The organism is Shewanella sp. AC91-MNA-CIBAN-0169, assembly GCF_040310165.1.
Taxonomy (GTDB): domain Bacteria; phylum Pseudomonadota; class Gammaproteobacteria; order Enterobacterales; family Shewanellaceae; genus Shewanella.
Window position 1 is genome coordinate 115,343 of record NZ_JBEOPM010000007.1, and the last position, 57,671, is coordinate 173,013.

Here is a 57,671-nt window from a genome sequence, read left to right on the forward strand (position 1 = left end):
TGCAATTAAGACAAGTGGCCATAAATAGCTAACTCACACTGTATCGCGGTTTTGTATCGATTGGTTTAGCTTCAACAATATAGCGATATTCGGCATTGCCACTCAGTTGGTCAAACGGATAACAGGTTATCAAGGTTAAATGACTTTCTGCTGTGGGAGCCAGCACATCTAAGTCGGTTTCATGCACCACATGGGTGGTAGTAATTTGATATAACACTCGCTCACCTGCAGTGCTATAAAGTTCAATCATGTCGCCAACCTTAACGTATTGTAAACGCATAAAATGACTGTCTCGATGGCCGGCAATTATCATATTGCCCTGCTCACCCAACGCCGCCCCCGCTAACATTAACCCAGGGCCAAAGGCTAAATTACGCCCAGAGGCCCCCGCTAATACGTACAAGTCACTGCCTAAAGGTTGCAAGCTATCATTGTGTTGTTGCAACACACGCATCTTAGCTACCGGGTGAGTGTCTGCCCAAGACCAGGGTTTATGTGGTTGGCTATCTGCCAAGGTTTTTTCAAAAGCCCGTTCAATTAAAAACTGGGCAAAATGGGCTTTAGCTTGCATATAACCTCCCTGTAATAATAATGCACATCCCAGTACGCTTAGAAGCACAATCACAATCCAATGCTTGGTCGGTGATATTGTTCGCTGCATATTTCCGCTCCTGTTTAATCATGTGATTCAATCACTAACAATTGGCCTGGTAAGCGCTGTCTTAACCATAAATAGTGCAACAATCCTAAGCCAAGCAAACTAAAACCAATTAATAACCATAATCGACTAGCGGTACCGGTTTGTGGCAATACTTGCGACGACTGCGATGCATTTAATCCATGGGGCATATGCGGCTGTAACTGCACATCTATAGGGCTATCAATTAATGGGTTAACCGGTGTCACATCCACCGCGACTAAACTGGTTTGACTGGTCACTAAGTGATACAACAAGCCTAATGCTTCAACTTGCTTATTGACGCGGTCGCGGCTGGCATTGTCTTTATAAAGCTCAAGTGATGTTATTTGCGCATTTGCCCATAACAAATCAATCCCCTTAGCTGCTTGGTTTTCTTCAAAATCAAGTTGTTGTTGCCAATATTGACCATTAATATTGCCAGACACTATGATGGGCTGTTGTTGGTGTGACGCCGATTTAATGCTTACCCAAAGGGGTTCATTTTGGTATAAATCGCTAATGGTGGTCGGCCAATAATCCGGTACGCTGCCATCAAGATAGTACAAACCAATATTGGTCAACACGGGTTGCTCTATTTTATTAAGTAATTGCTCAATTTTTTGCTGCACTTCAGACTCTTTGCCAATGTAGGTAAATGTTCCTCGCCCCATTGTTGCCGCTCGGCGCATAAAATCTGAGTTCGGTGCAGAGCCAATTCCGACCGTGAATAATCGGCTGTCACCCAATTGATCATTAATAAGCTGATACAACTCATGTTCGTTGCCAACGGCACCGTCGGTCATAAAAATCACTTGCCGTAACATTTCACTGTGAACATCGGTTTGATCTGAATCTTGCTGTACGCTGTCCACCAGCGCAGTTTGTAATGCACTGCGCATTTCGGTGCCGCCATCAGCATCTAATGACTGAATAAATCGGTTTGCTTTACCAATATTACGGCTATTAGCAGACAATGGCGTGGCAGATAACATTGTTACGTCACTATTAAATTCAATAATATTAAAGCTGTCGATGTCACGCAGTCCCGCTAGCGCAAACTGTAATGCTTGCTTGGCTTGAGTGATAGACTGGCCAGACATAGAACCAGACGTATCGATCACTAAAATCAGTTCTCTGGCAATAAGGTGTTGCTCGCTCACTTCCACACTCGGCGGCATTAGCATCACTAGCGAGTACAAGTTGTTATCAACGGGGTTAGGTTGTCTTTGTGCTGTTTCTGAACGCTCATCGCTATTGTCAGCTACATGGGTTTTACCGGTTTGATAAAACGTCGCTGCTTGTGGTACTGCGCCAACATTAGCTTGCCATTGCAGCACAAAATCACGGTCGGCAATTTGTTTGCCGGCAAAGTTAACACTGTAATGATTACCGGCAATAGACTGTTTAATCGGATGATAAAGACTGTTTAATGACGTTAGTTCAAAACCGGCATCAATGTTCACCTGCATCTTCACATTTAGTTCCGGCCTGACGTGTTTAACAGACATCGCCGTATTAGCGCTCGATGGCATGGCCAATGGCTGCTGCTCGGTAGTGCGATCTGCTTGCGGGTTGTAACGCGGTGTTATCGCTAATGGAAAACGTAAACTAAACAGCCCATCACGATACTCAACCTTTTGTTGATAACTAATTTCTACCACGAGTTGCTCGTGTGGCCCTAAATTGGCCACATCTGAGGTAAACAAATTGCGTCGTTGTTGCTGTAACAAACTCGCTTGTTTACCTTGTTTCTTGGCAGTTTCAAAAGTCTGTAATGCTTGTTTTTTAGGTTGTATTTGTCCTGCTATGACTTTGTCGCCAATGCGTAACTGCATGCTATCGACAGCTGCAGTTTCAGGTAAAGGAAATAGGTATCGCCCATTCACCCATTGATCAGAATCATTGATAAACACTTGCTTAACGGTGACCCGATTGAGTAATCCCGACACATCCATGCTCACTTGTGTATCTAGCGCAAAAGCTTGTATCACTTGATTTTGTTGAAAGTACTCTAATGTTCCTTGAGTGATATCGTCATCTTGATACCCAGACGGTGATGCAAATGCCGTTGTAATACTGGCATAAATGACAAACAACAAACCAAAACACAGCGATTTACAAACAGGTTTAATAGACAAATGTGAGATTAACAACAACGGGCGCATACTAGCTCCTCACCCATTTAGGCTACAACATCAATGTTTGCGCCTAGATGGGTAATATTCAAAACAAAAAGGAAAATCGACGTGTAAATTTAGTTAGCAGCAAGTTCAGCACCTGGGGCTAATAACTTGAGCGTCACCCGACGATCAAAAAAGTCGTTTTCAAAATTTTGTTCCTGGTGCATTGGCAACGTTGAACCATAAGCCTGTCCATGCAAACGCTCGCGGGCAATGCCTTGGGTAACTAAGTATTGTGTCACTTCAGCTAAACGCTGTTCAGACAAGGCTTGGTTGAAATCATTATCGCCACGGCGGTCGGCATAACCCGTTAAATCTATTGTCAATTCTGGTGACAAGCTCATCATGTAAGCCACATTATCTAATTGTTGTTCAAATAACGGCTCAATATGGCTCGAACCGGTTTTAAACTGCACATTCATTCCAATGGTTAACTCATTAAGCGTTTGTTGTTGATTCGCTTTTTGTTCAGCCAAGTTAGACTGTAATTGATAATATTTCTCCGACACTTGCTCCAACGACTGCTGCTTAGTGCTCAATGCCATTAATTGCTCGTTAGTTTGCGTTAATTTTTGTTCTTGCTGCACTAATTGTTGTTTCTGGACGCTGAGTTCTGCTTCATCGCCAACCGACTTACCAATAAACGTACCGGTAAATGCACCAATAATGGCACCCACTGGGCCGCCGATAACAGCACCGAGTAAAATCCCAGAGCTCAAACCCACTAGCTCTTCTGTGTGTTCGCGCTCTTCGCTCATGCCATGGTCATTGTCATTTGCCCAACTAACGTTTGAAATCATCATGGTAGAAATAATTGTTGCGGCAATAAGTTGCTTTTTCATAAAGAATCCCTTTTAGCGGTTGTTTAAAGTGGTTGTTTAAAAATGATGGTTATCATCAATACATGAGTTAATGCGTTGCTGATTAACTCTATGTCGCTATTAAACACCTCATAGGTGGCTTTATTGGGGAGCAAAAATGGCAATGTGGCGATCAAATGTGGCAACAATATGGCAATTGCCGTCAACGGCTTTTTTGGTCGATAAAATCCTGTATAGTCAGTACTGTATCTAATTATCAGCCTATTAATTGAAATCATCCCATGAAACGAATTGCCATTGTTGAAGACGAAGCCGCTATCCGCGAAAACTACAAAGATGTCCTGCAACAGCAAGGGTATAGTGTTCAAGCCTATGCAAATCGCCCCGCAGCCATGCTCGCCTTTAATGCCCGCTTACCAGACCTAGCCATTATTGATATTGGTTTAGAGCATGAAATAGACGGCGGCTTTACCCTATGCCAGGCACTGCGTGCAATGTCGAGCAGCCTACCAATCATCTTTTTAACCGCACGCGACAGTGACTTTGACACCGTGTGTGGTCTGCGTTTAGGGGCCGATGATTATTTAACAAAAGAAGTCAGTTTCCCCCATTTAATGGCCCGTATTGCCGCCCTGTTTCGCCGTTCAGAATTAATCGGTTCAAGCCCAATAGAAGACAACTTACTTGAGCGCGGCCACCTCACCATCGATGGCAATCGCATTCAGGTATATTGGAAATCGCAACCCATTGAACTGACCGTGACCGAGTTTTGGATGGTTCATGCCATGGCCAAACATCCAGGACATGTGCGCAGCCGTCAGGATTTAATGCAAGAAGCTAAAATTTACGTCGACGACAGCACGATCACCTCGCACGTTAAGCGCATTAGGAAAAAGTTTATCGTTATCGACGCTGAGTTTGACTGTATCGATACCGTTTATGGCATGGGCTACCGCTGGGACAATATCTAACAGATGAATTTACCGATAGGGCTGCGTGCCAAGGTCGTCATTTTGTCGCTGTTTTTACTCTGCCTACCATGGCTTGGGTATGAATACGTGTGGGAAATGGAAAAGTACCTGCGTTATGGCCAAGAAAAAACCCTTGAAGGCACCACTCAAGCGCTTGCTACGGCGCTACATGAGCGACCAAAATTATTTGATAACCAAGCCAGCTTTTTAAACCAAGTTGAAAAAGGCCGCGACTTATACGCCTATCCGTTAGCTGGGCCCATTCAACTCGACGGTAAACTGAGTGACTGGGACTTATACCAACATCGCACCCTCAACTATTCAGACAAACATGTTATTTATCAGCGCAGCGAAACTGAGCCAATCGATATTAGCTTTAGTCATATGGTGGGCAAATACGGCGGCTATTTATACGGCTTTTTCAACGTCAATGACCCGAACCTGATTTTCCGTAACCGTAAAAGCTTACGCATTGATAGAAACGATCACTTAGTCATGGCAACTCAATCGCCCGATGGCATGTTCAGGCGTTATATTATTGCCAATACCCAAAGTGGTTGGCTTAGTGCGTTTGAATTACCCGCCGACCCGAGCCAATCGATGCCCGTTACCCCAGAAGTGCGCATTCAAGGCCAGTGGTTAAAAACCGACAAGGGATATAATATTGAGTTTAGACTGCCACTCGAAATGGTAGGCAGTAAATTAGGTTTTGCGATACATAATGTAAACGATACAAAAACACGTCAATTAGTGAATGTTATTGGTACCTCTGCCACCGACTCAGTAGCCAGTTTAGGCACGGTATTAGTGCCCTCGCCTGAAATTGAAAATATCATTAAAGGCATGAGCCACAACAGCTCACGTATTTGGGTCGTCGATAATCATGGCCGCGTACTGGCAAAATCTGGTGATATTCGTTCATCGTCCAACACTTGGGCAGATGATATCGAGGTCAATCAACCTGAGTCGTTTTGGCTGCACTTTAAGCAGCAATATATTCTGCCGTTATACTACAAAATATTAACTCGTCCGCCACAAGACTTTATCGATTCACTGCAAGATTCAACTGAACTCACTGGCAGCCATATTGAAAAAGCCTTAAGCGGCAAACAAGGCTCTACATGGCGCTTAACCCCAGACAACAAAGCCGTGGTATTAGCAGCAGCAAGCCCTATATGGATTGACGATAAAGTGATGGGGGTAGTTATTGCAGAAGAAACCACTCACGGCATTCGCAGCCTGCGTAACCGCGCCCTGGAAAAACTGTTTAACGTCATATTAACTATTATGAGCATGGGCACATTAGCCTTGTTTATTTTTGCCTCGAGTATTTCAAGCCGCATTCGCCGTTTACGTGATCAGGCTGAACTCGCCATCGACAGCCAGGGCCGAGTAAGACAGCAGATTGTGGCATCAAAAAATCGAGATGAAATCGGTGATTTGTCACGCAGCTTTTCAAGTATTGTCAGCCGCCTTGGGCAATACACTCATTATTTAGAAAATATGTCGTCGCGTTTATCGCACGAACTGCGTACCCCTGTTGCCGTGGTGCGCAGCTCACTTGAACACTTAGGCTTGCAACAACTGGACGAGCAATCACAAAAATATGTTAGCCGTGCACAAGAAGGTGTCAGCCGCCTACACCTTATTTTAAATAACTTAAGCGAAGCAACTCGCTTGGAAGCCAGTTTAACCCAAGCTGAAAGCTGTCGTTTTTCATTAAAGAAAGTGATTAGCGGTTGTATGCAAGGCTATCAAATGACTTATCCAGACCAGCTCTTTAGCATCCACATTGAAGATAAAGCCATGTCTTGCGACGGTGTACCGGAATACATCGCCCAATTAATGGATAAACTGATCAACAACGCCATTGAATTTCATCAGCCCGACAGCGCCATCACCGTCAGCCTGACCCAATATCATAAACAGGCAATATTAAAAGTCAGTAACATTGGTCCTTTACTGCCAAAAGACATGAACAGCCAAATTTTTGAATCTATGGTGTCTATCAGGCCTCAAGGTATTAATGGTAAGCCTCATCTTGGTTTAGGCTTATACATTGCCCGATTAGTTACCGACTTTCACCATGGCAGCATTAAAGCAACCAATATAATAGAGAACGACATTGAAGGGGTTGAAATATGCCTGACGTTACCTTTGAGTGATGAAAAATAGTCAACCACAGCATTTAGGCGCTTTTATTTAGGTTTGTTGGTGCTAGGATGATGAACATCAGTAGATCATTCACCGTAGCGCATTTATCCATGTCATTGATATTTGCTAATAAACATTAGCTAAAACATAAACCATGGACTCTACACATAATGGAAATAACAACATGAGCAAAGACGATAAACTGGCCACCCAAATTGTTAGCGTTGGCCGCGACAAAAAGTTCACTAAAGGCATTATTAATCCGCCAGTATTTAGAGCCTCTACCGTGGTGTTCGACACCATGGATGAGATGCGTTTTGCGATTAAAAACAAAACCAACGGTGAAATGTTTTACGGTCGTCGCGGCACCCCAACCCATTTTTCATTTCAACAAGCCATATGCGAACTTGAAGGTGGCGCTGGCACGGCGTTATACCCTTCTGGTGCGGGCGCGATCAGCAGCGCTTTGTTATCATTTTTAAAAAGTGGCGACCATTTATTAATGGTCGACACCGCCTATGAACCAACGCGCGATTTATGCAATAAAATGCTCGCGGGCTTTGGTATCGAAACCACCTATTACGACCCAATGATTGGCGCAGGCATTCGTGAGTTAATTCGTCCTAACACCAAGGTATTATTTTTAGAATCACCAGGTTCTATCACAATGGAAGTGCAGGATGTACCATCGCTTTGCCGTATCGCTCACGAACATGATGTCATTGTAATGCTGGATAATACCTGGGCTTCACCGATTAATTCTCGTCCATTTGATATGGGTGTCGACATCTCTATTCAAGCCGCCACCAAGTACATTGTCGGCCATTCAGATGTCATGATGGGTACCGCCACTGCCAATGAACAACATTGGGAACAACTGCGCGAAAATAGTTACTTAATGGGCCAAACCACCTCGCCTGATGACGTGTATTTAGCCGCGCGAGGCTTACGTACCTTAGGGGTACGTATGGCACAGCATAATAAAAATGCCTTAAAAGTGGCTAATTGGTTGGCGACTCGTGCAGAAGTGGATCATGTCCGTCATCCGGCGTTCGATACTTGCCCTGGTCACGAGTTTTTTAAACGCGACTTTAGCGGCGGTAATGGTTTGTTCTCGTTTGTACTCAAGCAAGGCGACTTAGCGTCAGTCACTGCTTTTGTTGAAAACATGGACCATTTTAAAATGGGCTTTTCATGGGGCGGTTTCGAAAGCTTAATTTTAGGGGTATTCGGTATTAACAATATCCGTACCGCTACTCAATGGGACAGCAGCAAACCATTAATACGCTTACATATTGGACTTGAAGATGCCGACGATTTAATTGCCGATCTCGATACGGCATTTAGCCGATATAATGCAATACTACAAAAGTAGCTTCTACTCAGCTGCTGAAACGTTTTGCAAAAAACGTTAATGGAATGTTCAAACAATAAGGGAATAAATGAATATCATCAAATTAGTCATACTCAGCCTGTGTATTAGCATTGGCTATTATGCATTAACTATCGTGGCAATTGGCCAGTCTGCTGCTGGTAACTTATTGTGGTGGTTTAATAGCAGTGAATATCCAATACTGGCTCACCTTGCACAGAACTTTGTTGGTATCGGCTTAGCCGCGTTAATCCCTGCGTTTCTAGTGAGAAGTTACGAGCCCGCAAGACAATGGATTGCCATTACCATTATGATTTTAGGCGCCATGTTATTACACGGTAATATCCATTACATGCCATGGGATCCTATGGGTATTGTAAGGTTTGTAAACAACACCTTATTCTACGGTGATATCGGTGCAAAAGTGCTGTTTTTCTATATCTTACTGCTCCCTATACTGTGGTTGTTGCTGCTTAAACGTATGGCACGTATTTAACAGAATCCGAATTTGAGCGCTAAACAAAAGCAAGGTGAACATATCTTGCTAGTCAACATTGCCATCAATCTAAGCCTTGAGCCGTCATCGTCTCAGGGCTTTTTATTATCAATAATAGTCATAAAAACAAAGACTAAGCAGTTTACCAAACGTTTAGTCAATAGTTGCCAAAACTATTAGCAATCATTTAGCAAAACAGTTGTTCAAAACATACTTTAGGGAATTATAGAAGTGATAAATATCTCAGCGTACTTATGTGATGATATCGCCCGCAAAATGTAAATTACGCCACAAATGAAATGTTATCTCACTCTTGTCGGTCTTATTAAGTACACCACCATTTGCCAACTAGAGTTTAAATATGTGTAGCACACCAAAAACCAATCTAGCCGCTGCCACACCCAAAGTTCCTTTTCGGAGCTTTATGGCCAGTATGACATTGGCACAAAGACAACAGTTCGCCGAAGTCGCGAACCGTGCCGATGATCGGCGTAAAATAAGAGAAGATCGACTCAAAGGTCAATCCAATAGCAAAAGTGCGGCAAACACGACTGTAAAACCAAACATGCCATTTATCAAAAGACTGCTTCAATTTTGTAAACAACATATTGTGATATAAGCCTGTATGCCTTCAATGGCTAAACGGCTTATTGCACATTAGTCTTCAAGTACTGATATGAAAATTCTGTCTGCATTCCACAGTTCAATTATCTTGCGTGTCTTCTTTGAGTTCCAAAAACATTTTCCAAACAAAATAATCCCCGCACCTTCTAACTGACGCCCTTCCGATACATTGAAACGTTCTAATATTGCCGATTTAAATTTAGAGATAGGAATGCCAACATCAGTACAATCAGATGGATTTAACCAATCAAGTTCTTTGTCTAGATGCGAAATCGTACCCCAGTACATTTTAGGCTTTGCCTGTTTAGCATTATCGCTTGGCTCAGCCTCGGCAAAGTTAACAAATAAATTCTTCGCTTTGAATTTATAACCCGTATCAAGCTCAATCAAAGTACTCGACTCAGCTAAGTCGCTACCACGCATTAGGCTATTGAGTATTTTCTCCAGCCCTAGCACTTTGACCTTGGTTTGTTCATTGTTGCCATTGTGTTTACGACTGGCATTATCGATTTTTGGGAGGCTGCTTGAGGTGAGGCTTGATGTAGAGGCAACAGTTTGCACCTCTGTAACTGGCTTTTTGGTGTTTGATAACATGAAATCAATGCTAATAATATCAGCATCTGAAATGACTTTATTCACTTCTACGCTATGCCGAGTCTCTCGATCTCGTTGAGTTGAAAAATGACCTTCATCGCATTCTGCAACATGATATCTAGAGCCAAAACACGCCGCTTTACCGTCTGAGCTTCTCTTACGATAGTAAGCTTTTCCTTCGCACTCAGGGCATTGTAAAAATTGCCTAAACTTTTCAATTTCTGTTTCAGTTAACGCCTGAAATTTCAAAATTGAAAAAGTGTGCCTTTGCCCACCATAAGTACAAACCGCATCAATCATTTGCTATCCACATTTTCTATAAAAACGTACCTTTAAAATAAGCGATTAAAGGAACCTTAAAACCTAGTGAAACAATAGCAAGTTATTAATAAAAATCCTATTTTTCAATAATGCTAATCGCTGTCGTAGACTTTATAGGTTGAGCTTAACATGCTAGAAGCTGCTCAACAATTGAGCTATTAGTGGGTTGTGGTTTGATAAGAGATACTATTCATAATGGAGTGAATCCACCCGCGACTGACGATATGATTTGCTCACTATCTAAATCGTTTCGGGACAGAAGCGAGATAGTAACGAGCACAGTAAAAGGCGGAAAATAGTTGGTTAAAACTTGCAATGAACGAACACAAGTCAGCTACTTTGCTTAATAGCCTTTATTAGATTTTCTGGATCGTTTGTACCCAGACAAACCGTTGTGCCATCTTTAAGTTTTAATTCAACAGCCGTTAGACCAGAAACGTTATATAACCATCCAGTTGAGATTAACCGGATGCCGAGCCCATAGTACCATTTTGTTCTTATCTCTTGTGTCGACTCAATTTCAGATATTTTTATTGATTTATTCCAAAATTTTGGACCAAAAAACCATTTAACTTTCCCATCTTCAACTTTGATTGTTAATGCTGAAAAAAGAATTGAAACCACACCTACAATTAAATACGCAAATCCGATCGGTTCGGTAGGTTGAGTTGCCGAAGCAAAGATAAGCACTAATGTTACAATTCCCATAACTGAAAGCATCGCGATTCCAAGCTGAGTGTTTTTATACTGCATGACGAGCTCCTTTTACAGTTAATTGCTTATTATCCAACCTCGGACAACTCCCTACCTATAATTAATTAACATCACATCTTTAGCTTGAAGTGCGATAGCTTCCGACACTATTAAAGTAAGGCATGCCTTCTAGACTGACGATAGTTTATCTTGGTCTGGCCATCTTTAATCACTATTTTGAAAGAGTAAATAAACTCTCCTTTATTTACCGAGCAATCTTGGGAGACCGAATAGCAGTACTTTGACACCCAAATAATAGGAAATGCGCGGCATAAAATATTGAATAAAAACGGCTTAAAATCTCTCCAGAAATACTTGACCATTACAGATTATTTAATTTGCTTCAAAAGAAATATTTAAGTTGAAAGTCATAATAACAAAAACAAGTAAGTATCAGAGATGAAGCTCCACGGCACCACGAAAGAGAATGGCGCTTTCTAACGATCATTTGTTACTTTTATTCTTTCCACTAAAAAGTCTACTGCCGCTTTTACTTTTGGGACTAAGTAACGCTGTTTTTGATACAATAAATAAACCGCCATATCAGAATGTTGAGTGATAGCTAACTCATGTTCAAACTTAAGTTCTAGCAATTTACCAGACTCAAGATAAGACGCTAACGCCCATCGAGTTGACATTAAGATACCTTCCCCATCACAAGCCTTTTTCGCCAGCCAGGGGCCGTTATTTGAAATCGCCACCGCCGGTCCTGAAACGTCATGCCATTGACCGTTCATATTACATAACCAAGGCGTTGGCCCTGTTGGCGCTTTAAAATACAGGCCATTATGTTGCGTTAATTCCATCGCATTGTTAGGTATACCGTGTTTCTCTATGTAACTTGGTGACGCCACAGGAATAAAGCCATTGTCCATCAGTCTTATTGCTAACACGCGCTCATTGGGCGCGTAACCACCGCGAATAGCAATATCGACATCGTCACGTCCGAGTGTTGATAACTCGTCACTTAAACTGACATCTAAAACAATTTGAGGGTATAACGCGCTAAATTCATCTAACAACGGCAGTAATATCTTTTCACCAAAACCCACCATCGAACTGATCCGTAAACGCCCCATTGGCGTTGTTTGGTAACTACGAACCGTTTCATTACTTTGCGCTAGTTGATTCAATATTTGCTGTACATCGTTATAATAAATTTGCCCCACTTCGGTTAGTTTAACGATTCGGGTCGAACGCTTTAACAAGGTCGCCCCCAAACTCTTTTCTAAATCAGCAACTCGTCTAGACAAGGATGATGGCGGCACATTAAACGCACTCGCCGCTTTGGTAAAGCTGCCCGTTTCGACTACCTTACTGAAATACCGCATTGCACGTAGTTGATCCAACTTACTTCTCCATTAAATCTGAGTACTTTGGCTTTATTATTGTCTTAAAAGCAATAGTGATTAGCATTTTCCCTTATATATAACCAAATTAAAACAGGTAATAATACAGTTAACTTAAACATTGCAACCTTAACCCTGTTGCCGCGTGTTAAAAGCAGAGGTGTTAATTGCATTTTTCAGCAATTAACACCAACCTTCACGTAAATGATGGACACTGACTTATGATTACTTTGCACGGTTTTGCAGCTAGCAACTATTACAACCTAGTGAAACATGTACTGCTATACAAACAACTGCCATTTCAAGAAAACCTTATTTACGGTGGTAGTGACGAGTTACTGAAAGTCAGTCCAGCTGGCAAAGTACCTGCTATCACAACGACTGAAGGACTGAATATTTCAGAGTCGAGTGTCATTTGCGACTTTATCGAAGAGACTTACCCTGCAACGTCGCTATACCCTGAAAATGCCGGAGAGCGTGCAGTTGTGCGTCAAATTATGAAAATGGCAGAGCTTTATTTTGAACTGCCAAGCAGACGACTTATACCTTATGCATTTTCTGGCACAGAAGTTCCTGAATCGGTTAACGCTGAGGTCCGCCAAGTGTTAACCCGTGGCATTACCGGTTTAAGTCGTTTGTGTCAGTTTTCACCTTGGATTGCCGGCGAACAATTCACCATGGCAGATATCTACGTTTATTACGTCAACACCATAGTCAGCTCGTTTGGCTCGAGCCAGCTTAACTGGGATGTACTGGCTGAAATACCAGGCATGAAACAGTGGAACGATGCCATGAGCCAAACGGTTATTGCCCAACAGGTGGAATCCGATCGCCTAGCAAACATGCCCGAATTTATGCAAAAAGTGAAAGCTCAAATCCAAGCGGCGAACGCTGGATAACACTTATTTATACGAAATGATATTAGCGATAAAAACAATCAATACTGACGTTTGGCTTGAATTCAATTACAAACAGAACATAGCCAATACCATAAAGTGATTGGCTCAATGAATTAATTATTTTACAGGAGAGAATCCCAATGACAGATACCAATATCCAACTGACTTCATTGATCAGCGAAGACAATAAATTAACGCTTGCGTTAAAAAACATCGACATGCCACAACCAGGTGCCGATGAAGTGGTTATTCGCATTGAAGCTGCGCCATTAAATCCGTCTGATTTAGCCGTTCTGTTCAGCGCTGCAGATATGACTACTGCGACACAAGCAGGCACTGAACAAAGCCCCGCTATTATTGCGGATGTTCCGGCTAAATTTATGCCAGCGGTTAAAACCCGAGTCGGTAAAGCCATTCCTGTTGGTAATGAAGGTGCAGGAACCGTTGTCGCAGCAGGCTCATCGCCTGCAGCGCAAGCATTAATGGGTAAAACCGTTGCTGTCATTGGCGGTGGAACGTATCGTCAGTACCTCTGTGCCAATGTGCAAAGCTGCCTAGAATTGAAACAAGGCACTACCGCTAAAGAAGGTGCATCTTCTTTTGTTAATCCGCTTACAGCATTAGCAATGGTCGAAACAATGCGTGCTGAAGGCCATAAAGCCATTATTCATGCAGCAGCTGCGTCTAATCTTGGCCAAATGTTAAACCGTATTTGTATTGCCGATGGCGTCGATTTAATTAACATCGTCCGTAAAGCGGAACAAGAAACGCTATTACGTGACATGGGCGCAAAATACGTTGTTAACTCAAGCAGTGATACTTTCCTAGCTGACTTAACCGCAGCAATTATTGAAACAGGTGCAACGATTGCGTTTGACCCAATTGGTGGCGGTAAATTAACCAGTGACATTCTTAACTGTATGGAAGTGGCTGCATCGCGCGATATGAAAGAACACAGCGTTTATGGTTCTGACACTTTCAAGCAAGCTTATATTTATGGCGCATTAGACCGTGGTCCTATTACGCTTAACCGTAACTTTGGTTTTGCTTGGGGTGTTAATGGCTTCTTATTATTCAATGCGCTAGCCAAGTTAGGCACTAAAACGGTTATGGCGATGCGTAAACGTGTTGCAGATGAAATCACCACCACATTTGCTAGCCACTACACCCATGAAGTGTCATTGGCTGAGGTATTACAATTAAAATCAATAGCGGGTTATTCTAAACATGCTACTGGTGAGAAGTACTTAATTACACCGCAAAAGTAGTTAACCTTCAAAGGTCATAACAGATTAAGTGATTGATTTTTAAATCAATAAAAAGAAGATACTGATTATAGTATCTGCTTTTTATTTGCCTGTTCATCATAGCAACAATCGTGGGTGGCCATGTTATCTGTATCTTGGACGGATTTTTTTCGGCCTTTTGCACATAAGATGACAGTTTCAGGAGTTCCAGCCGAAGGCGAGCATGCCTAACCTTGTTATGTGTATTTGCTTTTATCAACTTGAATCTCCTTAAAAGAGCCTGAAGAAACTAGTATTTTTGAAATCTGCTCGATTACTTTTTTATGATTGGTTTTAGGGATAATAAACAAGCCACCCCAATCATCATTTAATTCGAAGATCCCTCTCTCAAATTCGACTTCCCAAACATAATCATCAGTTACGTAGTCTTCCATTATAATTCTTGAAGGCTTGAGAGCATTTTTCAATATGTAAAGGACATCAGGAAAATCACCAGATCTGTGATCACCGCTAAACTCGATCAAATTATGATCTGATTTATAACCCAGACGGATAAAGAATGAATTCATATTATCTACCAACGCTTCACTCACCGGAACTTTAGGAGCGAAGCGAGAAAAATTCCGACTACAATGATTTGTTAGGCCAACTCTTGAATGCCATATTGACGTTCTATCTTCTCGAACAACAATCGTGGGTGGCCATGTTATCCTTTAATATCCTTTACAATTAACAGGCTTAAAATAGTTTGTTAAAATTTTGAGGAACGAAAAACAACAAACTATCTACGTCCTAGTTTATTTGCTTGTTAACTGACTGTGATAAACACACTACTACTTGTTCTTTAGATAAAAGTTCGTCATAAGTGCCTACACCATTAGCTTTAAGAGTATAATCTAAAGGCATTAGTGATTTCGAGAAATACCAATCAAACTCACTATTCATTTTAACTACAGTATTTACGCATGAGTAACTTTGCAATCTATTTTGTGATTCTTGAATTAAAACATAGTCAGGATCTAGGCTACGCAAATACTTGAAGATGTTAGTTCCAAAGAATACAGACGAGATTGTTAAAAGAGCAATTATCAATAAACCGATATTCATGAACATAAATGACGGATATTTTTTGTAGTAGCCCATTCTCATCATCCCTCGAGTCAGCAACTCATCATCGATAATAACTTTAGGTTCGAAATCTTTAACAAGTAGTGATGGTGACGGGAATAGATGGATATAGATTGATTCGTTTGGATCAATTCGATCAATCGTTATTTCTAACTTTTCTTTGTCAAAGGTAAATTCTAGATTACCCCCTCGTTCATTACTCTCGACTTTAGGAGAAAAACCAAGCGGAGATTGGAGTTTTATTCTAATGTTTTTTAATACTTTTGTAGAAAAGTTTTCAAGTCCCACATAAGAGGTAAGAAGCTCCTGTTCATCATCCTTAAAGTATTTTTTTGCTACTTCGACAGGTAATGGGTGAAGCATTGGTTCAATATAAGAAAAGTGAACGGGTAAAGGTGACTTTTCTTTTATGGTTAAAATTTGTGCTAATGATGCTAGAGGGTTCATGATACTTCTTAAGTCAGTTAACGCCCAAATAACAGGCTAAGTAATGGTTGGCTAAAATTGTGTAGCGAAGCGAAACGTAACCAACTGTTACGTGTCCTTGTTGATTTTCTTGTTATGTGCTTTTTAGCTAGAGTACATGTATATCATTTATAGTAGCGCTGAATTCATTACCACTTATACGATTAAATTCGAACTCTACTGTTAGGTCTGTTATTTCACCATTTACAGGAAAGTAAAAACCGTATAGTAAACTACCATCATCACACTCTAAAAACTCAGGTGTGCAAAATGATATTTCTGTATTTTGAACTTGAAAGTCTGACTCGCTATCAAAGTAATCAACTACAGCTTCAGTTATTTCCTGTTTACCCCAGCGAACACCATAATGGTTTGGGGCAGAAATAAGTTCATTTGCTTGTTCAAAGTCACCTTGAGATAGAAGTAAAAGCCATTTCTGGGAATATGCTTTTAACTCTAATTCTATATTCTGAGGAGATAATTGAACCATGAACCTTCCTTAGCACATAACAGCTTATTGAAGGGCAAAAAAAATTAAAGTCGCCCTTTTAAGTTATTGATTAATATCATCCTACATTTACTATCTTCTTGATGTAAAGCAGTTTTATTTAACTCCACTGACAAATAAAAGCGAGGTTGCGCGTTAAAAGTGGACTCAATATTCAACAGGAAATAAAAACACATTTATTTCAATGCATTACAAAATAAAAAATTATTTATCGTACTACTTTAGTTTACTTATTAGCCGGTTTAACTTAAAAAAACACTAAAAACCATTACAACTTTTTTTGTATACAGTACACACAACATAAAAGGTGGGAAATATGGCTTACACAGGATACTTATCCGATATTTATAAGCCAGATACTGATGAAGTGTTAAGCAGTACGATCCCCATCGAAAATTATGCACTTTTTAGCATTTTTCGTCTGGGATGATGTGGCCACAGGTTCATATTTGAAACAAACTTTGGGGCAAAAACGAGTTAGTTTTCTTGACTTGGAAATGGACCGATTCAACATTTGAATTGAGGACGTTGAAGAAAATAGCGTGAGCCTGACAGGACGTCAGGCAAGCTTTCGTTGGCCAGGGATGGCCTATCGGAAGCGTTAGCATTTTCGAATAAGGGCGAAGCAGGATTCAAATGAAGTTAAAAGCTGGATCTACCCCATGGCGACCTTTTCGCTGTTTGAAAATGTTGCGGGGCGGCTGGGTGATCCAAGAGGGAACAGCCGTTGGTTTCCTCTTGGTCTGGTGTGGGCGAAGCACCACGACGTTAGTGGCCGTAGGCCATAGCCCAAACAAATTTTGGGGCAAAAACGAGTTAGTTTTCTTGACTTGAAAATGGTGTGATTCAACTCTGGACTTGAGCACGTTGAAGACTCTTTATAAAAGAATACGTGAGCTGGCCATGGATGGTGAGCTTAACTTTCGCGGAACAGGATGTACCATAGGAAGCGTTAGCATTTTCATTCTTTACTATAAAGAGTTGACCGAAGAAGGATTCAAACGAGGCCAAAAGCTCGATTAATTTACGTCGCAACCTTTTCGCTGTTCAGAAAATGTTGCCGGAACGCTGAGGGTTTGCAAAGGGGTACAAGCGCTTTACCCATTTGCTCTGGTGTGGGTGAAGCGCCACGACGTTAGTGGCCGCAGGCCATAGCCTAAACATGCTTTGGGGCATACATAAGTTAAAGATTTTACTTTCAAAAGGTGTGATTCAACTCTGAACTTGAGGCCGTTGAAAACTCTTTATACAAGAATGCGTGAAGCTCACATGACCTTTCTCGCACCAAATTGCTGAAATGGCCGTTGACGGGAACCTCAGTCAGCATGTGAATGAGGTTTAGTCGGATTTGCTCGGCTGCGCCTCATATCTATGCCAAATATGTTGATTATCCTTAGCACGTCAGTAATAGCGCCTATGAATCTCGCAATTCTCGACGTAAGATCTTGCCAACATTTGATTTTGGCAATTCATCTCTAAATTCGATTATCCTTGGGTTTTTATAACCGGTAAGATATTTTCTACAATGTTTTTTTATTTCATCAACGGTCACATTACCTTTGCGTACAATAAATAATTTAACTATTTCTCCTGTGACGTCATCAGGAATGCCAATGGCCGCAGCTTCGATGATGTGAGGGTGAAGTGTTGCAACTTCTTCAATTTCAGTTGGAAAAACATTAAATCCCGATACTAGAATCATATCTTTTTTACGGTCTTCAATATAAAAAATCCCATCGTCATCCATTCTTCCTATATCGCCAGAGCTTAACCACCCTCCTGTATGCATTACAGTATTGGTTTCGGCTTCTTGTTGCCAATAGCCTTTCATCACTTGGGGCCCTCTAATTTGAATTTCACCAATTTGGTTAGGACCTAAAGGTTCATTTTCATCATTAACGATACGGAGTTCAGTGCTGGGTAAAGGGACACCAATTGAAGAAATAAATGATTGTTGTTGATGAGTACCTGCAGCGACTACTGGGGAACATTCAGTTAAGCCATAACCTTCTATGACAGGCATTCCAGTGAGCTCTTGCCAACGATCAGCAATATGTTTCTGCGTCGGCATTCCACCTGCAATAGTAAAACGAGCGTGACTAAAATCTAATTTTTGAAAACCAGCATGATTGTTTAGGCCATTAAAAAGTGTATTTAAACCAAAAACCATTGTGAATGGATATTTACTTAAATCTGCTACAAAACCATCTATATCTCTTGGGTTGGTAATGAGTAGATTCGTTGCACCGAGAAAGAGCATAAACATCATACTCACTGAGTTGGCGAAAATATGATAAAGCGGAAGTGGGGTTACTGCATATTCCTTATCATATAAGGTTCTTGGGCTAAAATGAGCATGAACCTGTAGAACATTAGAAATAATATTACTATGAGTCAGCATTGCCCCTTTCGCAGGACCCGTCGTTCCACCTGTATATTGGAGATATGCTAAATCATCTACTGTTATTTGGGGATCAATAAAGGGAAGTTTCTTGCCTTCGGTTAATGCTCTACGCAATGAAATAGCGTCGGGAATATGATATTTAGGCACTATTTTTTTGACATGTTTGATAAGAAAGTTAACCAATGTACGCTTATGAATCGCTAACTCATCGCCGATTTTGGTTAACATAACATGCTTAATGTTAGTCTCATGCAGTATTTGCTGAAGGTTATTACCAAAATTTGTTACGGCAACAATAGCACTGGCCCCTGAGTCTCGTAATTGGTGTTTTAATTCTCGAGGGGTATAAAGTGGATTAACATTGACAATAATGAGTCCTGCTTTTAATGCACCTAAAATAGTGATGGGATATTGCAATAAATTAGGCATCATCAAGGCGATTCGTTCGCCTTTTTTCATTTTTAGTTCAGATTGTAGATAAGCAGCAAAAGCGTTACTTTTACTTTCGAGATCTTGATAGGATAAGCTATGTCCCATATTAATATATGCTGCTTTTTTAGCATGCGCATTAAAAGACTCTTTAAACAAATCATTGATATTGTTATACATACTTGAATCTATTTTTGCAGGCACATCCTCAGGATATTGTGTTAGCCACGGTTTATCATTTGTCATTATAGCCATCATTAATGTTGTTTAAACATCACTATTGTAAATTAATTTACCTAATCAGTATAAAAATAATAGACTGAATTCAATGAATTAACTACTGTTCTAGGGGGGTTATCAGTAGCTAATCTCTCGGAGTGTGACTCATCCCTACTTTTATTGCTTTTCCGCTTCACTCTATCTTTCTTCAACAATGGAAAAAGCATTCAGCTACTGCATTATCATGACAGTTTCTACTGTGGCACATACATGTATCAGGGTTTGTTATTAAAGAAAGCTTCGTTAGTCAGACACATGAACTAAAAAGCGTGATAAATTCCCATGGCGACTTTTTCGTATCTGTTGTTTAAGTCAATAGAGAAAATGTTGCGGGGTGGCTGGGCCGTTTCTCTTGATCTGGTGTGACGCGCCAGGACGTTAGTGGCCGCAGCCATATCGACAACAACAAACGCTATAATCAATATCCCCTACTCCTCTACCTGCAACCTGCAACCTGCAACCTGCAACCTGCAACCTGCAACCTGCAACCTGCAACCTGCAACCTGCAACCTGCAACCTGCAACCAATATCTCCAACTCTCAAAGAGTAAATCAATCACCCAACAGGCATTTTTTATATTTAATCGTTGTTTTCTGAATTGAATTAGCATTAGATGTAAGCAGGTTGTATTTGAAGGAAGAAATTACTGAATGAAAAATATTATTTGCGATATTGATGGTGTGCTACTGCATGACAACAAGCTAATCCCTGGAAGCGACAAGTTTATTCACCGCGTACTTGAACAAGGTAATCCGCTGGTTATCCTCACTAATTATCCCGTTCAAACTGGCAAAGACTTACAAAATCGACTCGGCGCTGCAGGTATTAATGTACCAGAAACCTGTTTTTATACCTCAGCCATGGCTACGGCAGACTTTCTAAAACACCAAACCGGCAATAAAGCCTATGTAATTGGCGAAGGTGCACTTACACACGAACTTTACAATGCCGGTTTCACGATAACGGATATTAATCCAGACTTTGTCATTGTCGGTGAAACCCGCTCTTACAACTGGGATATGATCCATAAAGCATCTCGTTTTGTTGCTGGCGGTGCACGCTTTATTGCCACCAACCCAGACACCCACGGCCCTGCATTTAGCCCAGCATGTGGTGCATTATGTGCAGCCATTGAGCGTATCACAGGTAAGATGCCATTTTATGTGGGTAAGCCTAGCTCGTGGATTATCCGCTCGGCGTTGAATCATATACAGGGACATTCTGAAAACACCGTTATTATTGGCGATAACATGCGCACCGATATTCTGGCTGGCTTCCAAGCGGGCCTGGAAACGATTCTGGTGACGACTGGCGTAAGCCAAATGAGTGATATAGACAAAGAACCTTTCAGACCAAATCATGTGTTTGCCTGCGCTGGCGATATCGACGTCGTTTAATTAGCCCAGTTAATGTCCGCCAGTTAATAAACTGAGCACCCAAGACACAATTTACATTAGGTAACACAATTCCAAGCCAGTGAACTTGTTTTCAAGCACTGGCTTGCTTCATTATGCTTGTCTGAAATAAAAACGAATAACAATAACAGGACATAGCATGAAACGATTGTTTCCTTTTTGCGCCATTGCCTTACTGTCAGCATGTAACGGTGATGATGCTAAACACGCTGCAACCGACGATATTATTCCGGCTAAAGTGACTGCGGTAACCTTTGACGAACAACGCTTTAGAACCGATATAGAAACATTATCGTCGGATAAGTTTGAAGGTCGCGCGCCAACAACCCAAGGCGAAAAGCTCACCATAGAGTATTTGTCTGCCGCTTTCAGCCAAATGGGGCTTAAAGGCGCTTATAAAGGCAGTTTTTTGCAACCGGTTCCAATGGTGAGCTACACCGCTAGCGAACAACAGCAGGTTACTTTAGCTGGGTTGGATTTACAGTACCGCCAAGATATCGTGTTAAGCAGTCGTCACGATAGTAGCCAGGTGAGTATTAAAGATGCGCCATTAGTGTTTGTAGGTTACGGTATTAATGCGCCTGAATATGGCTGGAATGATTACCAAGACCTCAACATGAAAGGCAAAATTGCCATCATTTTAGTCAATGACCCAGGCTTTGCACATCCTGAAGGTGCCAAGTTTAATGGTAAGGCGATGACTTACTATGGTCGTTGGAGCTATAAATTTGAAGAAGCCAGTCGCCAAGGCGCGTTAGGCGCAATTATTATTCATGATACCGAACCTGCCTCTTACCCTTGGTCGGTAGTTGAAAACAGCTGGACCGGTGCTCAACAAGATTTAGTTCAAAGCAAAGCAGAACAAGATCAGCGGGTCCAAGTTGAAGGTTGGTTAACCTTAGACAGTGCTACGGCCTTATTCGATAAAGCGGGCTTGTCATTAACGTCATTAATGGATCGCGCCGCTACCAATTCACTCAATGTCGATTTAGCCCAAACAGCCAGCATTGAATTTGCCAATAAAGCGGAATATGCCGACAGTTATAATGTGGTTGCAACATTAGCTGGCAGCAAACAAGCTGATGAGCAGATTTTATTTACTGCCCATTGGGATCATATCGGTACCGATGAAACCAAAGACGGCGACCAAATTTATAATGGTGCGTTAGATAATGCCACTGGTACCGCCGGTATTTTAGAAATTGCCCGCCAGTTTGCCCAGCAAGCTAAACAAGGGCATGGCTTAGCCCGTTCATTAACCTTTATTGCCACTACTGGTGAAGAACAAGGCTTATTAGGCTCACGTTATTATGCTGCAAACCCAATTTATCCAATTGATAAAACCGTGGCTGTATTTAACCTCGACAGCACCAATATTTATGGTAAAACCAAAGATTACACGATTGTCGGTAAAGGCCAGTCTGAGTTAGAAAACTATTTAGACCGCGCTGTCGCTAAACAAAATCGTACCAGCCAAGGTGAGCTAAACCCTGCATCAGGCGGCTTTTTCCGTTCAGATCACTTCAGCTTTGCGAAATTAGGCGTGCCAGCAGTATTTGCCGGTGGTGGTAACGAACCGCTCGATGAAGCTACCGCACAATACAAAACGGCAATGCTGGTCAAAATGAAGGGTTGTTACCATAACGTTTGCGATCATTATCGTCCTGAATGGGATTTATCCGGTTCATTACAAGATTTAGGCGTGTATTACCAAGCTGCGGCAGAGTTAGGTAATAACCAAGCTGCGGCAGAGTTAGGTAATAACCAAGATTGGCCAGGATACTTTGCCGGTTCTGAATTTAATCAATTACGTCCTGCAGATTAGTACAGCACAACCCTATTCCTTCCCCCCAAGGATTGGCCCATCATGTATTTGATGGGCTTTTTTATTGGTATTTGGCTATTAGCATTTATGTCATTAAGCTTTGTGTCATGAATATCTGAGTTAAGCCTTTAGATAAACGTGACTTACACTTTACTAAATTCATTTAGCGCTTCGATGGCTAAAGCCGCCTTTTCTGTTTGCACAAAAATATGGTCATGATAATAAGCGGCAATAACATTAGCGCTAATGCCTTTTTCGGTAAGTTTATTGGCCACTGCAGCCGTTAAACCAACGGCATCCAGACTAGAGTGTACCGTTAAGGTAATGCCTTTAAATACTGATTCAAAAGACAAGCCGCCCTCTATAGCAGCCGCTTTGGTTAATACTAATGTCAGCCCTTCAGATTCGCGAAACATCGCGAGTGGCGATAAAGTTTGATAATCGCCATATTGGCCGCCCGGCACTGAGCAAAAAACGTATTCGTCATCTAATAATACCGGTGACATCGATGCAAGTAATGCCGTTAAATTTGTTTCACCTACCATACTTTTTTCCTTAAATATGTTTCCGTTATAAAGCGATTTTATGGATCACGCTCTTGTGTTGCAATAAAAAGCGCCAGCCTTAATAAAATGTGGCTTAACGTAAATGCAGCTTTGCTGCCTGCTACACATAAGTGACCAATATAAGTGACTAACAGAAGTGACTAACAGAAGTGACTAACAGAAGTGATCAACATAACCCTATCCAGTATTAAAACACTTAACAAGTTTAGCGCTGCTTGGTTGACTATCACCGAGTGAATTGAAGCCCCATTATCGCGCATCAACATGCCACGTAGGCACGATTATGGCTACGTTAAAGGCGTTAAATGACCATTAAGCCCCACTTTTGTTCAAATAAACATCATACGCACAGCATTAGTGCAATTATGGCTTTTAGTGGTATTTGATTATGAAATCTTAAAAAAAATAGCCATAATCACGATAAAAATAAAGATATATCAATAAAAATGACATTTAACAAAATATTACTCAAACAAAAAGATATTTAAAAGAGATAAAATCATTAAAATAGCTATATTTATGATGTTATCTCAAAAAACAAGCTTGGCAGTTAACCAAAATGCTGGCAAAGTAGGAACCAGATAAAGATTAGCCAACGCTGCTGGAGCCGTATTATGTGTTCAATATTTTCAATTTTAGACATCAAAACTGATGCAAGCAAACTTCGCCAAGTGGCGTTAGAAATGTCAAAACTGCTGCGTCACCGCGGCCCAGATTGGTCTGGCATATATGCTGATGACAAAGCCATTTTAGCGCATGAACGTTTATCGATTGTTGACGTTGACCACGGAGCGCAGCCACTTATCAGCCTTGATGGCAACATAGTGTTAGCCGTAAACGGTGAAATTTATAACCACAAGCAGTTAAAAGCTCAGCTAGGTGACAAATACCAGTATCAAACTAACTCAGATTGCGAAGTGATCTTATCACTGTATCAAGAATACGGTTGTGACTTTTTAGACAAACTGAACGGTATCTTCGCATTCGTACTGTATGACAAAGCCAAAGGCACGTACTTAATCGGTCGCGACCACATGGGCATTATCCCACTTTATACAGGTCTAGATGCATCTGGTAACTTCTACGTTGCTTCTGAAATGAAAGCATTAATGCCTGTATGTAAAACAGTTGCTGAGTTTTACCCAGGACAGTATTTATATTCTGCAGACGGTAAACCAACCCAGTATTATCATCGTGAATGGCGTGATTTTGATGCCGTTAAAGATAACCCAGCTAGCATTGAAGAATTACGTGAAGCATTAGAAGCTGCAGTAAAACGCCAGTTAATGTCGGATGTTCCTTACGGCGTATTATTGTCTGGTGGCCTAGATTCATCAGTGATTTCTGCCATTACACAAACATATGCAAAACACCGTATTGAAAACGACGGCGAAACCGGCGCATGGTGGCCACAACTGCATTCATTTGCCGTAGGGTTAGCTGAGTCTCCAGATTTAGTCGCAGCGCAAAAAGTGGCCGATGCCATTGGCACAATTCATCACCCTATTGTGTATACCTTCCAAGAAGGCTTAGATGCAATTAAAGAAGTGATTTATCACTTAGAAACGTACGACGTAACCACTATCCGTGCCGCTACGCCAATGTATTTAATGGCACGTAAAATTAAAGCCATGGGCATTAAAATGGTGTTGTCTGGCGAAGGTGCTGACGAACTATTTGGTGGCTACCTGTATTTCCATAAAGCGCCTAACGCCCAAGCGTTCCATGAAGAATTAGTCCGTAAGCTTGATAAGCTGCATTTATTTGATTGCTTGCGTGCCAACAAAGCTATGGCAGCATGGGGACTTGAAGCACGTGTGCCTTTCTTAGATAAAGAGTTTATTGACGTAGCAATGCGCATTAACCCTGAAGCGAAGATGTCTAAAGATGGTCGTATCGAGAAGCACATTTTACGTCAAGCGTTTGAGCACAAATTACCTAAAGAAGTGGTATGGCGCCAAAAAGAACAGTTCAGTGACGGCGTAGGTTACTCGTGGATTGATGGCTTAAAAGCTCATGCGGCAGAAAACGTAGATGACGTGCAATTTGCTAACGCAAAATTCCGTTTCCCATACAACACGCCAGAGTCGAAAGAAGCCTATTTTTACCGCAGCTTCTTTGAAGAGTTTTTCCCATTAGCCAGTGCCGCTGAAACAGTGCCAGGTGGAAAAACAGTTGCCTGTTCAACCCCTGAAGCACTATTGTGGGATGTAAGTTTACAAGGGCTTAACGACCCATCGGGCCGTGCAGTTAAAAACGTTCACGCTAGCGCGTATTAGCATTACGTGTCCTGTTCCTAAAATGTAAACGCATTTTAACAACAGATGGCATTAACAGAAAAGCACACCCATTAATGGTGTGCTTTTTATTGTAAAAAATTACGATCTAAAATCATTCATATAAAACTAGTCATTTTCTGACATTTTTTTATTGAGATGAATAGTGCCAGTTTCTTTTCTCTTTTTGATTTTTATGTTGATAAGTTCCACCGTTAACGAGAATGCCATTGCAAAATAGATGTATCCCTTTGGTACATGGAAATCTAGTCCCTCAGCAACTAAAGTGAATCCGATTAACAATAAAAATGACAATGCGAGCATTTTAATCGTCGGATTTTCTTCAACAAATATACTGATTGGTTTGGCGGCGAACAACATCACAATGACAGATAAAACGATAGCAATAACCATAATCGATATATTATCAACCAAGCCAACAGCAGTAATGACTGAATCTAATGAAAATACAATATCGAGAATCGCGATTTGAATTAACACTGAGTAAAAGCCAACTTGTGCAACACCATGAGTTGATTCGGTCGGAATATCAAAGCTCGTATGAATTTCATGAGTTGATTTGGCTAATAAAAATAAACCGCCAAAAATTAAAATCAAATCACGGCCTGAAATAGCATTATCTAACAAGGTGAAAATAGGCTCTACGAGTCCCATGATCCAAAATAAACTTAATAGTAGACCTAACCTAGCTACCATCGCTAAACCTATCCCGATAAGTCTTGCTTTATCTCTTTGATGAACAGGTAACTTTCCAACCACAATCGAGATAAAAATAATATTATCGATACCTAGTACAATCTCGAGTGCTATCAGGGTTAAAAGTGCCACCCATGCTTGCGGATCTGCTATCCATTCGAACATATACTACCTCTATAATTGAATTACATTGCCATAGGTTACTCTCGCAGAGAATCTACATTAGCCAAAAATTAACCACAATAGACAACATTTGTTTTGTGAAAATATATTTCTTCTAAGCATTTATTTTAAATTTGCTATGAATGATTTTAAAAGTTAGTTTTAAGAAATAAATTTTATTTATATTGAGATACCATGACAGACATCAGCATTTTTAATCTTGAGATGACCGACCGCAGTCAATTAAAACCTAAACATGATGCCAACGGCTTAACCGTGGTTGAGGTGAAAATAAAACAATATCAATTCAATCGTTTTTTATATCAATTTGTGGGTGAAGCCTGGGAGTGGACAGACAAATTAGCGTTGTCCGATAGTCAATGGCAGGAATACAGCGAAGCGGATAACTTGCATTTGTTCGTTGCATATAAAGATGGTGCACCAGCAGGTTACTTTGAATTACAGCAGCAAGATGACGCGACAGTCGAAATTATGTATTTTGGTTTAGGCGAACGCTTTATCGGTAAAGGCTTTGGCGGCTATTTACTGACTCAAGCCATTAAACAAGCGTGGTCATTGCCTAACACTCGCCGAGTTTGGGTGCATACTTGCTCGTTAGATCACCCAAGCGCATTACAAAACTATCAAGCTCGCGGGTTTAGCTTATTTAGAACAGATACCGAACCGAGAACCAACCCAACTGCGGTGTAGCTCAATACGATATTTGTAGTGCTCAACACTTATAGATTAGCGGCCTACTAGCGTTTTTTACGCGCGATAGCGCGTTGTTGTAACGTTTCCAGCAATGCGCTTTTTTGTTGTTGGTCCATTGTATGCCAAGCCAGAATCTCATCGAGCGAGCGATGGCAACCTAAACAGATATCCTGTTGATCTAAACAACATTGCCTCACACAAGGTGAGGCAATTTGATTGTCGTTATTCTGACCAGACGGCATATTCGTTACCATTAACGTCGGTAAAATGGAAACGTCTACCGCCAGGAAAACTGAATACAGCTTTGGTGATGAGTCCACCAGCCTGAATAATTTTAGCTTCTGTGGCGGCCAAATCTTGGCTGTAAAGCACAATTAACGGACTGCCGTTTGCTAAGGTGAATTGAGAGTCTGCTTGATAAAAGCCACCATCAATTCCGACCTGCAAAAAACAACTGTATTGAGGACCATAGTCTTGAAACTGCCAACCAAAAACCTGAGTAAAAAAGGCTTTGGTTGCGATGAGGTCTTTCACGGGTATTTCTAAATAATTAATACTATGATGTTGACTCATACTCACCTCTGTTACTCTGTTATTTGGCTGACAATATTATATGGCAGACAATATCATATGGCAGATAACGCCATGAAAATAATACGTTTTGGGGTTAACTGTATTGCTGCAGCACTGCCGCGACGGCGCCAATAATACCGCCGAACACACCACCCCACACAACTAACCAACCCAAATGGGTTTTAATCATGTCTTGAATGATTTGTTTCACTAATTCTGGCGTAAGTTCATTTAAACGCTGTTCCACAATATTGGCCACTTTAGCTTGCATATCTGCGATAACATCTGGCTTTTCAAGCTCATTGACTAAAATAGCATTGAACTCTTCACTTTGAGCCAGTTCAACTAACGACAGTTTCATTTTTTCAATAAATGGCTCTTTCAGTGGGATCAACGCCTCGGTTCCACCAAACATCGCTAACATGCCACCAAATGATGACTTTTCGATAGTCGACACTAATGCATCAAATGATGGCGCTAAATCAATTTTTTCAATCACAGGGGTTAAATCAATACTACTGGCACTGCTGGTTGTCAAAAAGCGATCGATATTCTCTTGAGTAAAAAATTGCTGCATCATTAAATGTTTAATGCCCGCTTTAAACTCTTCAAATCGTGATGGGACCACACCGGAACCATACAAACCGGGGACTTTTTCAAACAACATATGGATTGCTAACCAGTTGGTTAATGCACCCGACAACGCAAATAATCCTATTGTCATGACAATTTGTTGTTGTAACACATACCCAACCAGCATAAAGACAGCCGCGATAAGGTTGGTTAATACGCTCTTATTCAATCTCTTTTCCTTAACATCTATGATGATAAAATAATAAAAAACCTCAGCTATTTTATCAGAAATAACTGAGGTCTACATAATTCATCGTTCATCTCATCACAGACTTAATTACCATGGTTAATGGTAAGCAAATAATACTGATCAATTTACGCCGTACAACTTAAGGATTCAGGTTCGATAGGCACTTGGGAATCATGGTGGTTAATCAATAATACCCCAGTACTTTGTGCCAACAACTGAGCCTTTTGGTACATTTGGCTAACTACATCCTGCTGCTGATATTGAGGTTTTACAAACACATCTTCCAAATACCACACAGGAGCAAGGCGCAATGAAGAAAACGACGGGTATAATTGAATAAAGCCCACCATTTCATCGTCTCTGATGGAGACAAAAATCATCGAATCATTTTCGGCCAAGCGATGCTTCAAAAAATGATGACACGCTGGATAGTCAGAGGGCTGTTGTAGTTGCTGCCGATATAGATCAAATAGCAGGCTCAATGGTTCTAAATCGATGCTCGAAGCTAGACGTATTTGCATTTCTCATCCTTGAAAATAGGATTAAATACCGCGTATGAATATCGCAGATATCATGCCTATTAAGTGATGGCATCAAGCCATCAGGTTAAAACAATATGTCACTGTAAGTGTTTAACGCACAAAACAAAATGAACTTATATAAAAAAGATAAATAGAAAATCTATTAATTACATAAGCTTAAATATAAAGTTAACATCAATAAACATAAATGTAAATTAATCTATTATCCTGACAAAATAATCATTCGTTACGATTGTTTTTTTGGTAAAATAGTCAGCTGTTGACACTGTTTTGTATCAAGATTACCTCTTATGACCTCGTTTTTTGCGCAATTGCGCTCAGCGGTTACACCGCGCTCTCGTATTCTAAAATTAGCCCTTTATGGATTAACTGTTTATCTATTGGGTTGTGCTGTTCTCGGCGGATTAATTCCATATATTGCCAAACAACAAGCACCAACGATATTAACCGAGCAATTAGGCAGAAACGTTACCCTACAAGACATTAGTATCAACCCATTTACGTTAGAACTAGCGGTATCGGGTTTTGAAATCAACGAACTTGATAGCCCGAAAACGTTTGCGTCATTCGCCGCGGCCTATGGCAACATTCAATTATGGCAATCGATCTCATCTTGGGCGATAGTGATTGAAGATATCCGTCTACAACAACCCACCTTTAGAGTGGCGCGTACTGAAACGGCAAATCAACACGTTGTATTTAACTTCAGTGACATTATTACTCGCCTAAGCCAAAATAGTCAGCCAACACCAACCAGTACTGAACCGAGTGTTATACCGGCGATAAACATTGCTAATATTCAGATCCAACAAGGCGTGTTTACCCTAGACGACAACGTCACAGATACCCACATTAATTATCCCAACATCAATGTGTCATTGGCACAATTCAATAGTTTGAGTAGTGCGTTAAACGACAAGCAAGACCAAGTAAATCGTTATAACTTACGCATAGAAGATCAATTCAAAGGCTCGGTAGCATTGCAAGGGCAATTCCAATTAGCGCCCCTGGCAATAAAAGGCGATGTTAAGGTGACTGGGATTGATTTATCGCGCTACTGGTCTTTTGTTGATCAACTGTTTGCGATTAACTTAGCTGAAGGCACGCTGAGCCTAAACGGACAGTATGACGTGACATTGCAAGACAAAAACTTAGCACCAATAAGCCATATCAATGTCACCAAAGCACAGATAGTGATTAAGCGTTTTAAAGCGTTACATCAGCAAGATGAAAAAATCGCCATTGATGTCTTAGCGTTAAATAACATCAATTTAGACAGCCACAAAAAACGCGTTAGCATTGGTGAGTTCCATACCGAAAAAGGTAATATCAAACTCAATATCACTCCTACTGGTGCTGATTTGGTTGCTTTATTGCTGCCTAAAGACACTGAGTTAACAACTACCGTAGATACCTCAGATTTATCTTCTACAGCCTCAACGACTACCGAGTCTGCTATTACCGAATCAGCTACTACTGACACGATAGATTCAGAGACTGCAGACACGACAGATTCAGATACTGCAGATTTAGGCACTATAGATATAGAGAAAGCTAACTCAGATGAGCAAAAAGCTGACAGCACAAATGTGGCTGATACCATTACTGATAAAGCCATCGCGACCGTTAAACAAGTCACCACTGATCTCAACACAAAAGCAGCTAGCGATACAACTGCAAAAACAGATACAGAAACAGATGCAGAACCACTATTAGCGCAGCAATCACCACCATCAGCGACACAAGATACTACGAAAGAAACGACAGTTGAGACAGACTCACAAACGACTCAACAAAAAACAGCAGTAACGTCTAACGCCATCGATGCTGACTCCCCTTGGTTAGTCACACTAGACAAAATCAGTATCGCGCAGTATCAAGTTAAACTGGGTGAAGGCATTGCCAGTGATAAGATTATTCTTTGGCAAATCGGCCCGATTGACCTCACTACTGGGGTAATAAAATCAGATCTATCCAGCCCGATTGATTATCAATTTTCGGCAGGAATTAATCAACAAAGCTTATTAACGTCAACAGGACAAGTTGATGCATTAGCGCAAACAGTGAATGCTGAAATCGACTTTAGTAATATGTTGCTGTCACGTTTACAACCTTATATAGCTCCTTACATCAATATCACTATTGAAGATGGCATGTTTTCCACTAAGGGTGTTTTGCATGCAGACGCTAAAGACACGCTAACCTACTCTGGCAGTGCAAACATCAGTCAATTACACATTAACGATAACGTGTTAAAACAACCTTTGCTGACATGGCAAACCATGGACATCAACCAATTATCGTTTGATCGCCAACAAGCTAACATTGATATTGATGAAATAAACTTCAATAAGCTGTTTAGTCGCCTGATTATCTCACCCGACCGCAGCACCAATATTAGCGAGTTGATCAATACTCCTGCAGACGTAAAACAAACCACTGCTAGTGTCGAGACAGATAAAGTTGCTGTTAGTCCAAGTAAAGCTGAACAAGCGACCTTATCGACAGGCAATGAGCAATCCACCACCGATGCGCCACAAATGAAGCTCAACATTAATAAGATTGGCTTTAAAGACAGCTCGGCCTTCTTTGCGGATAATTCGTTAACGCCCAATTTTGCTTCGGGCATTGAAATGCTTAACGGCCAGATCACCAACTTATCATCAAATCCAGAAACCACTGCATCAGTTGATTTAGCGGGAAAAATAGACAAATACGCACCGGTGACGTTAAAAGGTGATGTTAACCCGTTATTAGCTCAACCTTATCTTGACCTTAATTTGAACTTTGACAAAGTAGAGCTCACCTCGGTTAACCCTTACTCTGGCACTTATGCTGGTTATTATATTGATAAAGGTCAGTTGTCACTGGATCTAAACTATCAGCTTAAAAACAATGAATTAGTTGGCAGTAATCATGTAGTGATTGATCAACTCGAACTAGGTAAACGCAGTAACAGCAGTTTAGCAACCAGCCTACCGGTGACATTAGCGATAGCATTATTGCAAGACCGACATGGCGTAATTGATTTAGGCGTTGATGTGTCTGGGGATATTGATTCTCCTAGCTTTAGTTTTGGTAGCATCATCATTAATGCACTAGGTAATATCATAACCAAAGCGGTGACCTCACCGTTTTCATTCTTAGCTGGTCTTGTGGGCAGTGATGAACAAATAGATAAAATCAGTTTTGAGTATGGACGCAGCAACATCTCACTTAAACAAAAAAGCACCTTAGACAAACTGGCTAAAGCGTTAATAGACAGGCCGCTGCTTAATTTAAATATTAAAGGCAGTATCGACATAATTAACGATAAACAAGCATTAGCAGAAACCAAACTGCATAAGCAACTGGCTAACGCTGCGGGGATAAAATTCAAAGATTTCCCCAAAAGTGTCTCTGCCAGCAAATACCCTGTTACGGGGCCATTAGCAGATGCATTGTATCAATTGGTTGAGCAAGAGTTATCGCAGGATTCATTAGACATCAAGCAAAAATTACAGCAGAAAAAACCAAAACTGACTGAAGCAGAGCTGATCACGCGTTGGCACATTGGTTTGTACAATATGCTTAAAAATCACCAACAGTTTACTGCAGATGAATTTGGCCTTTTAGCCCAAGAGCGCGCTAAAGCGGTTAAAGCCTATTTAATTGCTCAAGCAGGAATTGATGCAGGTAAAATATTTGTGCTTGAAAGCCGTATCAACACCGCAGAAGATGCCGCAGAAGCATTGCTTGAACTACAAGTAAAATAACCTGTCTGTGGCTGTTAACCGCTATCTACATCGGGTAGACTGCGCATACATTGCAAACGAGTAATAACAAACGTTTGTAATCATGATGTATCATTAATATTGTTAAGATTGAGGTTATCTATGTTTATCGTTCGCTGGATTTTAGGTCGAATTATTTTGTTGTTAAATTTTGTGTTTGCTCCTAAAAAGCGCCAACGTCCACAAGATCAACAAGCTATTGTCGATCAACAAACTCAATCATTGGCATTGTATCAATACGCCGCCTGCCCTTTTTGTGTCAAGGTTCGTCGTGATATGCGTCGCCAAAATTTAACCATTAACTTAGTCGACGCCAAACAAGATGACAACAAAAGCGTGTTAGTAAGCCAAGGTGGCAAGCTACAAGTGCCTTGTTTACGTATCGAGCAAGACGGCAACACCCAATGGTTATATGAGTCAAAAGCCATTACCAGCTACCTCAACGAACGTTTCGCATAAAGCACTGGTTATGTCATGTCGCCACCGTTTATCTCAACACTGTGGCTAACATATTGCTGTAGAAATATTTTTACCCTGGCCATGCTTGTATCAATAAAGGTCATGATAATATTTTGCAGCATTTATTCGAGTTTCATTTAACATAAGAACGAATGAGGTAATGAGTGTCAAAAATAAGCTTAATCATCTGCAGTCTCATACTGCTTAGCGCCTGTAGCGCAAGCGAACCTGATCCTATGGACTTTGCGGGGCAGTTTCGCGATGCATTCAGTACTCAAATTAAAGGTAATGGGATTAAGTTGTTTGTCTATAAAGCAAAATTAGCTACCGCCCTTGACCGCAGCATTCCTGGTGATTCCCCGCTAGAAAGAAGAATTCGCAGTAAACAAGATGCACAGAGTTATTTAATTGAACAACGTAACGCAGAGAATCGCCTCGAACTATGGCATCAACAAATTGATCTGGGTCTTAGAAAAACCATCGAAATGAATGGTTATTGTAAAGCCGGTTTTATTGAATTAAGTCGTTATGTTGAAACTGAGCGCGGTGAAATTCGTGGCGAATGTAATGATGGTGCTACCGCTGAAGATATTAAAAAATTCGGCGCCTAATTGCCAAGCCGATGCTGCTTTAACTGACTTAATAGGTTAATTATTGTCGCTGACGGATAAAACACTATATCCAGCTAAGCAATTAAGCTAAAATTAGCATCCAAATTTTCTCGTGATGTTGCCGTAGGCTCTAAGACCAGTGTCATCACGCTCCGATAAGCTGTGTATCGTCTAGAATGATATTAATAGTTTGTCGTTTACAAAGTAAGAAATCAGATGAATAGAAAGCAAGAGATGATCAAAAAATTGGCCAAACGTGCCAAGGCTCGCCAAAATAAAGTGGTGCCGGCTAACCCAAGTAACAAGCCTGTTGAGCGTTATATCTCTAAAGCTGAACGTGAGAAAATTGCGTTAGCAGAAGCGGCTGAACAAACAGTTGCCACACAAGCCAGCACAGAAACTGACAAAGACTAACACCCATTTACAAGGTGTCAGTATCAAAAAGCCCCTATTATTAGTCAAGGCCAAAAATAGGGGCTTTTTATTATCTGCTCTGTGGGCATTAGCCAGAGATTAAATATCTATCATAGCATCACGTCTCGATCCCAATCACATGTAAACTCTATCGTATCTTCACAGAATCACATCGACACTGAGTCACATCTACACAGAATCACATCTTCACTGAGTCACATCTACACAGAATCACATCTACACAGAATCACATCTTCACTGAGTCTCATCTACACTGAATCACATCTACACTGAATCACATCTTCACTGAGTCTCATCTACACTGAGTCTCATCTACACTGAATCACATCTACACTGAGTCTCATCTACACTGAATCACATCTACACTGAATCACATCTACACTGAATCACATCTACACTGAGTCTCATCTACACTGAATCACATCTACACTGAATCACATCTACACTAAGTCACATCTAAACGAAGTCACATCTAAACGAAGTCACATCTACACTAAGTCACATCTACACTAAGTCACATCTACACTAAGTCACATCTACACTAAAGTCACATCTTCACTGAGTCTCATCTTCACTGAATCACATCTACACTAAGTCACATCTACACTAAATTACATCTACATAGCATCTATCAGATCAATTGATTTTATCGCTGCTTTTCTCACTGCCAATGTTATCGGTACTAGCGCCATCAGCACCGGCTTTTTCAGTATCATTTGTGTTGCCATTGGCTGTATCGGCGTTGTCTTGTTGAGCAACTTGCTTACACAGTGGATCTTCATCTAATTGAGCCATCTGAGTGCGCCCTGGCATAGGTGAAGGAGCTGCCACCATATCAATGTTTATCGCATCGTCTTCTAGTAGTTGTCGATTAGCACCCGCTGAAAGCATACCTTGGCGGCTAATTTTGTCGACTAATCGATATGCACATAAAATACCTATCACACCAAATATAATTGCCCCAATCACCTGACCAATTAACACCCCAAATACACCGCCCCACTGGGCGCCAAAATACACAAATGGTATGGTGCCGATGGTTGCTTTACCGACATTAAAAAAGGTCGAGTATTTAGCCTTACCTAAATTATTAAATGAGGCATTGGCAATAAACAAAATGCCCGAAAAGATAAAGAACACCGCGATGTACTGACAGAAAAACAAAATAAGCTCTGCCGCATCGCCTTTCATATCAAAACTACTAATAATGACATTTCGTAATAAAAACAGTACCAGTGACACCACCAGAACATAAACAACACAAAATTGAATCGCTTTGTTTAAACTCAATCGAACTCGTTCAATTTCATTGGCACCAAAGTTTTGCCCCACTATCGGTCCGACTGCGCCAGACAGTGCAAAAATCATCCCGAACGAGACGGGGATCAAACGTCCTAATACCGCCCAGCCAGCTACATAACTATCACCAAAATCAGCTATGGCACGCGTTACCACCGCATTACCAATGGGAGTTGCCACATTGGTGAGCATTGCAGGTGCGGCTATGGCAAAAATCACCCCTAGGTCTTGCTTGAACTCAATCCACGAAAATTGACCTAACAGCTTATGCTTAACCACCACTCCGCGAGCTGAGATGACAAACACCGCAATACGGGCCAATACCGATGCAGCCGCAGCACCTTCAATACCCATTGATAAACTAAAGATAAAGATAGGGTCTAATACGGCGTTAACACCGCCACCAGCTAGTGTCGACATCATCGATAGTTTGGCATCACCCACTGCACGCAGCGCGCCGCCAAGCGCCATTGCTAAACAAATAAATGGTAAGGATGGCACCAGAATATACAAATAGCTTTCAGCCAATTCCGCAGTGCGCCCTGTTGCACCCACCAACGCTAACAATTCGGGAATAAACGCGATGACAACTGCAGCCACCAGCACACTGGTAATTAACGTCACGATGGCACTGTTTAAAAATAATCTCTTGGCTAACTTTATGTTTTTCGACCCCACCGCTTTTGACACCAAAGCGCCTAGAGCAATCGATAAGCCGATACCTATCGAAGTCGTAAAAAATGAAATCGTGCTAGCATAACCTGCTGCGGCGGCGAGCTCTATTTCACCAAGTAAGCTTAAAAAGAAAATATCGAGTAAGTCGACCACAAAAAGTGCCGAAATACCCACAGCAGCAGTAGAGCTCATCACCAGGATATGGCGTAAAATGGAACCCTCAACAAATTTAGCAGCGGTCATCAATATCCTTGTGTGTCTATAATAAAAATCAAATCTAAATCAGCTTTACAGGCTGTAACCCTAGAGTTTTTCAAGTTCGCTACCACAATGATTACAATATTCAGCATCTTTATCGTGGCCTTTTTTGCCACAATTGCTGCATTTACGTAAATCACGGGTTCTGACCATTTCATGTGAAATTTCAGCGGTTAAAATACCGGTGGGGATCGCAATAATCGAATAACCAATCAGCATAGTAAGTGCCGCAATCCCTTGGCCCAATGGCGTTTGCGGCGTAATATCTCCGTAGCCAACGGTGGTAATGGTCACTACGGTCCAATACATGGACTTAGGAATGGAAGTAAAGCCATTGTTAGGGCCTTCAACCACATACATAACCACACTTAACACCATAATAATCAGGCTTACCGAGAAGAAAAACATAAACACTTTTCGACCAGACTGCACCATGGCTTTAAGCAATATTTGGCCATCGCTTAGGTATCGAAGTAACTTTAATACTCTAAACACCCGGAATAAACGCAGTACTCTTAACGCTAACGCGACATTGGCACCAGGGAAAATCAACCCTAAAAAACTGGGTAAAATTGACACTAAATCCACTACACCAAAAAAACTGCGTGCATAGTGTAACCGATTAAGCGAGCAATAGAGTCTTAATATGTACTCAACGGTAAACAATACCGTAAAGGTCCATTCGGCGATACTAATATAGTCACCGTAAAGGGAATTAACATATTCTGTGGTATCGATAAAAATCAATATCACACTCAGTACAATACAGACCATAAGGGCAATATCGAAACGTTTTCCTGCTGGGGTTTCGGTACCAAAAATCACACTTCTAAGCTGTTTTTTTAGTGGACTGTCAGATTTTTCTTCGATATTCATCTTATTATTCACTGTCTCGGGTAATAAATTGCAAATAAACTCGGTTAACTAATATCAATTAACCCTTGTTGTCGTTAAAATCTAACATTGACTGTCGAGTTTTAACATTCGAAATAGGGTCATTTTACAATAAAAATTAAAAAGGTCATTGGTTTACGGAGATTTCATGCGCGCGTTGTACATAATATTTATAGCCTTAATTTTCAGCCCGTCATTGGCGGTTGCCTCTTCAAGCCAAACTACAGCAAAAGTAGATTTAGTTGTCGTCAATAAATCTGAATCACGCTTATCTGTCATGCGTGACGGAAGAGTGATTAAAAGTTACCTTATTGCCATGGGCGATGTGCCAAGTGGTCATAAGCTTAAAGAAGGTGATCAACGTACTCCGCAAGGTCGTTATGTATTAGATTATAAAAAATCTGATAGTGCATTTTATAAATCGATTCATATCTCTTATCCCAATGAAGAAGATAAATTACGAGCTGATGCATTAGGCATTAGAGCCGGTGGCATGATTATGATCCACGGTGAAAACCCTCGTTCAACTTTACCGCCAGAAGAAGCACAAAAGTACAACTGGACCAATGGATGTATTGCCGTCACCAACAAAGAAATGGATGAATTGTGGCAAATGATTGATGCTGGTACACCGATTGAAATATGGCCATAAGCTTATTCAAGCTCAACCATACCATTTTTTGCTTTGTTTCTTGGGTTATTAAATGAATTACCAACATCTACAACATACTTGGGCAGACTTTAGCCAGCGCATAAGCGCGTTTATTCATCGGTTAGGTTTAGACAACTTAGCATTGAATTGTGATCATGCTGCTCTGCGGGTGAACGATAATCAAACAGCGCAGTTACTCGTCGATGAATTTAGTCAACACGGCAAAATCATCTCTAATAACATCATCAACGGTCGGCCGATTTTAATCATTAAATTAGCCGAACCATTAGTTATCGGTGCGATGAAAATTCAATGTGTTGAACTGCCCTTTCCATCTGACAAAGTCTATCCGGTTGAAGGTTGGGAGCATATCGAATTAGTGTTCCCATCACAGGCACAAACCTGTGATGAACTCGTCGCAGAGCTTATTGAAAAAGTGCCACTACTGGCTGATGTTATTGCGGGTAATACTATTGCAGGTAATACTATTGCAGGTAGTGACGAAAACAGTGATATTAAAGTTAAACAAAGTTCGCCAAAAGGTGATAAAGAGCGCCTTGCTAACCCAACTATCGCATTTAAGGCCAATGGCATTTGCGTTAAAGTACACCCGCACGATATTCAAAAAATTGTTGAGAGTGAACAAGCCTGCTAGGCATAGTACTAATAACGCTTTGTCTGGAAACTGCAGCACTAATATAAAACAAGCCAAACTCAGTTATGCCAATGCTATAACTGAGTTTGGCTTGTTTAGATCAATGATAGAAAGGTTGTAAATCATTAAGCTTTTCAAAACCCATTTAGAGGTCAGTTTTTATGCTTAATTAAAAATCTTAGCGCTAAGTAATGCAACACAGGCAAAGCTGTGTATGCCAGTAACAATGAATCAAACAAAAAAATCCACTTTACAATAACCCACTTATCTTTTCCTGTGCACAAGCTATGGCTAAAAAATGCTACACACTCACCTTCTGGGGGTCATTAATATTACGATGGCAATGCCAAAAATAATGAAGAAGAGTAATAGTCGCTTACACATTTCATAAATTAGCGCTTTGCTAGGTTTTACCTTTATCACAAATCAATTTACTCAATTAATCTTGTCATAAACAAGCTATTAGGATCTAGTTCATAGTCCGCAAATGGGCCGCTGTAATCAAATTGATGTCGTTCATACAAACGCCTTGCTGGCGCAAAAAAATCCATCGATCCAGTTTCCAAACTCAACCGCTGATAACCACAAGACTTAGCTACGCCCAATATGTGCGATAACAATGCCGATGCTACTCCTTGGTTTCTCGCCATTGCAGCCGTTCGCATAGACTTAATTTCGCCGTGGGTTGGCGTTAACTGTTTTATCGCTACGCACCCAAGTACTATGTCACCTTGTTTGGCACACCAAAAAGTAATTGATGGATGTTTTAAGGCTTCAATATCTAATGCATGAACACTACCCGGTGGCGATGTTGCATACATGTCAGCCAAATGTGCTTGCAGTAACTCAACCACGCCAGAGCCCTGTAAATCATCAATCATAATATCCATGTGCCAAGGCTTCCTTTTGAACTATGACCGTTTATGAAATGCATTTTTATCGAGTAGTTTAATCACCAAATCGATACGTTTATGAGCTAAATAATCATCTCGATGGCTAAAGCCAATCGCGACAAATAACAGTAGCAACCACACAAAATTTTGTTCTACTAATAGGTCTACTTTTGCAATATATAAAATAGCGCCAATAGTCGCCAAACACATCAGCCATTGGATTAACCAAGTATATGGTTTGGGTCTCAGTTTATCTAAATCTAAACGTAAAGCGGTAATGCTATCCGTTTCATAAGATTGGATAATATTATCTGCTTGAGATTCATTCATTTTTACACTCCATTGTAAAAGCCACTCAGTTAATGAGCGAAACGTGGTTAATTAAACCGTTGCGACAATACCCTAAAAGTGAGTCGTGTCACCTAGATTTTATTGAAAACGATTTTACTGAAAACTATTTTGCTGAAAACGTCGATTTTATTGAGAACATGACTCATTTATTAACCACATAACTCCAGTATCATGGTTTGAGTCAGTAATGCACTACCCTCTCGTAGAGTCTGTGTTTCACCAGCAGCAACAAAACCAATTGATTTATAGAGATTAACAGCGGCCTCGTTAACAATAGTAACCTCTAAGCAAACGACTTTTCGATTAGATTTTTTGGCCCAATCAATAATGCTATTCAGTAATAACTTACTAAGTCCATATCCGCGCGCGCGTGGTGACATCCACATTTGATACACATGTGCAGCATCAGTATCCATAGGACTAGAACTATGGATCTGTCCCCCATGCTAAGCCTACGGCGACGCCATCAAGTTCAGCGATCAGTGGCAATGCATGCTTTGCTCGATTGCTTGCATTAAGACGAGAAATCCACTCTTCGTCGGTAAATTCAGCTTCTCGTTCATAAGTCGAGCCAAACGAATCTGGCGAGTCTTGTAATGCTAATAAACGTAACCTTCTATAGATTTCCCAATCACTCATCAGCAACACTCTGATTTGAACATTAGCCATATTTACAATTTTACACCCCACGTTTTAGTCTTTCTCGACGCCAGATAACTGACGAAACGACCCACTTAACACTCCTCAGTTTCAGCATTAAATTCTAGACTAAAATCATATTTTACAACAGATTAAACCTTAATGGTTCGTTTGTTGAAATTATCAATTTATTAAGCAATTATTGACAATAGCGGCATTTGCAGACCTATAATAAATAACCTGAGATTATTTTTGATATCTCCAGCATTGAGGCCTTACCAGTAAACTCAAACCTAACTTTGCCTATCGCTGAAAAGTATATTTCTAGTTCGGAATCGAGATCGAATGTCCCCGATGTTTCAATTGAGTAAGCGACAATATTTTTGTAAGGCAAAGATGTAAAATCTTTTTTACTTCCTGTAATGCCTTGAACATTAACAGCGATAATTCTTTTACTGGTAAAAATGACACCATCACGCATGGATTTATATGAATCAATGACTCGTTCATCATCGATAAGTAAATCGCGGGCTTTGTCTGCAAAATCAGAATTCTGCTTCAGTTTGAAAAAACCTTTATTATTAAAATCTATCATCTAACATCCTTTTTATATCTGACATCCAAAGGGATTGAATTAATACAAATTTTACGACATAAACAGCTCAGTAAATTTCGTGGTTATCGTATTCTAGTGAATAGCCTTAGCTTAATGTAATAACAATAACATTACAAAATGCAGCTGAAGCAAGCATTTATCCCAGTTTGTATTAGCTGATAAATAGCGATAAAGCCTGTGATTGGCATTTCATCAATAATATCGTTTTATAACACAATAAGAAGTCAATATGACACTTATATGTCATATAAACAATAAAGAGCATGTCTTTATGACATCAATAAAATTCACTAAAAAAATATTACTTTCATATAATCAATAAGATAAACAGTTGGCATGCACTCTGCAATAACGAAGTTAACTTTTGAAATATCTCTATCAACTTTAACTTCTAATTTATTACAGGTGTACATATGACAATTCACATTAAAAATAACATCGATTGGGTCGGACAACGTGACTGGGAAATATTGGACTTCCATGGTACTGAATATAAAACCACCAAAGGCACCAGTTATAATAGTTACCTTATTCGTGAACAGAAAAATGTCTTAATCGATACTGTTGACCATCGTTTCAGCCTGCAATTTATCCAAAACCTTGAGATGGAAATTGATCTCGATAAGATTGATTACATCGTCATTAACCATGCGGAAGAAGATCACTCAGGTGCCTTAGCGGCTTTAATGGCTAAAATTCCTAATACCCCGATTTACTGTACCGAAAATGCTATCGACTCTATTACTGGCTTACATCACCATACAGAGTGGAATTTTAATATCGTTAAAACCGGCGATACCTTAGACATTGGTAACGGTAAGCAGCTGGTGTTTATTGAAACTCCGATGTTGCATTGGCCTGACAGCATGATGACCTATTTAACAGAAGATGCTGTGTTGTTTAGCAATGATGCGTTCGGTCAGCATTACTGCGATGAGCATTTGTTTAATGACGAAGTAGACCAAATTGAATTGATGGATCAATGTTTACGCTATTATTCCAATATTTTAACCCCGTTTAGCTCGCTGGTTACCGCCAAAATTAACGAGGTGCTAAGCTTTAACCTGCCTGTAGACATGATTGCTACCGCCCATGGCGTAGTGTGGCGCGACAACCCAGCACAGATTATTCATCAATATCTGCAATGGGCAGATAACTATCAGGAAGACAGAATCACCATTTTTTATGATTCGATGTCTAATAACACCCGCATGATGGCCGATGCCATTGCTCAAGGCATCCACGACGTTGACCCTGTTGTGTCGGTTAAAGTGTTTAACGTGGCCCGTCATGATAAAAATGACATATTAGCTAACGTGTTCCGCTCCAAAGGTATTTTGGTAGGCTCATCAACCATGAACAATGTCATGATGCCGAAAGTCGCGGGAATGCTAGAAGAGATCACAGGCCTGCGCTTTAAAGATAAAAAAGCAGGTGCATTTGGAAGTTATGGCTGGAACGGCGGCGCCGTTGACCGTATTCACACCCGTCTTACAGATGCCGGATTTGAAACCATTGTCGGCTTAAAAGCAAAATGGCGACCAGATGGTAAAGCGATGCGCGAATGCCGTGAGCACGGTCGCCAGATAGCTAAAAGCTGGGCATGGCATGATTTAAGTAATGTAAAATCCATTTCACCGGCATCGCTAGCTAAGAGCGCTCAAGCCACTGTAACCACTAAGCCAACTCAAGCAACTCAAGCAACTCAAGCAACCAAACCGACATGTACAACAGCGACGGCAATGAGTGATTCACAAAATATGCTCTGCACTGTGTGTAATTGGGTATATGAGCCAGTATTGGGTGAGCCTAATCAAGATGTAACACCAGGTACACCGTGGAGCGAAGTGCCAGACTTTTTCCTTTGCCCAGATTGCGGCCTTGGCAAAGATGTTTTTGTCCCTATCGCTGAGAGGAAAGCATCATGAGCGCCCCCATCATTATCATCGGTAGCGGCTTTGGCTCATATCAACTAATCAAAACCATTAGACGCACAGATAAGCATTTACCGATAACCGTGTTCACCCTTGATGAAGGCCACGATTATAATAAACCGGACTTGAGCCATGTATTTAGTAACAAGCAAAACAGTACGGACTTAATCCGCCTTACTGCACAAGAGTTTGCCTCCGAGAATAATATTACTCTGCATGCTTTTACCAAGGTTGATTGCATTGATAGTGAACAGCAAGCGGTGTTTGTTGAAGGTGTTGCTTACCCTTATACAAAACTGGTGCTAGCAACAGGAGCAAAAACCTTTGTGCCATCAATGCTTGGTAACGCAACAGACAGTGTGGTCACCTTAAACAGTCTTAGTGAGTTTAATAATGCGCAGCTGCAACTACAAAATGCACAACGTGTTTTGGTTATTGGAGCGGGTATTATCGGCACTGAAATAGCCATGGATCTTAATCGCAGCGGTAAAAACGTAGTAGTGGTTGATCCAAGTCACGGCGTGATGGCAACCATGCTGCCAGATTTAGTCGCCAGTGTTTTACAAAAGAAGATGGTCGATAACGGTGTTGTATTTGAGTTTGGCCGTACCATTAGTTCGCTAAACAAAATTGAATCAGGTATTTGTGCCACACTCAGTTGTGGTAATACCCATATTGTCGATTGTGTTATTTCAGCTGCGGGATTAAAGGCTAATGTTGGCTTAGCACGAAAGTCAGGATTCAAAGTCAATAATGGCTTAGTGGTTAATCTGCAACTGCAAACCTCAGCGAACAATGTTTATGCCTTAGGAGATTGCGCCGAAATCAATGGTAAGGTGATGTCCTACTTGCAGCCCATTATGTTAAGCGCCAATGCGTTAGCGAAAACCTTATTAGGCCAACCGACAGATTTGAAACTACCGGCTATGTTAGTCAAAGTTAAAACACCGCAAATGCCCATTCAATTAGGCGGAAATACCGTAATTGACGTTGCATCGTGGCAGGTTGATATTGATGCTCTGGGTTGCTCAGTAAAAGCGTACAATGAACAAAAACAGATAATCGGTTTTGTGGTAACAGAAGGCCACATGAACAATACCTTCCCGCTACTCAGAGCCTTACCAGCAAGTCTTTAGTATTTTATCGAGTAGGCTTTACTCATAAAGCCTACTCATCAATCAACTTAACCTGAATTTGGGATAAGGGATGAACTTATGCTATTTAAAATCAGCATGTTAACCCTCCTCACTTTCAAGCTTGTCATTGGTTATGCGAACAAGGCGAATTGACGCGTCAATAGCTAGCCTATTGTAAGTCGATTCAACGCAGTTAGCAGGGCAAAGGACTGTTTGAAAGGCGTTTATTATCCCGAGTTCAGGTTATTTAGGAGAACATTATGTCTCATCAACGTATCCCAGCAAACTGGACAATTCAACGCTCTACGCCATTTTTCACCACTAAAAATGTGCCTGATGCGCTACTGACTCACCACAATACCGCCGAAGGTGTATTCGGCCAGTTATGTGTAATGGAAGGTGTGGTCACGTATTTTGGTTTTGCAGACAGCGAAGCAACTGAACCAGAAGTAAAAGTGGTGATCAAAGCAGGCCAATTTGCCACTAGTCCACCAGAGTACTGGCATCGTATTGAATTAAGCCCTGATGCCCAGTTCAATCTTAATTTCTGGTCTGAAAAAGATAAAACCGGCCAAGCGATGTTTAATAAGAAATAATTAATTGAAGCTGTGGCAGATAAAAAAATCAATATTGAGAGACATATCAAGCTACTGATATAGTCGTTTAATCAGCGGGTTAATTAACGATAAGATCATAATGTATTATGCTCTTATCGTTTTAACTTGCACAAAACACACATTAAATCGTTAAAGGTTATTTTACTCGAATTGAAAAACGACTGTGAATCGATTTTAACATTGATGTACCTGTCAGCCGCACTAATCAATTAATCTTGAGCGAGCCCATGCGGTCTTTATGACCTTTAACACAACTTTAATCAGTTAATAGCCGTCATAAACTATGAGCGTTAACTTTCGCCTAATCTAAATTGCGCTAACAAAGGATAATGGTCTGAGCTTTTAGTCATAATGACCCGAGATGACTCTAAAGTTAGTCCTCGATAATAAAGGTGATCAATTGGATAACCCATCACGGTTGTGCGTTTGTCATCCGCGGGGATCACCGCTTTTAGCCCTAATTTCTTTGTCATCAAGGCTAACATTGATAATCTGGCTTGACGCCAAGTATTTAAATCCCCGCCGAAAATTATCGGTCCTTTATGAGCACTTAACGCTGGTAGTAGCTGCTGTAACTGCGCAGCATAACTGTCTAGATCATACTCAAAGTTAATACTGTGCAAGTTAGCCACCAGCAAAGTTTCACCATTCGATAAGGGGAAATAACTTAACAAACTCGACTTGGGAAACTGTATTAGGGGTTCAGCCGTCAAATAACCGCAACTTTCACTCGCAGCAACTTGAGACAAGCTCATCACCCCTAGTGGTATATGGTCTTGGCTAAATGCTTGCACCATCGCCAATTGTTGGTGATGTTGTTGGCGCCACAACTGAAACTCGTCAGATAACTTCACCTCTTGCAGCAACAATAATTGATGTTGTTTAGCTAACTGACTGAGCAGCGTTTGCCAGCCAGCATTTTGCTGTTTATAAACATTCCAGCTCGCGACCGCCAGTTGGCCATCAGTATCCAATTTAGCGATAGGTGTGGCTTTTACACATTGTGCAGCAAACGACTCTTGCTCATTATTAATCACTTGAGGCTCTGTGGCTAAATGAACAAATTTTGGCACAACCACAACTGTCATCATCAACAATATGACGATAACCAGACTTCCCCATCGAGCAAGCCCAAGCAGTTTACGCTTAGGCTGTAAGGTCGATGTTGGCTTTGAGCGAAAAATACCGATGGATGAATACCTCTATTCGTTTTGGGAGGGCTATCTGAAAATGACTAAAAGTGACTTAAAGTGACTTAAAGTGATGCTAGCGTTTGGTTCGCATTAAACTGAATAGCACCAGAGTCTTTATAATAAAACAAACTGTTTGATATACCCAGCCGTACAGACGGATGACTGTAGACAATACCGATTGAAAACCTGATATGATAAGTGCATGTTTTTCTACATGATTGATACACTGGCTAGCTATGGTTGAGCTTTATAAAATATTAACGATAATCAGCGTATTAGCTTATTGGCTGCTCATTGCTGGTATCACCACGCGTATTGTCTATAAACGGCGATCTATTGGTGTTTCCTTAGCTTGGATGATGCTTATTTATGTTGTCCCCATCTTAGGTATTTTCCTTTATTTCCTCGTTGGCGAGATGAACCTTGGTAAAACCCGCGCAGTGAGAGCTAAAGAGATGTACAGCCCCTATCGGGAATGGTTTCGTCGACTGTTTGCCATTCAGCAATATCGTCCTCACAACTTAAGTGATTACGCGATTCCCATAAGCCATTTATGTGAAAAACGTCTGGGCATTCCTACGTTAGCCAATAATCAACTAACACTTAAATCATCCGCCGAAACGATTTTAACAACCCTGATTGAAGACATACAACAAGCGCAAACCTCGATTCATTTAGAGTTCTATATTTGGCATCCTGGTGGGCTTGCTGACCAAGTTGCCCAAGCACTTATTCAAGCTGCTCAACGCGATGTGGCAGTGAGAATATTATTAGATGCTGCAGGAAGTCGAACCTTTTTTAACAGTAAGTGGCCAAAAAAAATGCGTGAAGCTGGCATAAACTTGGTATCCGCACTGTCTGTTTCTCTTGTACGTATGATCTTCCGCCGTTTAGATCTTCGCCTTCATCGTAAAATAGTCGTGATAGACAACCAAATCGGTTATACCGGCTCAATGAATCTAGTCGATCCTAAATATTTTAAGCAAAGCGCTGGTGTTGGTGAGTGGGTTGATGTCATGGTGAGAATTACCGGCTCCAGTGTGCCAGTGCTTAACTGCATTCTCGCCTGGGATTGGGAAACCGAAACAGACCAGAGAATGTTACCCGAACCGCCACAATGCCATCCGCACGACGAGGAACCATCCGACATGGTTCAAGTTATTCCATCAGGACCCGGTATGCCTGAGGATATGATCCAACAAGTTTTATTGCTCAGTATTTATCAAGCAAAACACAGCATCACCATCACTAGCCCTTATTTTGTCCCCAGTGAAAACCTATTGTTTGCATTAACAGCAGCTGCATTACGGGGTGTGGAGGTGAATTTAATCATACCCGATAAAAACGACTCAATGATGGTGGAATGGGCCAGCAGATCTTTCTTTGGCGAGTTACTGAATGCAGGTGTCAATATTCATCGTTTTCGTGGCGGTTTACTGCACACAAAGTCAGTGGTCATTGACCTGCACCATAGTCTAATCGGCACAGTTAATCTTGATATGCGCAGCCTATGGCTTAACTTTGAAGTGACTCTTTCTGTTGAAAATTTAGAATTCACTCAATCGCTTAGTGAAGTCCAACATCAATATATGGCTAATTCAATAAAAATGGATGCGCGCCAGTGGCGTAAAAGACCGTTAGTTAAACGATTAGTCGAGCAGTTTTTTTACTTATTTAGCCCACTACTTTAACGATAAAGTAAAAATTAATGCGACTTTGCTAGGTCGCTAAGCACCAGTAAATGCAGGTTGATCAGTTGCTATTTTTCAGTAAATATTATGTCGCCATAATACGTTTCTGCATCTTTGCCACTGTTGTCGGTATCGGTCATAATCGCAATCATATCGATGTATTGATACGCTTTGCGGTTAGCTTTTTCACTGCCTTTATCCCCAAATGTTTCAATCAAATCTTGATACACATTGCGTTTTTCTTCATACCACTGACTTTGCTGCGATTGCTGTCCTCGCACAGACATCATTTTAACACTTGAGCCAGCAAAAGCGTTGTTCCAAACCAAGCCTTTGGCTTGATTGCTCGACCAAACATAGTTTAATGATTTGGTGTTCCACACCATAAAACCACCATCAATAACCACGTAAACTCGCGCCACAAAATCATCACCAGCTTTACTTCGCTCGTCTAACTGCGGCAGCGTCTTTTCAACTAACCAACTCCAGTTTAGGTAAGGCGTTGCAATGAGGTCAATTTGCTTTTCTAGCACCAGGCCTGACGCGGAATGGTGACTAAGTGCTTTTAGCGCTAGGCGCCCTTTATAGTCTCCAACGCTGTAAATTGATTCACCAGAGAATACTTTGGAGGTCCAACTCTCAATCCCGTTATCACTCAATAAAGTCACATTGGTTGCAGCTTGCACGTTCACACAAACTGTTACGCTATAAAGAAATATAATCCATCGCAACATATTCACTTCCTATCGCCCTACTCGCTTGTATCACACTGAGTTCACCCGCTAGAGTGAGCTAAACTGGGTGATCGGTTTTACTATTTAATCATGAAGGTAAAGAATACAGCATGACATAGAGCAAGTACCATCAATAGATAATTTCATTTTAAGGTTAAATCACGTAAACTACGCGCTGTTTTTTAAGTCTCTTTTTAGGTAAATCATGATCCGTTTAAACCAAGTAAAATTGCCTCTCGACCATAATGAAGATGCGCTGCAACAACTCGTATTGCAAAGGCTCTCTATCTCAGCGGATCAGCTGGTTGATATACATGTGTTTAAGCGTGGCTACGATGCCCGTAAAAAGAATTTAATTTCGTTAATTTATACACTAGATGTGACATTAGCCAATGTAGACGAAGCCGCGTTATTGGCATCACTTGCTGACGACCATAATATCCGCGTGTCGCCAGATACCGATTATAAATATGTCGCGACTGCTCCGGAAGGCTTAACGGAACGTCCACTGGTGATCGGCATGGGACCATGCGGTTTGTTTGTTGGGCTTATGTTGGCACAAATGGGCTTTAAACCGATTATTTTAGAGCGTGGTAAATCTGTCCACGAACGCGCTAAAGATACCTTCCGTTTTTGGCGTACCAGTGAGTTAAACACTGAATCAAACGTACAATTTGGTGAAGGTGGCGCTGGCACATTCTCTGATGGGAAGTTATATAGCCAAGTTAAAGACCCTGGCTTTAAAGGCTTAAAAGTCAAACAAGAATTTGTCGCTGCTGGTGCACCAGCTGAAATCATTTATGTTAGTAAACCACATATAGGTACCTTTAAGTTGGTCACTATGGTGGAAAAAATGCGCCGCGAAATAATCCGTTTAGGCGGTGAAATTCGCTTTGAAACCCGTGTTGATGAAATCAACATTACTGACCGTCAAGTGACTGGTGTCACCCTGAGAAATGGCGAAGTACTGCATTCGAAACATGTTATTGCGGCGATTGGTCACAGTGCCCGTGATACTTTCCAAATGTTACATGATAAAGGCGTGTATATGCAGGCGCAGTCATTTTCGATTGGCTTTCGTATTGAACATAAGCAAGAGATGATTGATAAAGATCGCTTTGGCGTTAACGCGGGTCACCCAATGTTAGGTGCAGCAGATTATAAGTTAGTCCACCATTGCAAAAGTGGTCGCAGTGTTTACAGCTTTTGTATGTGCCCTGGTGGTGTGGTTGTGGCGGCGACGTCTGAAGAACATGCAGTAGTGACTAATGGCATGAGCCAATATTCGCGTAGTGAACGTAATGCCAACAGTGCCATTGTGGTTGGCATTGATCCGAGTGATTTTGACAACGATCCACTTCAAGGTATTGCGCTACAACGTAAATTGGAACGCCACGCCTATATCATGGGCGGCAGCAATTACGATGCTCCAGCGCAAATGGTCGGTGACTTTTTAGCTGCAGGTGTTGGTAAACCGTTTGAAAACGTTGAGCCGTCTTATAAACCCAACGTAAAAATGACCGATTTAAGCGATGCATTACCGCAATTCGCTATCGATGCTATTCGTGAAGCCATTCCTGCATTTGGTAAAAAAATTCGTGGTTTCGACAGTAAAGATGCCATGTTAACCGGCGTTGAAACTCGTACCTCTTCACCGGTACAAATTAAACGTGGGGCCGATTTCCAAAGCATTAACACCAAAGGTTTATATCCTGCAGGTGAAGGCGCCGGTTATGCTGGCGGGATTTTATCGGCGGGTATTGACGGTATCAGTATTGCAGAAGCCGTTGCATTAGACATGATTAAAGAAATGACAAACAGTTAAATCCATCTTTAATAAACAGAGCCGTCATATTTGAATGCTCTGTTTATTGCTTCATCGCAACAATAACATTAGATTTATTTTCAAATTCAGAGCCATTCATGATGAGGTTTTCTATTAGATACTCTGAGATGAAAATACAATACCTAATGCCTTTTATTAACATGCCTTACCATTTGCTATACAACGTCTCGGTCTGATGGATGGTTTACCCCATCACTCGTTTGTACATCACCTAAATCAAATGGATTAACACCGTCTAAACAAGCTATGTTAAAACCGTATTCAGTTGGGTTTGAGCGACGTTGATGATGAGTATAAATACCACAATGAGAACAGAAATAATGTTTCGCGGTATTGGTGTTAAATTGATAAAGCGTTAACACATCTTGACCTTTTACCACCCTAATCCCGCCCAGTTTAACAGAGCCAGCAATCGCACCTTTTCTACGACAAATTGAACAATCACAGCGTCGTGGATTTTCGATACCATTGGGTAACGTGAGCTCGAGTTCAACGGCACCACAATGACATGTTGCTTTGTGCTTTAACTCAATAACGGTATTACCCACTTGCTTGATCATGACCAGAGCCCTTTGTGATGTTGACGATAAGCATTTAGTCGTTCGATATAAGTTTGTCGCTTAAAATGAGAAAACGTTTAAACATCATCAGTTTAGTGAGGCAAATAGCGTTGACGTTGTGGTGCGTTCAGGACGTATGAAGTGCAAGTTATCAAGCGAATAGCATTACGATTGAATAAAGGGTTCCGGTTCAATTGTCATACCGAAACCCTAACATATTGCTTAGCACTATTTTGCCGCTTTCTCTGCAGCCAGTATTGTCGCCATTGGCGGTACAATCGAGACGGGATCTAAACGCATTTGGAACCAGTTTAGGCGCCAATCTAAATGCGGGCCAGTCACTCGACCAGTGGCACCAATTTCAGCGACCTTATCACCCTGCACAACTTTATCACCAACCTTTAAATACAGTTTACTCAGGTGTAAGAAGGTAGAGCTAACACCATAACCGTGGTCGATAATTACTGTACCACCAGAATAAAACATATCTGGCTCAGCTAATGTAATAACACCATCTGCTGGCGCAACCACTAGCGTGCCTGTTGGACGCGCAACATCAACACCAAAATGCGGATTACCAGGTACGTCGTTGTAAACCCGCTGGCTGCCATAAACCCCTGAAATTCTGCCAGTAACCGGCCAAATAAATGTTTGCATAAATGCCTGTTGTTGACTAAATAAGTCTCTGGCAGCGCGAGTCTGTTTGGCGTCTTTAGCCGCTCTGGCTTGGGCGACGGGATCCGGTTTCATTATTTTTTGGCTGATGCCTGTGACCCGATCAATTTGGTATTGTCTTGCGGCTATTGTTAACGGCTTAATTTCTGTTAATCCGTCTGGATAAATGACTTTAAACACTTGTTCTGGCTTAGCGTCTCTATCAAATCCAATGGCAAACTGACCATTTGGGGTGACCTTTACCGATTGGCCATTAAGTAATACTTTACTGCCGACCGGCACTGCGCCACGCACTAATGCACCTTGTTCAAACTGGCCTTGAAATGTCACAGCGGCAATCGCACTAGCACTTAAGCCACAAAAGCTGACCACCAGCATTGCAACTGTAGATATCGATTTTAAAACGGTATTTTTTAATAACATAATCGAAACGCATTCCTTGTTAATAGCGCCAAAAAACATAAAAAAAAAGGCCACCTTAAGGCAGCCCATTAATAATACTTGATTAACCTCTTACCGCAATGGCCCCTTTGCCAATACCTTCATAAGCGATAACTTTAAAATGACTTTCAGGCGCTTGACTTGCCAATGTCTTTGCCATGTATTCAGCTAGCATCTCAACCGTGGTGTCGTGAGGAATTAAGTCACAACAATGCTTAGGCATCGCTAATTGAAAATCACCTTGAGGCGCAACATAGTGAAAACCAAAATGAGTTTCGTCGCTGATTTTAGTCTGCTTCGACAACTCTAGTGTTTTCACTGACACTAAGTCTTCTTCAGTGCCGAGGTAAATATCATGCCAACGTTCTGCCCAGTATTGGTCCCATTTCGGCTCTGCAATACCATTTTCAAATACGGTTACCGGGCTACGATGACCATGCGCAATACGCTGACAGTTACCGTCATGTTTACGTAATCCGTGGCTGTAATGGTAAAACGGGGTATCGAGCACTTCGCTGCGCAATGTGAGGCTGATGCCTTGGACATTTTCAGGTAACACTTCACGTAAGGCTTTTTTCAAAAAGTCATTAACGCTTTGGTAGTCAATCACTTCTGTAGGAATAAGCGCAAATGCTTGTGAAGGACATGCTAAATGTATGTCACCTTTTTCACTGCTAAAATCCATCCAAACTCGGTCGCTTTTTTGCTGCCAGCGCACTTCGCTACACGCAGTAGGGATTAACAAGCGATGATCGGCTACATCATCAATGGTGTTTTTGATGATGCGTTTAACCTTACCAAAGTCGAGCACCATATTTTGCTCATCTAAGCCGCCATCTAATAGCACATCGACAATCCAGCTTTCACCAACCATGCCACGAACAGGACAAAGGTAAGAGAAATCGATAACGGTTAAATCTTTTACAAACAGTTGCATTAATGCTCCTAGGCAGAAAAACAGTCCACCTCAGTATAAATGTATTCCTAACGGCGCATGCCAGTGGAAGGTCTATCTTACGTGATCGGAATTTATCCGACTATCAACTCTTAGTCTAACATTCACGGGTTAATTGCCACGTTCTGCTAGTGATGATTAATAACGCGCCAGTATATTCAATGCCAGCACAAGACCACGTTGATACCCTAAATGATATCAACGACATTCTAAACAAAAGCCACGCTTTGAGCGAGTAAACATCGTAGATAAATGTAATAAATCGATAAAGCTGCTGCAATGCACCTGAATCGGATAATAATCTTGCTAGGGGAACAGCAACAACAAAATGCTGAGCATTTTATATAACACTTAGAAAATGATTCGCGTGGGTACTTGAAAGGTTAACAAGAGACTATGGCGTTAAGGTCAAATTATGATGGTTCCTGATAACCACCAATAAATACTGCGACCAACGTAATGGTCAGAAAAATCTGACAGCACAGCAGTAATAATAAAATTAGTGACGGCATAAAACTATTCCTTGTTAATCCAGACAGCTAGGAGCATTAGGTATAGTGATGTTAGCAATCAAAAGCGCAAAAATAGTGCAGATTTAAAGGAGTTTTTCCGAAACTAAAGCTGATCAGTAATACACATTAATCGCCAGCTACTAAGCTTACCCATTACATTAGGATGCTTATTAAACGGCTTTAAAACGTAAAATAGACTTACCAATAAAATGCATCATTACTCTACCTTATAACCCACACCATAAATGGAATGCAGTAACTCCTTTTGTTGGCTGGCTTGGGTTAACTTATGTCGTAGATTTTTCACATGACTGTCAATGGTACGTGAACTAACAATACGATCGTCGACATAACACACCTGCATGAGGCTATCTCGAGAGTGAACCACACCTGGCCGTTTTAGCAAAGTATGCAGTAATCTAAACTCAACAGGGGTTAATTCTACGTCTTGTTGGTCGACCTGACATTTAAAGCGTTCGATATTGATTTGTAGATGTTTATAACGAATAACCTGCTCGCTTTGACTGCCGTGAGTATTTTCGACTCGCCTTAAAATCGTTTTTACCCGAGCAACGACTTCCCTAGCCGAAAATGGCTTACACACATAATCGTCTGCGCCGATATCTAAGCCCATTAAGCGGTCAATTTCATCTACCCGCGCCGTTAACATTAGCACTGGCAGCATTGAAAATTGCCTCAATTCACGACAAATGGTTAAACCGTCTTTATAGGGCAACATCAAATCTAGAATCATAAAGTCAATTTGTTGAGACTTAATCGTTTCAATTACATCACGACCATCGTGTTGTACCAAGGTGTTAAAACCTTCAAGGGTTAAAAAGTCGACTAAAATCTGCGCTATTTTAGGCTCGTCTTCTACCACTAATATGGTCAATGGTTGTTGATGAACATGTCCACTCATAGTCATTCCCTGTGCATAGGTAATTGTACTTCAATACAAAGCCCACCCAATAGTGATGGGACGGCCTTAATGGTGCCATCATGCGCTTCGACAATATTCTTACAGATGGTTAAACCAAGACCTGCACCACTACCACGGCGTGTGCGGGCACTGTCTTGGCGATACAATGGCTCAAACAGGTGTTCACACTCTTCAATGCTGGCACTGGGCTTAGTATCATTGATGGTTAATATCATCATTTTGGCTTGTTGTGACAATCGCACATCAATTACCCCAGGACTGTCTGTGTAAGCCATAGAATTCATTAGTAAATTAATAAATAGCTGTTCAAGGCGAAGCACGTCGGCAGATAAATACACCCCCGGCTGGAGCTGACTTTGTAGCGTTAGGCCTTTATCTTGTAGGCTGGTAGCCATACTATTAAGCGTGCTGTGTAGTGACTCACTGACGTTCACCCGCTGAAAATGATATCGGAGTCCACCAACATCAGATAAAGACAGTTCATACAAATCATCGACTAAGTGCTTCATGCGCAACACTTCTTGTTCGAGTGAGTTCAGCTGTGTGCTATCGAACGTTCTGATCCCTGCTTTAATCGCATCAATCTCACCACATAAAATACTCAATGGCGTGCGCAGTTCATGAGAAATATCAGCTAACCAACGATTTTTAGCACTGCGGTTTTTCGATAGCGTCATGGCGAGATGATCAATATTGGTCATTAATTGACCCAGCTCATCTGCACGCTGAGGTGATAAGCGTTCATCATAATTACCTTGAGATAAATACGATACTCCCAGCATAACTTGTTTAACGGGGATCAGTAGAAAACGTGACAACCACCAAGCAATTGCACTGGCAAGCAGTAAACACAATAAACCGATTCCGATACTGGTCCAACGTTGTTGCTGAGAAAATGCGGTAGCTGAAGACGATTCAACTTCACGAATAGGGCTACTGTATAAATAGCCTACTATACGATCGTTGAATAACAAGGTTAAGCTAATCCGATTATCCACATTGCCAATATCAACGCCGCTAATAAACTGTTGTTCTGCTGAGTATAACCCCGTCGGTGGACCAGAAGGTGGTGAAAAAGGTGGCCGTTGCCTAGGAGGACCTAAACGTCGATCAGGTCCCATTGGAGGACGATTATCACCTACAGGTCTTGGCAGTCTTGCCCCGTCGCCGGGTCTATTTCTTTTTGGAAATGGAGCGTGAAGCGAAATGGCTTGTGTTAATGTTTTTTGATTAATCGACTGCCACACTTGTGTAGATTGTTGATCTGTCATTACTGATGGATCGGTTTGTGCTTCCGGATTAGCCGCATAAAGTGTCAATAGTTCATTCGATAAATGCTGTAAACGTTCTTGTTCTAATCCGTTGATATAGTCTAAAAAACCTTGGTCAAAACTCCACCTCGCTAACGATAACGTGGCGATAAGTACAATACTGGTTAGGCCAACGAAGGCCAAGAAAAGCTTTTGAGATATTTGCATAAAATACATTATAACCAGCTATATACGCATAAACTAGTCGCGATAAATAACTGATAAAAATCTCCTCCAATTCTGCACAATTACTCCACATTGTTAGGTTATATTACCTTTAGTTACCTAACCAAGGAGTGTCACTATGACTCTTAAGCCAATCAGTATTGGTCTACTTAGCTTTATGTTATTAGCATCTTTCGCTGCTAATGCTAACCCGCATGATAGAAAGCCACCTAAAGAAGCTGTTGAAGCGTGTGCTAACAGTGTTGAAAATGATCAGGTTAGTTTTGACACCCCGCGGGGAGACACCCTTGAAGCAAGTTGTCAAATTATCGATGGCGAGCTTGTCGCTGTACCTGCCAATGGTCCTGACGATATGAAACAACCACCAAAACAACGTAATTAACAATAATATGTTGCTAGGTAGTTTCATCAAAAATAGATTATAGAGAATATCTGAGGAGTAAATATGCAAGTGACGAGTGGTAATACTTCGATGCAAATGACATCGACCGAAAACACACAAAGACCTCCGCGTCCTGATGGCCCGCCGCCACCAAAAGGCGGTGTCCCGCCTGGGCTAGATACAGCGGTATCGACCTTGTCTGATGATCAACAGCAATTAACCACAGACATGTTGTCATCATTGACCGACGAGCAGCAAGAGTCGTTGAAGTCTATGTTAGATGAATTAAAACCACTTACAGATGGATTAACTGACGAGGACATCGGCAGTATTTTCTTTGAGGCATTGAGCAGTATTTATAATGGTGATAACACCGCAACGGCTAACAGTAATTCAACATCTGTGAACGTAGATATTTACGCTTAATACAGCATTAAAAAGTCGTAATAGTGATATAAAAGCAGCTTACAAATTATGTAAGCTGCTATTTTATTTATTTTAATTTAATATCAGTGGCCAGGTTAATACGGTTATGGAATATCGGTAAAAACTCGTTAAGATCTTGTGGCAATCGCGGTTTACTGTACAAATACCCTTGAACCAAATCACAGCCATTGAGCCGCAGAAAATCTGCTTGATCGATAGTTTCCACACCTTCAGCAATAATCTGCAAATTCAATGCATGCCCCAGTGCAATAACCGCTTTAGCAATCGCAGTGTTATTAGCATCATGAGGGATATCACGTACAAAAGATTGATCGATTTTCAACTTATCAATTGGTAACTTTTTGAGATAATTGAGAGATGAGTATCCGGTACCAAAATCGTCAATACTCAAGGCAATGCCCATGGCGCCAAGCAATTTCAAATCACGAATAATCGCGTCTGGATCATTCATCATGCAAGACTCGGTGACTTCTAATTCCAAATGTTTGGCCGGTAATCCCGTTTCCAATAAAATCGAGCGCACTTTATCGACAAAATCATTTCTTTGCAGCTGTAAGCTGGCTACATTTACCGAAATGCGTTCAAACATTTTACCTTGGGTTAGCCATTCAAC

General features: G+C 41.1%; 54 protein-coding genes (1 of these 54 cut by a window edge). 23 read left to right on the forward strand and 31 right to left on the reverse strand.

Features of this window, described 5'->3' with window-relative positions:
* Positions 1-28: 28 nt before the first annotated feature.
* From AAEY98_RS08570 to pdsO, 3 genes are all read right to left on the reverse strand, one after another.
* Positions 29-661 carry a class GN sortase gene (locus AAEY98_RS08570; RefSeq protein WP_101087531.1) on the reverse strand — a complete coding sequence of 211 codons (633 nt, stop codon included), beginning with the start codon at positions 659-661 and terminating at the stop codon, positions 29-31.
* 14 nt (positions 662-675) lie between these two features.
* Positions 676-2,844 carry a marine proteobacterial sortase target protein gene (locus AAEY98_RS08575; protein ID WP_351016304.1) on the reverse strand — a complete coding sequence of 723 codons (2,169 nt, stop codon included), beginning with the start codon at positions 2,842-2,844 and terminating at the stop codon, positions 676-678.
* 89 nt (positions 2,845-2,933) lie between these two features.
* Positions 2,934-3,701 carry a sortase-associated OmpA-like protein PdsO gene (pdsO, locus tag AAEY98_RS08580; RefSeq protein WP_182744844.1) on the reverse strand — a complete coding sequence of 256 codons (768 nt, stop codon included), beginning with the start codon at positions 3,699-3,701 and terminating at the stop codon, positions 2,934-2,936.
* 260 nt (positions 3,702-3,961) lie between these two features.
* Between pdsO and pdsR the strand changes: the two genes are divergently transcribed.
* From pdsR to AAEY98_RS08600, 4 genes are all read left to right on the forward strand, one after another.
* Entirely contained in the window at positions 3,962-4,651 is a 690-nt protein-coding gene (gene pdsR, locus AAEY98_RS08585; RefSeq protein ID WP_011637090.1) for a proteobacterial dedicated sortase system response regulator, read from the forward strand.
* 3 nt (positions 4,652-4,654) lie between these two features.
* Positions 4,655-6,826, forward strand: a complete 2,172-nt coding sequence (gene pdsS, locus AAEY98_RS08590; protein WP_162022856.1) for a proteobacterial dedicated sortase system histidine kinase — start codon at positions 4,655-4,657, stop codon at positions 6,824-6,826.
* Between the two features lie 163 nt (positions 6,827-6,989).
* Complete coding sequence (locus AAEY98_RS08595; RefSeq protein WP_351016308.1) at positions 6,990-8,180, forward strand: cystathionine beta-lyase; 1,191 nt, start codon at positions 6,990-6,992, stop codon at positions 8,178-8,180.
* A gap of 67 nt (positions 8,181-8,247) precedes the next feature.
* Entirely contained in the window at positions 8,248-8,673 is a 426-nt protein-coding gene (locus AAEY98_RS08600) for a hypothetical protein (protein ID WP_162022854.1), read from the forward strand.
* Between the two features lie 657 nt (positions 8,674-9,330).
* On the opposite strand, the gene AAEY98_RS08605 is transcribed toward AAEY98_RS08600, so the two are convergent.
* The 3 genes from AAEY98_RS08605 to AAEY98_RS08615 form a co-directional block, all read right to left on the reverse strand.
* Complete coding sequence (locus AAEY98_RS08605) at positions 9,331-10,191, reverse strand: hypothetical protein (RefSeq protein WP_351016311.1); 861 nt, start codon at positions 10,189-10,191, stop codon at positions 9,331-9,333.
* A 351-nt stretch (positions 10,192-10,542) separates the two neighbouring features.
* Positions 10,543-10,965: a hypothetical protein gene (locus tag AAEY98_RS08610; RefSeq protein ID WP_101087523.1), complete on the reverse strand. Its 423-nt coding sequence runs from the start codon at positions 10,963-10,965 to the stop codon at positions 10,543-10,545.
* Positions 10,966-11,402: 437 nt separating this feature from the next.
* Positions 11,403-12,314 carry a LysR family transcriptional regulator gene (locus AAEY98_RS08615; RefSeq protein WP_350999244.1) on the reverse strand — a complete coding sequence of 304 codons (912 nt, stop codon included), beginning with the start codon at positions 12,312-12,314 and terminating at the stop codon, positions 11,403-11,405.
* 221 nt (positions 12,315-12,535) lie between these two features.
* Between AAEY98_RS08615 and AAEY98_RS08620 the strand changes: the two genes are divergently transcribed.
* Together AAEY98_RS08620 and AAEY98_RS08625 are read left to right on the forward strand one after the other, a co-directional pair.
* Positions 12,536-13,213, forward strand: a complete 678-nt coding sequence (locus AAEY98_RS08620; RefSeq protein ID WP_182745258.1) for a glutathione S-transferase family protein — start codon at positions 12,536-12,538, stop codon at positions 13,211-13,213.
* A gap of 140 nt (positions 13,214-13,353) precedes the next feature.
* The gene (locus AAEY98_RS08625) at positions 13,354-14,481 is read left to right on the forward strand and encodes a zinc-binding dehydrogenase (protein ID WP_182745260.1); all 1,128 of its coding nucleotides are present in this window, start codon (positions 13,354-13,356) and stop codon (positions 14,479-14,481) included.
* Positions 14,482-14,696: 215 nt separating this feature from the next.
* On the opposite strand, the gene AAEY98_RS08630 is transcribed toward AAEY98_RS08625, so the two are convergent.
* The 4 genes from AAEY98_RS08630 to AAEY98_RS08645 all read right to left on the reverse strand — a co-directional run bounded on the left by AAEY98_RS08630 (position 14,697) and on the right by AAEY98_RS08645 (position 19,652).
* A complete protein-coding gene (locus AAEY98_RS08630) occupies positions 14,697-15,029 on the reverse strand; it encodes a hypothetical protein (RefSeq protein ID WP_162022848.1) in 333 nt (110 codons plus the stop codon).
* Between the two features lie 223 nt (positions 15,030-15,252).
* Positions 15,253-16,035 (reverse strand): hypothetical protein, encoded by a 783-nt coding sequence (locus AAEY98_RS08635; protein WP_351016315.1) that lies wholly within the window; start codon positions 16,033-16,035, stop codon positions 15,253-15,255.
* Between the two features lie 127 nt (positions 16,036-16,162).
* Positions 16,163-16,543: a hypothetical protein gene (locus AAEY98_RS08640; RefSeq protein ID WP_165871117.1), complete on the reverse strand. Its 381-nt coding sequence runs from the start codon at positions 16,541-16,543 to the stop codon at positions 16,163-16,165.
* A 1,432-nt stretch (positions 16,544-17,975) separates the two neighbouring features.
* Positions 17,976-19,652 (reverse strand): AMP-binding protein, encoded by a 1,677-nt coding sequence (locus AAEY98_RS08645; RefSeq protein ID WP_351016319.1) that lies wholly within the window; start codon positions 19,650-19,652, stop codon positions 17,976-17,978.
* Between the two features lie 671 nt (positions 19,653-20,323).
* Between AAEY98_RS08645 and AAEY98_RS08650 the strand changes: the two genes are divergently transcribed.
* Both AAEY98_RS08650 and AAEY98_RS08655 read left to right on the forward strand, forming a co-directional pair.
* A complete protein-coding gene (locus tag AAEY98_RS08650; protein WP_011637074.1) occupies positions 20,324-21,070 on the forward strand; it encodes an HAD-IIA family hydrolase in 747 nt (248 codons plus the stop codon).
* A gap of 157 nt (positions 21,071-21,227) precedes the next feature.
* Positions 21,228-22,913: a M28 family metallopeptidase gene (locus tag AAEY98_RS08655; RefSeq protein WP_351016322.1), complete on the forward strand. Its 1,686-nt coding sequence runs from the start codon at positions 21,228-21,230 to the stop codon at positions 22,911-22,913.
* Positions 22,914-23,056: 143 nt separating this feature from the next.
* Here AAEY98_RS08655 and AAEY98_RS08660 read toward each other — a convergent pair whose 3' ends face one another.
* On the reverse strand, positions 23,057-23,458 hold the full coding sequence (locus AAEY98_RS08660) for an ACT domain-containing protein (protein WP_192116123.1): 402 nt from the start codon (positions 23,456-23,458) through the stop codon (positions 23,057-23,059).
* 635 nt (positions 23,459-24,093) lie between these two features.
* Between AAEY98_RS08660 and asnB the strand changes: the two genes are divergently transcribed.
* Positions 24,094-25,758 carry an asparagine synthase B gene (gene asnB / locus AAEY98_RS08665; protein WP_162022843.1) on the forward strand — a complete coding sequence of 555 codons (1,665 nt, stop codon included), beginning with the start codon at positions 24,094-24,096 and terminating at the stop codon, positions 25,756-25,758.
* 126 nt (positions 25,759-25,884) lie between these two features.
* Here the strand turns inward: asnB and AAEY98_RS08670 are convergent, their stop codons facing one another.
* Positions 25,885-26,637, reverse strand: a complete 753-nt coding sequence (locus AAEY98_RS08670; protein WP_011637070.1) for a TerC family protein — start codon at positions 26,635-26,637, stop codon at positions 25,885-25,887.
* Between the two features lie 192 nt (positions 26,638-26,829).
* Here AAEY98_RS08670 and AAEY98_RS08675 point away from each other — a divergent pair, with 192 nt between their 5' ends.
* Entirely contained in the window at positions 26,830-27,345 is a 516-nt protein-coding gene (locus tag AAEY98_RS08675) for a GNAT family N-acetyltransferase (RefSeq protein WP_351016325.1), read from the forward strand.
* 47 nt (positions 27,346-27,392) lie between these two features.
* Here AAEY98_RS08675 and AAEY98_RS08680 read toward each other — a convergent pair whose 3' ends face one another.
* The 4 genes from AAEY98_RS08680 to AAEY98_RS08695 all read right to left on the reverse strand — a co-directional run bounded on the left by AAEY98_RS08680 (position 27,393) and on the right by AAEY98_RS08695 (position 29,265).
* The gene (locus AAEY98_RS08680) at positions 27,393-27,590 is read right to left on the reverse strand and encodes a DUF1289 domain-containing protein (protein WP_192116125.1); all 198 of its coding nucleotides are present in this window, start codon (positions 27,588-27,590) and stop codon (positions 27,393-27,395) included.
* On the reverse strand, positions 27,571-27,921 hold the full coding sequence (locus AAEY98_RS08685) for a VOC family protein (protein ID WP_351016328.1): 351 nt from the start codon (positions 27,919-27,921) through the stop codon (positions 27,571-27,573). Before AAEY98_RS08685 ends, AAEY98_RS08680 begins: the two co-directional genes overlap by 20 nt.
* Positions 27,922-28,015: 94 nt before the next feature.
* Positions 28,016-28,723, reverse strand: a complete 708-nt coding sequence (locus AAEY98_RS08690) for a DUF445 domain-containing protein (RefSeq protein ID WP_101087507.1) — start codon at positions 28,721-28,723, stop codon at positions 28,016-28,018.
* A 146-nt stretch (positions 28,724-28,869) separates the two neighbouring features.
* Positions 28,870-29,265, reverse strand: coding sequence for a GNAT family N-acetyltransferase (locus AAEY98_RS08695; protein ID WP_101087506.1), 396 nt, complete (start codon positions 29,263-29,265; stop codon positions 28,870-28,872).
* A gap of 311 nt (positions 29,266-29,576) precedes the next feature.
* Between AAEY98_RS08695 and AAEY98_RS08700 the strand changes: the two genes are divergently transcribed.
* The 4 genes from AAEY98_RS08700 (at position 29,577) to AAEY98_RS08715 (ending at position 34,543) form a co-directional block, all read left to right on the forward strand.
* Positions 29,577-33,041, forward strand: coding sequence for a DUF748 domain-containing protein (locus AAEY98_RS08700; RefSeq protein WP_351016331.1), 3,465 nt, complete (start codon positions 29,577-29,579; stop codon positions 33,039-33,041).
* Positions 33,042-33,161: 120 nt separating this feature from the next.
* Positions 33,162-33,518 carry a glutathione S-transferase N-terminal domain-containing protein gene (locus AAEY98_RS08705; protein ID WP_162022838.1) on the forward strand — a complete coding sequence of 119 codons (357 nt, stop codon included), beginning with the start codon at positions 33,162-33,164 and terminating at the stop codon, positions 33,516-33,518.
* Positions 33,519-33,682: 164 nt separating this feature from the next.
* Positions 33,683-34,129: a hypothetical protein gene (locus AAEY98_RS08710; RefSeq protein WP_101087503.1), complete on the forward strand. Its 447-nt coding sequence runs from the start codon at positions 33,683-33,685 to the stop codon at positions 34,127-34,129.
* Positions 34,130-34,345: 216 nt separating this feature from the next.
* On the forward strand, positions 34,346-34,543 hold the full coding sequence (locus AAEY98_RS08715) for a DUF2986 domain-containing protein (protein WP_351016334.1): 198 nt from the start codon (positions 34,346-34,348) through the stop codon (positions 34,541-34,543).
* Positions 34,544-35,200: 657 nt separating this feature from the next.
* Here the strand turns inward: AAEY98_RS08715 and AAEY98_RS08720 are convergent.
* Positions 35,201-36,781 carry an MATE family efflux transporter gene (locus AAEY98_RS08720; RefSeq protein WP_351016337.1) on the reverse strand — a complete coding sequence of 527 codons (1,581 nt, stop codon included), beginning with the start codon at positions 36,779-36,781 and terminating at the stop codon, positions 35,201-35,203.
* Between the two features lie 60 nt (positions 36,782-36,841).
* A complete protein-coding gene (locus AAEY98_RS08725; RefSeq protein WP_351016340.1) occupies positions 36,842-37,672 on the reverse strand; it encodes an ion transporter in 831 nt (276 codons plus the stop codon).
* A gap of 166 nt (positions 37,673-37,838) precedes the next feature.
* Here AAEY98_RS08725 and AAEY98_RS08730 point away from each other — a divergent pair, with 166 nt between their 5' ends.
* Together AAEY98_RS08730 and AAEY98_RS08735 are read left to right on the forward strand one after the other, a co-directional pair.
* Positions 37,839-38,342 carry a L,D-transpeptidase family protein gene (locus tag AAEY98_RS08730; RefSeq protein ID WP_101087500.1) on the forward strand — a complete coding sequence of 168 codons (504 nt, stop codon included), beginning with the start codon at positions 37,839-37,841 and terminating at the stop codon, positions 38,340-38,342.
* 52 nt (positions 38,343-38,394) lie between these two features.
* Positions 38,395-38,997: a VOC family protein gene (locus AAEY98_RS08735; protein ID WP_351016343.1), complete on the forward strand. Its 603-nt coding sequence runs from the start codon at positions 38,395-38,397 to the stop codon at positions 38,995-38,997.
* Between the two features lie 431 nt (positions 38,998-39,428).
* On the opposite strand, the gene AAEY98_RS08740 is transcribed toward AAEY98_RS08735, so the two are convergent.
* The 5 genes from AAEY98_RS08740 to AAEY98_RS08760 all read right to left on the reverse strand — a co-directional run bounded on the left by AAEY98_RS08740 (position 39,429) and on the right by AAEY98_RS08760 (position 41,475).
* On the reverse strand, positions 39,429-39,887 hold the full coding sequence (locus tag AAEY98_RS08740) for a GNAT family N-acetyltransferase (protein ID WP_101087498.1): 459 nt from the start codon (positions 39,885-39,887) through the stop codon (positions 39,429-39,431).
* A gap of 21 nt (positions 39,888-39,908) precedes the next feature.
* Entirely contained in the window at positions 39,909-40,220 is a 312-nt protein-coding gene (locus tag AAEY98_RS08745) for a hypothetical protein (protein ID WP_350979827.1), read from the reverse strand.
* Positions 40,221-40,390: 170 nt separating this feature from the next.
* Complete coding sequence (locus AAEY98_RS08750) at positions 40,391-40,657, reverse strand: GNAT family N-acetyltransferase (RefSeq protein WP_351016346.1); 267 nt, start codon at positions 40,655-40,657, stop codon at positions 40,391-40,393.
* A gap of 10 nt (positions 40,658-40,667) precedes the next feature.
* On the reverse strand, positions 40,668-40,880 hold the full coding sequence (locus AAEY98_RS08755; protein WP_351016349.1) for a hypothetical protein: 213 nt from the start codon (positions 40,878-40,880) through the stop codon (positions 40,668-40,670).
* A gap of 226 nt (positions 40,881-41,106) precedes the next feature.
* Positions 41,107-41,475, reverse strand: coding sequence for a PH domain-containing protein (locus AAEY98_RS08760; protein WP_162022832.1), 369 nt, complete (start codon positions 41,473-41,475; stop codon positions 41,107-41,109).
* A 434-nt stretch (positions 41,476-41,909) separates the two neighbouring features.
* Here AAEY98_RS08760 and norV point away from each other — a divergent pair, with 434 nt between their 5' ends.
* From norV to AAEY98_RS08775, 3 genes are all read left to right on the forward strand, one after another.
* Positions 41,910-43,424: an anaerobic nitric oxide reductase flavorubredoxin gene (gene norV / locus AAEY98_RS08765; protein ID WP_351016352.1), complete on the forward strand. Its 1,515-nt coding sequence runs from the start codon at positions 41,910-41,912 to the stop codon at positions 43,422-43,424.
* Positions 43,421-44,566, forward strand: a complete 1,146-nt coding sequence (gene norW / locus AAEY98_RS08770; protein ID WP_351016355.1) for an NADH:flavorubredoxin reductase NorW — start codon at positions 43,421-43,423, stop codon at positions 44,564-44,566. Before norV ends, norW begins: the two co-directional genes overlap by 4 nt.
* A 260-nt stretch (positions 44,567-44,826) precedes the next feature.
* Positions 44,827-45,162, forward strand: a complete 336-nt coding sequence (locus AAEY98_RS08775) for a TehB family protein (RefSeq protein WP_101087492.1) — start codon at positions 44,827-44,829, stop codon at positions 45,160-45,162.
* Positions 45,163-45,473: 311 nt separating this feature from the next.
* Here AAEY98_RS08775 and AAEY98_RS08780 read toward each other — a convergent pair whose 3' ends face one another.
* Positions 45,474-46,280: an endonuclease/exonuclease/phosphatase family protein gene (locus tag AAEY98_RS08780; protein ID WP_259395491.1), complete on the reverse strand. Its 807-nt coding sequence runs from the start codon at positions 46,278-46,280 to the stop codon at positions 45,474-45,476.
* 332 nt (positions 46,281-46,612) lie between these two features.
* On the opposite strand from AAEY98_RS08780, the gene cls reads away from it, so the two are divergent.
* Positions 46,613-48,067, forward strand: a complete 1,455-nt coding sequence (gene cls / locus AAEY98_RS08785) for a cardiolipin synthase (protein WP_101087490.1) — start codon at positions 46,613-46,615, stop codon at positions 48,065-48,067.
* Between the two features lie 68 nt (positions 48,068-48,135).
* Here cls and AAEY98_RS08790 read toward each other — a convergent pair whose 3' ends face one another.
* Positions 48,136-48,801 carry a DUF3047 domain-containing protein gene (locus AAEY98_RS08790; RefSeq protein ID WP_351016359.1) on the reverse strand — a complete coding sequence of 222 codons (666 nt, stop codon included), beginning with the start codon at positions 48,799-48,801 and terminating at the stop codon, positions 48,136-48,138.
* A 205-nt stretch (positions 48,802-49,006) separates the two neighbouring features.
* On the opposite strand from AAEY98_RS08790, the gene AAEY98_RS08795 reads away from it, so the two are divergent.
* Positions 49,007-50,626 (forward strand): NAD(P)/FAD-dependent oxidoreductase, encoded by a 1,620-nt coding sequence (locus AAEY98_RS08795; protein ID WP_101087488.1) that lies wholly within the window; start codon positions 49,007-49,009, stop codon positions 50,624-50,626.
* A 176-nt stretch (positions 50,627-50,802) separates the two neighbouring features.
* On the opposite strand, the gene AAEY98_RS08800 is transcribed toward AAEY98_RS08795, so the two are convergent.
* The 5 genes from AAEY98_RS08800 to AAEY98_RS08820 form a co-directional block, all read right to left on the reverse strand.
* Positions 50,803-51,207, reverse strand: a complete 405-nt coding sequence (locus AAEY98_RS08800) for a GFA family protein (protein ID WP_162022826.1) — start codon at positions 51,205-51,207, stop codon at positions 50,803-50,805.
* A 228-nt stretch (positions 51,208-51,435) separates the two neighbouring features.
* The gene (locus AAEY98_RS08805; protein ID WP_351016382.1) at positions 51,436-52,260 is read right to left on the reverse strand and encodes a M23 family metallopeptidase; all 825 of its coding nucleotides are present in this window, start codon (positions 52,258-52,260) and stop codon (positions 51,436-51,438) included.
* Between the two features lie 127 nt (positions 52,261-52,387).
* On the reverse strand, positions 52,388-53,260 hold the full coding sequence (locus AAEY98_RS08810; RefSeq protein ID WP_162022824.1) for a 6-carboxytetrahydropterin synthase: 873 nt from the start codon (positions 53,258-53,260) through the stop codon (positions 52,388-52,390).
* Positions 53,261-54,007: 747 nt separating this feature from the next.
* The gene (locus tag AAEY98_RS08815; protein ID WP_059745107.1) at positions 54,008-54,712 is read right to left on the reverse strand and encodes a response regulator; all 705 of its coding nucleotides are present in this window, start codon (positions 54,710-54,712) and stop codon (positions 54,008-54,010) included.
* Between the two features lie 2 nt (positions 54,713-54,714).
* Positions 54,715-56,211, reverse strand: coding sequence for an ATP-binding protein (locus AAEY98_RS08820; protein ID WP_351016363.1), 1,497 nt, complete (start codon positions 56,209-56,211; stop codon positions 54,715-54,717).
* A 136-nt stretch (positions 56,212-56,347) separates the two neighbouring features.
* On the opposite strand from AAEY98_RS08820, the gene AAEY98_RS08825 reads away from it, so the two are divergent.
* Together AAEY98_RS08825 and AAEY98_RS08830 are read left to right on the forward strand one after the other, a co-directional pair.
* The gene (locus tag AAEY98_RS08825; RefSeq protein WP_335692563.1) at positions 56,348-56,611 is read left to right on the forward strand and encodes a hypothetical protein; all 264 of its coding nucleotides are present in this window, start codon (positions 56,348-56,350) and stop codon (positions 56,609-56,611) included.
* Positions 56,612-56,674: 63 nt separating this feature from the next.
* Positions 56,675-57,037, forward strand: coding sequence for a hypothetical protein (locus tag AAEY98_RS08830; protein WP_242445174.1), 363 nt, complete (start codon positions 56,675-56,677; stop codon positions 57,035-57,037).
* A gap of 67 nt (positions 57,038-57,104) precedes the next feature.
* On the opposite strand, the gene AAEY98_RS08835 is transcribed toward AAEY98_RS08830, so the two are convergent.
* Positions 57,105-57,671, reverse strand: the final stretch of a protein-coding gene (locus AAEY98_RS08835) for a putative bifunctional diguanylate cyclase/phosphodiesterase (protein WP_351016366.1). Its footprint extends 1,953 nt past the window's final position; the window shows 567 of its 2,520 coding nt (coding positions 1,954-2,520); the start codon falls outside the window, past its right edge; it ends in the stop codon at positions 57,105-57,107.

Bases quoted from the DNA above. Each gene is read 5' to 3' on its own strand.
- AAEY98_RS08655 (WP_351016322.1), top strand. From the start codon at position 21,228: ATGAAACGATTGTTTCCTTTTTGCGCCATTGCCTTACTGTCAGCATGT.
- AAEY98_RS08675 (WP_351016325.1), top strand. From the start codon at position 26,830: ATGACAGACATCAGCATTTTTAATCTTGAGATGACCGACCGCAGTCAA.
- AAEY98_RS08725 (WP_351016340.1), bottom strand. From the start codon at position 37,672: ATGAATATCGAAGAAAAATCTGACAGTCCACTAAAAAAACAGCTTAGA.
- AAEY98_RS08610 (WP_101087523.1), bottom strand. From the start codon at position 10,965: ATGCAGTATAAAAACACTCAGCTTGGAATCGCGATGCTTTCAGTTATG.
- AAEY98_RS08735 (WP_351016343.1), top strand. From the start codon at position 38,395: ATGAATTACCAACATCTACAACATACTTGGGCAGACTTTAGCCAGCGC.
- AAEY98_RS08830 (WP_242445174.1), top strand. From the start codon at position 56,675: ATGCAAGTGACGAGTGGTAATACTTCGATGCAAATGACATCGACCGAA.
- AAEY98_RS08820 (WP_351016363.1), bottom strand. From the start codon at position 56,211: ATGCAAATATCTCAAAAGCTTTTCTTGGCCTTCGTTGGCCTAACCAGT.
- norW (WP_351016355.1), top strand. From the start codon at position 43,421: ATGAGCGCCCCCATCATTATCATCGGTAGCGGCTTTGGCTCATATCAA.
- AAEY98_RS08660 (WP_192116123.1), bottom strand. From the start codon at position 23,458: ATGGTAGGTGAAACAAATTTAACGGCATTACTTGCATCGATGTCACCG.
- AAEY98_RS08740 (WP_101087498.1), bottom strand. From the start codon at position 39,887: ATGGATATTATGATTGATGATTTACAGGGCTCTGGCGTGGTTGAGTTA.
- AAEY98_RS08825 (WP_335692563.1), top strand. From the start codon at position 56,348: ATGACTCTTAAGCCAATCAGTATTGGTCTACTTAGCTTTATGTTATTA.
- AAEY98_RS08670 (WP_011637070.1), bottom strand. From the start codon at position 26,637: ATGTTCGAATGGATAGCAGATCCGCAAGCATGGGTGGCACTTTTAACC.
- AAEY98_RS08775 (WP_101087492.1), top strand. From the start codon at position 44,827: ATGTCTCATCAACGTATCCCAGCAAACTGGACAATTCAACGCTCTACG.
- AAEY98_RS08760 (WP_162022832.1), bottom strand. From the start codon at position 41,475: ATGATAGATTTTAATAATAAAGGTTTTTTCAAACTGAAGCAGAATTCT.
- cls (WP_101087490.1), top strand. From the start codon at position 46,613: ATGGTTGAGCTTTATAAAATATTAACGATAATCAGCGTATTAGCTTAT.
- AAEY98_RS08795 (WP_101087488.1), top strand. From the start codon at position 49,007: ATGATCCGTTTAAACCAAGTAAAATTGCCTCTCGACCATAATGAAGAT.
- AAEY98_RS08680 (WP_192116125.1), bottom strand. From the start codon at position 27,590: ATGCCGTCTGGTCAGAATAACGACAATCAAATTGCCTCACCTTGTGTG.
- AAEY98_RS08720 (WP_351016337.1), bottom strand. From the start codon at position 36,781: ATGACCGCTGCTAAATTTGTTGAGGGTTCCATTTTACGCCATATCCTG.
- AAEY98_RS08815 (WP_059745107.1), bottom strand. From the start codon at position 54,712: ATGAGTGGACATGTTCATCAACAACCATTGACCATATTAGTGGTAGAA.
- AAEY98_RS08595 (WP_351016308.1), top strand. From the start codon at position 6,990: ATGAGCAAAGACGATAAACTGGCCACCCAAATTGTTAGCGTTGGCCGC.
- AAEY98_RS08800 (WP_162022826.1), bottom strand. From the start codon at position 51,207: ATGATCAAGCAAGTGGGTAATACCGTTATTGAGTTAAAGCACAAAGCA.
- AAEY98_RS08745 (WP_350979827.1), bottom strand. From the start codon at position 40,220: ATGAATGAATCTCAAGCAGATAATATTATCCAATCTTATGAAACGGAT.
- AAEY98_RS08600 (WP_162022854.1), top strand. From the start codon at position 8,248: ATGAATATCATCAAATTAGTCATACTCAGCCTGTGTATTAGCATTGGC.
- AAEY98_RS08730 (WP_101087500.1), top strand. From the start codon at position 37,839: ATGCGCGCGTTGTACATAATATTTATAGCCTTAATTTTCAGCCCGTCA.
- AAEY98_RS08715 (WP_351016334.1), top strand. From the start codon at position 34,346: ATGAATAGAAAGCAAGAGATGATCAAAAAATTGGCCAAACGTGCCAAG.
- AAEY98_RS08695 (WP_101087506.1), bottom strand. From the start codon at position 29,265: ATGCAAATACGTCTAGCTTCGAGCATCGATTTAGAACCATTGAGCCTG.
- AAEY98_RS08575 (WP_351016304.1), bottom strand. From the start codon at position 2,844: ATGCGCCCGTTGTTGTTAATCTCACATTTGTCTATTAAACCTGTTTGT.
- norV (WP_351016352.1), top strand. From the start codon at position 41,910: ATGACAATTCACATTAAAAATAACATCGATTGGGTCGGACAACGTGAC.
- AAEY98_RS08700 (WP_351016331.1), top strand. From the start codon at position 29,577: ATGACCTCGTTTTTTGCGCAATTGCGCTCAGCGGTTACACCGCGCTCT.
- AAEY98_RS08630 (WP_162022848.1), bottom strand. From the start codon at position 15,029: ATGAATTCATTCTTTATCCGTCTGGGTTATAAATCAGATCATAATTTG.
- AAEY98_RS08650 (WP_011637074.1), top strand. From the start codon at position 20,324: ATGAAAAATATTATTTGCGATATTGATGGTGTGCTACTGCATGACAAC.
- pdsS (WP_162022856.1), top strand. From the start codon at position 4,655: ATGAATTTACCGATAGGGCTGCGTGCCAAGGTCGTCATTTTGTCGCTG.
- AAEY98_RS08790 (WP_351016359.1), bottom strand. From the start codon at position 48,801: ATGTTGCGATGGATTATATTTCTTTATAGCGTAACAGTTTGTGTGAAC.
- AAEY98_RS08755 (WP_351016349.1), bottom strand. From the start codon at position 40,880: ATGAGTGATTGGGAAATCTATAGAAGGTTACGTTTATTAGCATTACAA.
- AAEY98_RS08750 (WP_351016346.1), bottom strand. From the start codon at position 40,657: ATGGATACTGATGCTGCACATGTGTATCAAATGTGGATGTCACCACGC.
- AAEY98_RS08810 (WP_162022824.1), bottom strand. From the start codon at position 53,260: ATGCAACTGTTTGTAAAAGATTTAACCGTTATCGATTTCTCTTACCTT.
- AAEY98_RS08625 (WP_182745260.1), top strand. From the start codon at position 13,354: ATGACAGATACCAATATCCAACTGACTTCATTGATCAGCGAAGACAAT.
- AAEY98_RS08640 (WP_165871117.1), bottom strand. From the start codon at position 16,543: ATGGTTCAATTATCTCCTCAGAATATAGAATTAGAGTTAAAAGCATAT.
- AAEY98_RS08570 (WP_101087531.1), bottom strand. From the start codon at position 661: ATGCAGCGAACAATATCACCGACCAAGCATTGGATTGTGATTGTGCTT.
- AAEY98_RS08635 (WP_351016315.1), bottom strand. From the start codon at position 16,035: ATGAACCCTCTAGCATCATTAGCACAAATTTTAACCATAAAAGAAAAG.
- AAEY98_RS08805 (WP_351016382.1), bottom strand. From the start codon at position 52,260: ATGCTGGTGGTCAGCTTTTGTGGCTTAAGTGCTAGTGCGATTGCCGCT.
- AAEY98_RS08705 (WP_162022838.1), top strand. From the start codon at position 33,162: ATGTTTATCGTTCGCTGGATTTTAGGTCGAATTATTTTGTTGTTAAAT.
- AAEY98_RS08685 (WP_351016328.1), bottom strand. From the start codon at position 27,921: ATGAGTCAACATCATAGTATTAATTATTTAGAAATACCCGTGAAAGAC.
- AAEY98_RS08605 (WP_351016311.1), bottom strand. From the start codon at position 10,191: ATGATTGATGCGGTTTGTACTTATGGTGGGCAAAGGCACACTTTTTCA.
- pdsR (WP_011637090.1), top strand. From the start codon at position 3,962: ATGAAACGAATTGCCATTGTTGAAGACGAAGCCGCTATCCGCGAAAAC.
- pdsO (WP_182744844.1), bottom strand. From the start codon at position 3,701: ATGAAAAAGCAACTTATTGCCGCAACAATTATTTCTACCATGATGATT.
- asnB (WP_162022843.1), top strand. From the start codon at position 24,094: ATGTGTTCAATATTTTCAATTTTAGACATCAAAACTGATGCAAGCAAA.
- AAEY98_RS08620 (WP_182745258.1), top strand. From the start codon at position 12,536: ATGATTACTTTGCACGGTTTTGCAGCTAGCAACTATTACAACCTAGTG.
- AAEY98_RS08645 (WP_351016319.1), bottom strand. From the start codon at position 19,652: ATGATGGCTATAATGACAAATGATAAACCGTGGCTAACACAATATCCT.